This is a genomic window from Candidatus Eisenbacteria bacterium (assembly GCA_020847735.1).
GTDB lineage: Bacteria > Eisenbacteria > RBG-16-71-46 > RBG-16-71-46 > RBG-16-71-46 > CAIXRL01.
The window spans coordinates 1-57671 of the sequence record JADLBL010000008.1; the positions used below are offsets into that span (position 1 = coordinate 1).

The 57671-nt window shown below is 70.8% G+C and carries 43 protein-coding genes (1 of these 43 running past the window's edge); 17 read left to right on the plus strand and 26 right to left on the minus strand.

The annotated features are described in order from the left end of the window. Both IT347_03690 and IT347_03695 read right to left on the minus strand, forming a co-directional pair. The coding region (locus IT347_03690; protein ID MCC6348679.1) for a putative Ig domain-containing protein at positions 1–1652 on the minus strand (1652 nt) is incomplete at its 3' end. Between the two features lie 181 nt (positions 1653–1833). Then, positions 1834–2553, minus strand: a complete 720-nt coding sequence (locus IT347_03695; GenBank protein ID MCC6348680.1) for a hypothetical protein — start codon at positions 2551–2553, stop codon at positions 1834–1836. 829 nt (positions 2554–3382) lie between these two features. On the opposite strand from IT347_03695, the gene IT347_03700 reads away from it, so the two are divergent. Continuing rightward, entirely contained in the window at positions 3383–6073 is a 2691-nt protein-coding gene (locus IT347_03700) for a hypothetical protein (GenBank protein MCC6348681.1), read from the plus strand. A 78-nt stretch (positions 6074–6151) separates the two neighbouring features. Here IT347_03700 and speA read toward each other — a convergent pair whose 3' ends face one another. Then, entirely contained in the window at positions 6152–8173 is a 2022-nt protein-coding gene (speA, locus tag IT347_03705) for a biosynthetic arginine decarboxylase (protein MCC6348682.1), read from the minus strand. A 247-nt stretch (positions 8174–8420) separates the two neighbouring features. On the opposite strand from speA, the gene IT347_03710 reads away from it, so the two are divergent. The 4 genes from IT347_03710 (at position 8421) to IT347_03725 (ending at position 15274) form a co-directional block, all read left to right on the plus strand. Continuing rightward, positions 8421–9923, plus strand: a complete 1503-nt coding sequence (locus IT347_03710; protein MCC6348683.1) for a peptidase S10 — start codon at positions 8421–8423, stop codon at positions 9921–9923. Between the two features lie 70 nt (positions 9924–9993). Then, positions 9994–11796 (plus strand): OPT/YSL family transporter, encoded by a 1803-nt coding sequence (locus tag IT347_03715; GenBank protein MCC6348684.1) that lies wholly within the window; start codon positions 9994–9996, stop codon positions 11794–11796. A 49-nt stretch (positions 11797–11845) separates the two neighbouring features. Then, positions 11846–12229: a hypothetical protein gene (locus tag IT347_03720; GenBank protein ID MCC6348685.1), complete on the plus strand. Its 384-nt coding sequence runs from the start codon at positions 11846–11848 to the stop codon at positions 12227–12229. Between the two features lie 195 nt (positions 12230–12424). Continuing rightward, on the plus strand, positions 12425–15274 hold the full coding sequence (locus tag IT347_03725) for a TonB-dependent receptor (protein ID MCC6348686.1): 2850 nt from the start codon (positions 12425–12427) through the stop codon (positions 15272–15274). A 16-nt stretch (positions 15275–15290) separates the two neighbouring features. On the opposite strand, the gene IT347_03730 is transcribed toward IT347_03725, so the two are convergent. The 4 genes from IT347_03730 to IT347_03745 all read right to left on the minus strand — a co-directional run bounded on the left by IT347_03730 (position 15291) and on the right by IT347_03745 (position 19010). Continuing rightward, positions 15291–15890 carry a hypothetical protein gene (locus IT347_03730; GenBank protein MCC6348687.1) on the minus strand — a complete coding sequence of 200 codons (600 nt, stop codon included), beginning with the start codon at positions 15888–15890 and terminating at the stop codon, positions 15291–15293. Positions 15891–16060: 170 nt separating this feature from the next. After that, on the minus strand, positions 16061–16846 hold the full coding sequence (locus IT347_03735; protein MCC6348688.1) for a class I SAM-dependent methyltransferase: 786 nt from the start codon (positions 16844–16846) through the stop codon (positions 16061–16063). 52 nt (positions 16847–16898) lie between these two features. Then, complete coding sequence (locus tag IT347_03740; GenBank protein ID MCC6348689.1) at positions 16899–18530, minus strand: DUF2723 domain-containing protein; 1632 nt, start codon at positions 18528–18530, stop codon at positions 16899–16901. 75 nt (positions 18531–18605) lie between these two features. Further along, the gene (locus IT347_03745; protein ID MCC6348690.1) at positions 18606–19010 is read right to left on the minus strand and encodes a SemiSWEET family sugar transporter; all 405 of its coding nucleotides are present in this window, start codon (positions 19008–19010) and stop codon (positions 18606–18608) included. On the opposite strand from IT347_03745, the gene IT347_03750 reads away from it, so the two are divergent. Together IT347_03750 and IT347_03755 are read left to right on the plus strand one after the other, a co-directional pair. After that, a complete protein-coding gene (locus IT347_03750; protein MCC6348691.1) occupies positions 19009–20373 on the plus strand; it encodes an aspartate aminotransferase family protein in 1365 nt (454 codons plus the stop codon). The genes IT347_03745 and IT347_03750 overlap by 2 nt on opposite strands. 67 nt (positions 20374–20440) lie before the next feature. After that, positions 20441–20698, plus strand: coding sequence for a GlsB/YeaQ/YmgE family stress response membrane protein (locus IT347_03755; GenBank protein MCC6348692.1), 258 nt, complete (start codon positions 20441–20443; stop codon positions 20696–20698). On the opposite strand, the gene IT347_03760 is transcribed toward IT347_03755, so the two are convergent. Beyond that, complete coding sequence (locus IT347_03760) at positions 20695–21147, minus strand: signal peptide prediction (protein MCC6348693.1); 453 nt, start codon at positions 21145–21147, stop codon at positions 20695–20697. The two genes, IT347_03755 and IT347_03760, sit on opposite strands and share 4 nt — an antisense overlap. A gap of 118 nt (positions 21148–21265) precedes the next feature. On the opposite strand from IT347_03760, the gene IT347_03765 reads away from it, so the two are divergent. Both IT347_03765 and IT347_03770 read left to right on the plus strand, forming a co-directional pair. After that, positions 21266–21862 (plus strand): DUF937 domain-containing protein, encoded by a 597-nt coding sequence (locus tag IT347_03765; protein ID MCC6348694.1) that lies wholly within the window; start codon positions 21266–21268, stop codon positions 21860–21862. Positions 21863–21934: 72 nt separating this feature from the next. Continuing rightward, positions 21935–22198 carry a GlsB/YeaQ/YmgE family stress response membrane protein gene (locus IT347_03770; protein MCC6348695.1) on the plus strand — a complete coding sequence of 88 codons (264 nt, stop codon included), beginning with the start codon at positions 21935–21937 and terminating at the stop codon, positions 22196–22198. A 115-nt stretch (positions 22199–22313) separates the two neighbouring features. Here the strand turns inward: IT347_03770 and IT347_03775 are convergent, their stop codons facing one another. Continuing rightward, the gene (locus IT347_03775; protein MCC6348696.1) at positions 22314–23984 is read right to left on the minus strand and encodes an aminoacyl-histidine dipeptidase; all 1671 of its coding nucleotides are present in this window, start codon (positions 23982–23984) and stop codon (positions 22314–22316) included. A 23-nt stretch (positions 23985–24007) separates the two neighbouring features. Between IT347_03775 and IT347_03780 the strand changes: the two genes are divergently transcribed. Continuing rightward, positions 24008–26230: a hypothetical protein gene (locus IT347_03780; GenBank protein ID MCC6348697.1), complete on the plus strand. Its 2223-nt coding sequence runs from the start codon at positions 24008–24010 to the stop codon at positions 26228–26230. Between the two features lie 75 nt (positions 26231–26305). On the opposite strand, the gene IT347_03785 is transcribed toward IT347_03780, so the two are convergent. Then, positions 26306–26461: a hypothetical protein gene (locus tag IT347_03785; GenBank protein ID MCC6348698.1), complete on the minus strand. Its 156-nt coding sequence runs from the start codon at positions 26459–26461 to the stop codon at positions 26306–26308. 337 nt (positions 26462–26798) lie between these two features. On the opposite strand from IT347_03785, the gene IT347_03790 reads away from it, so the two are divergent. Beyond that, complete coding sequence (locus IT347_03790) at positions 26799–27110, plus strand: hypothetical protein (GenBank protein ID MCC6348699.1); 312 nt, start codon at positions 26799–26801, stop codon at positions 27108–27110. Between the two features lie 41 nt (positions 27111–27151). Here IT347_03790 and IT347_03795 read toward each other — a convergent pair whose 3' ends face one another. The 3 genes from IT347_03795 to IT347_03805 all read right to left on the minus strand — a co-directional run bounded on the left by IT347_03795 (position 27152) and on the right by IT347_03805 (position 30054). After that, positions 27152–28900, minus strand: coding sequence for an AAA family ATPase (locus IT347_03795; protein MCC6348700.1), 1749 nt, complete (start codon positions 28898–28900; stop codon positions 27152–27154). A gap of 144 nt (positions 28901–29044) precedes the next feature. After that, a complete protein-coding gene (locus IT347_03800; protein MCC6348701.1) occupies positions 29045–29437 on the minus strand; it encodes a DoxX family protein in 393 nt (130 codons plus the stop codon). A 104-nt stretch (positions 29438–29541) separates the two neighbouring features. Then, entirely contained in the window at positions 29542–30054 is a 513-nt protein-coding gene (locus IT347_03805) for a winged helix-turn-helix transcriptional regulator (GenBank protein ID MCC6348702.1), read from the minus strand. Positions 30055–30114: 60 nt separating this feature from the next. Here IT347_03805 and IT347_03810 point away from each other — a divergent pair, with 60 nt between their 5' ends. Further along, positions 30115–31896, plus strand: a complete 1782-nt coding sequence (locus tag IT347_03810; GenBank protein ID MCC6348703.1) for a chloride channel protein — start codon at positions 30115–30117, stop codon at positions 31894–31896. Positions 31897–31972: 76 nt separating this feature from the next. On the opposite strand, the gene IT347_03815 is transcribed toward IT347_03810, so the two are convergent. Both IT347_03815 and IT347_03820 read right to left on the minus strand, forming a co-directional pair. Further along, on the minus strand, positions 31973–34435 hold the full coding sequence (locus IT347_03815; protein MCC6348704.1) for a T9SS type A sorting domain-containing protein: 2463 nt from the start codon (positions 34433–34435) through the stop codon (positions 31973–31975). Between the two features lie 237 nt (positions 34436–34672). Then, positions 34673–35587, minus strand: a complete 915-nt coding sequence (locus IT347_03820; protein ID MCC6348705.1) for a LysR family transcriptional regulator — start codon at positions 35585–35587, stop codon at positions 34673–34675. Between the two features lie 96 nt (positions 35588–35683). Between IT347_03820 and IT347_03825 the strand changes: the two genes are divergently transcribed. Both IT347_03825 and IT347_03830 read left to right on the plus strand, forming a co-directional pair. After that, complete coding sequence (locus IT347_03825; protein MCC6348706.1) at positions 35684–37186, plus strand: MFS transporter; 1503 nt, start codon at positions 35684–35686, stop codon at positions 37184–37186. 177 nt (positions 37187–37363) lie between these two features. Beyond that, positions 37364–38041: a DUF2306 domain-containing protein gene (locus tag IT347_03830; protein ID MCC6348707.1), complete on the plus strand. Its 678-nt coding sequence runs from the start codon at positions 37364–37366 to the stop codon at positions 38039–38041. A gap of 43 nt (positions 38042–38084) precedes the next feature. On the opposite strand, the gene IT347_03835 is transcribed toward IT347_03830, so the two are convergent. From IT347_03835 to IT347_03845, 3 genes are read right to left on the minus strand one after another with little or no spacing between them, the layout of a single operon-like run. Beyond that, a complete protein-coding gene (locus IT347_03835; GenBank protein ID MCC6348708.1) occupies positions 38085–39830 on the minus strand; it encodes a Mur ligase in 1746 nt (581 codons plus the stop codon). A gap of 27 nt (positions 39831–39857) precedes the next feature. Then, positions 39858–42638: a cyanophycin synthetase gene (cphA, locus tag IT347_03840; protein MCC6348709.1), complete on the minus strand. Its 2781-nt coding sequence runs from the start codon at positions 42636–42638 to the stop codon at positions 39858–39860. An 11-nt stretch (positions 42639–42649) separates the two neighbouring features. After that, positions 42650–43645, minus strand: coding sequence for a cyanophycinase (locus IT347_03845; protein MCC6348710.1), 996 nt, complete (start codon positions 43643–43645; stop codon positions 42650–42652). A 153-nt stretch (positions 43646–43798) separates the two neighbouring features. On the opposite strand from IT347_03845, the gene IT347_03850 reads away from it, so the two are divergent. Further along, the gene (locus IT347_03850; protein MCC6348711.1) at positions 43799–44329 is read left to right on the plus strand and encodes a dihydrofolate reductase family protein; all 531 of its coding nucleotides are present in this window, start codon (positions 43799–43801) and stop codon (positions 44327–44329) included. A gap of 9 nt (positions 44330–44338) precedes the next feature. Here IT347_03850 and IT347_03855 read toward each other — a convergent pair whose 3' ends face one another. Continuing rightward, positions 44339–45070, minus strand: a complete 732-nt coding sequence (locus IT347_03855; protein MCC6348712.1) for an NRDE family protein — start codon at positions 45068–45070, stop codon at positions 44339–44341. 209 nt (positions 45071–45279) lie between these two features. Between IT347_03855 and IT347_03860 the strand changes: the two genes are divergently transcribed. Beyond that, positions 45280–47025: an FG-GAP repeat protein gene (locus IT347_03860; GenBank protein ID MCC6348713.1), complete on the plus strand. Its 1746-nt coding sequence runs from the start codon at positions 45280–45282 to the stop codon at positions 47023–47025. A 210-nt stretch (positions 47026–47235) separates the two neighbouring features. Further along, positions 47236–48819, plus strand: coding sequence for a DHA2 family efflux MFS transporter permease subunit (locus IT347_03865; protein MCC6348714.1), 1584 nt, complete (start codon positions 47236–47238; stop codon positions 48817–48819). A gap of 542 nt (positions 48820–49361) precedes the next feature. On the opposite strand, the gene IT347_03870 is transcribed toward IT347_03865, so the two are convergent. The 7 genes from IT347_03870 to IT347_03900 all read right to left on the minus strand — a co-directional run. Then, complete coding sequence (locus IT347_03870; protein MCC6348715.1) at positions 49362–49898, minus strand: hypothetical protein; 537 nt, start codon at positions 49896–49898, stop codon at positions 49362–49364. Between the two features lie 433 nt (positions 49899–50331). Beyond that, entirely contained in the window at positions 50332–50883 is a 552-nt protein-coding gene (locus tag IT347_03875) for a hypothetical protein (protein ID MCC6348716.1), read from the minus strand. Between the two features lie 140 nt (positions 50884–51023). Next, positions 51024–51509, minus strand: coding sequence for a hypothetical protein (locus IT347_03880; GenBank protein ID MCC6348717.1), 486 nt, complete (start codon positions 51507–51509; stop codon positions 51024–51026). An 88-nt stretch (positions 51510–51597) separates the two neighbouring features. After that, positions 51598–52620: a galactose-1-phosphate uridylyltransferase gene (locus IT347_03885; GenBank protein MCC6348718.1), complete on the minus strand. Its 1023-nt coding sequence runs from the start codon at positions 52618–52620 to the stop codon at positions 51598–51600. Between the two features lie 54 nt (positions 52621–52674). Then, positions 52675–54411 carry a HAMP domain-containing histidine kinase gene (locus IT347_03890; protein MCC6348719.1) on the minus strand — a complete coding sequence of 579 codons (1737 nt, stop codon included), beginning with the start codon at positions 54409–54411 and terminating at the stop codon, positions 52675–52677. A gap of 71 nt (positions 54412–54482) precedes the next feature. Next, positions 54483–54986, minus strand: a complete 504-nt coding sequence (locus tag IT347_03895) for a hypothetical protein (GenBank protein MCC6348720.1) — start codon at positions 54984–54986, stop codon at positions 54483–54485. A 106-nt stretch (positions 54987–55092) separates the two neighbouring features. Further along, positions 55093–57671, minus strand: the 3' portion of a protein-coding gene (locus IT347_03900) for an efflux RND transporter permease subunit (GenBank protein MCC6348721.1). The gene runs 763 nt beyond the window's last position; only the last 2579 of its 3342 coding nucleotides appear in the window; its start codon lies off the right edge, out of view; its stop codon occupies positions 55093–55095.

Here is a 57671-nt window from a genome sequence, read left to right on the forward strand (position 1 = left end):
ACCGTGATCGAGAGCGCCTGCGTCGCCGTGTCGCTGGCCGCGTCCACCACCCGGACCGTGAACGCCTGCGTCTCCGCCGTCGCCGGCGTCCCGCTGATGAGCCCGCTGCCGCTGTCCAGGCTCAGGCCGGCGGGCAGGCTCCCGACCGTCACCGCCCAACTCCCGTAGGGCGCGGTGCCGCCCGTGGCGGCCAGCGTCTGCGAATACGCCGAGCCCACCGTGCCATTGGGAAGCGTCGTCGTCGTGATCGAGAGCGGGGCAAGGACGACGAGTCCGGCACGGCTTCCAGTCTTCGAGTTTCCATCGCTCGCGATGAGCGTGACCGTTTCCGCGGTCAAGTCTCTCGTCGAGATGCTGACCGCGCCGCCGGTCAGTGACTTGGCGTTGTCGCCGAAGGTCCCATTCCCGTCCGCGTCGAACTCGGCGGCGCCACTGCTCGTCATGGTCACCGACGTGGTGTTGTCGTCGGGGACTGTCTCGTTCAGCAGGTCGCGCGCGGTCACGGTGGTCGTGAAGGGGGTGCCCGTCGTCTGCGGGGAAGCGGCGCTCACATCGTAGTGATCGATCGCCTGTTCTCCCGCGGCGAAGTCGCCGAAAGCAGCAAGGCCGGTTGCGCCGGTGCTGGTGCCCGTCCGCACGCCGGTGGTCGTCGCCACCCACGCCGAACCCGAGTAGCGACGCGCCACGAATCGCGACGGGGTCGCGCCCGCATCCAGGTCCGCGGCGTCGAAATTACAGGTAAGCCCGAAGGTGCCGCCCGTGTATCCCGTCGCGGCGAGGGTCCAGGTGCGATTGGCGGAGTGGTCCGCGCGCAGGCCCGAGGTCGAGATCGCGGCGTGATCGCCCTCGGAAGTCGAGGCCACGAGGTCGAACGCCGTGGCGAAACCGCCTCCCTCACCGGCAACGCTCAGCGGCGTGTAGTGCGAGGCGTCACCGATCTCGAAGGTCGCGCTGGACGCGCCGGCCGCGAGCGACTTGCGCAGCTGCCCGACGACATGGCCGCTCGTGCGGCTGACCGAACCCGTCGCGGCCAGCACGAGCGTGTTCGAACCCGTGGCGACGTTTCCGCCCGAGAGGGTCAGCGTGCCGTTCACCGTCGCATCGGCGGTGAGCACGACCTGCCCCGAAGCCTTGGAGATCTCGAGGCCGCCGAAGGCGTCGCCGCCGCTCGCCAGGTCCTGATCGGCGGTGCCGTTCAACCGCACCGTGCGTCCATTGGGCGTGAACGTTCCGCCGGCATCCACGGACCAGTCGCCGCCCACTTCGAGGTCGCCCGTTCCGGACGCGAGTTCGAGCGTCCCCGCGACGGAGAGCGGCCCCGCCAGCGAGAGTGTGACGCCGGAGGAGACGAGCAGCGATCCGCCGGTCTCGATCTGAAGCTGCGCTCCTGCACCCGAGAGCGTCCAGGACGCCGACTGCGTCATCGCGTGCGCGTTCTGCACGACGAATACGTCGCCCGAAGCGAAGTCCGCGGGCTGGGTTCCTCCGCCAGCACGCACGGAGTTCCAGCTCGTGAGCGCCGTGGCATCGAGGCTGCCCTGCGAGTAGAAAGTGCCCGCGTACGCGCTCGCCGCGAGGAGGACCGGCAGCGCGGCGAGTAAGGCGACACGCCCGATCCGCTCGAGGATGCAGCGCGAGGTGCGGGGACTCATGTTCCCTCCGGGCAACGCGAAGTCGCTCGACGAGCCTGGATGCGGCCGGCGCGAGCACGCAGGGTGACGCGAGGCTTCAGGGAAAGTGTAACAGCCCGGTGCCCGGCGCCGATGCAATTTCTAAAGAAGAGCCCCCGCGCGAACGGGTCACGCGGGGGCTCTCGATTCGACCGGGGTGCGGCTAGTAGAGGCTCTTGATCCGGCCCCAGGAGCTCTGCGCCGCGGGCACCGGATTGATGGACTCGACGAACACGATCGCGTCGTTGAAGTCCCAATCCGTGGTGTTGTTCGGCAGGTCCTCGAAGCACTGCCACCAGCTGCCGAAGTTCACGCCAGTGCCGGCGAACGTCAGCACGTGCGCGAAGCCGGAGTTGCGGGCGTCCTGCGAGTAATAGGTGCCCGTGCCGTTCTGGATGTAGAAGCCGAAGTTGTCCTTATCCACGCCGGCATAGGCGGTCTGGCCCTGATAGACCGCGTTCTGGTCGAACAGGCTCACGACCAGACTGCCACCGAGACCGAAGTGCGCCGTCGCGTACCAGCCCTGCGTGGCCGCACCGGGGAACACCTGGTAGAGCGTCGGCGAGCCGACCGCATTGCCGTTGTAAACGCCGATCGAGTTGCTGTTGGCGAGCCCCGCGATCTCGAGCATCAGCGTCAGCGTCGAGTTGCCCGACACCGTCGTGCTCCACGTCTGAGCGTCGAGCTGGTCGGTGGCGACGTTGATGCTCTCGCCGACCCCGTTGAAGTAGCTCTGGATGGCGCCGTCACCCGGATTCACCGTGACCTGCGGCGAACGAAGCGGGAACGCTGCCTGGGCCGGCGACACCGCGAAGGCGGCGGCGGAAGCGAGCAGGCTGAGGGCGACCAGTGAACGAAGAGTGTGGACGCGAACCAACTTCATGGGTGACCTCCGTTTCACGTCGCTGCTGTGAATGCCACCGCTCTCGCGCTGTTCGCGCGAAGGGCCGTGGCCGTGAGCAAGATGGGGCGCCGGGGGGTGGCGCTTTCTGAAGCCCGCCGTGCCTCCGGCGCGCTTCAGACGCGCTCTACGCGTCCATGAACGAGATTGAAGCCTTGACCTTCCGAGGTCAAGCTCGCTTTGTCCTTCGCGCGATGAATCTGGGATCCACCCGATCTTCGCGCGTTTGACACCGCAAAACATGGGCTCGGCGCACTCATCACGCCCGTTCGCGGAGCGCACCGCGACGAGCCCGGCCATCGCCCGCCTGAGGCCCCGACGAGGCGTCCGTCGGGCCGCGATCGGACCACCCGGCGCCGGCCAGTTCCCTCCCCGGGGCGGCGGAAAAGTGGACGCCCCCGACCCGGCTTCCTCTCCGGTCGCACATGGTGCTCTCTCGGGGCCAGGCCCCGAGGCGAATCCCGCATCCCCCGGGCGCGTGCTGTCGTCCGGCTGGCCCGGCGGCCGCGGGCAAGGCGGGTGGCGGCTAACTCCAAGCCCCCGAAGGCAAAGACGGAGGAACTTCACTCTGAACCGCATGTCCGAGCCGCCGGGCGGGCTTCGGCCTCGATTCTCTTGGCCCGACCGCGGGTCCGGTGGGTCCGAGCCAACACCGCCCAGGCGGGAAGGCCTGCGTCTTGCAAGGGCGGCCGGCTGCGCGACCTCAAGTCCGCCGTCCTCCTGCCCGGGAGGCGGCCCTGCACCGACCCTGCGAGCGGCCCGACGGCGATTCCGCCGGCCAACCACTCGCCCACCCTGCAAGGAGCGAACGATGGCCCCGCTGCTCAAGAGCCTGCTCGGAAACGGCTCGAAGGACCGCGAACTCACCGACGAGATGCGAGCCATCCTGCAGGAGATGCAGCAGGAACGCGTGCGCTACGAGGCCCTCCTGACGAGCATTCGCACCTCCTCGGACCATCTTCAGACGCTCGGCGAGCCGGTCGCGAAGGTCGGGGCCGACGTGGAATCCGCGGCCGCCCGGATCGCGGACCTCGAGCAGCGCTTCGGCGCCATGGTGCAGCTGGTTCCCAAGTTCGAATCCATGCACGAGCGCGCCGAGAGCCTCGTCGAGGGCACGCTGCGCGCCGAGACCCAGATCGTGCAGGCGCTCGGGGACGCGCAGAAGATCCGCGAGAGCTTCGACGAGATGAGCGCGAAGATCGAGAAGGCCGACTCGCTCAAGGACCAGCTGGTCGGCTTCCTCGAGATCGAGAAGCCCTTCCAGCAGGTCCGCGACGAAGTGGGCTCGCTGCGCAACCAGGTCGAGGGCACGGGCGACCATCTCTCCAAGCTTCGCGAGCAGCACGACCGGCTGCTCGACGCTCACAAGCTCGCGACGACCAAGATGGAAGCGCTCGACCGCCGTCGCGAGGAGCTGAGCCGCGACATGCAGGACAAGGAGCGACGCGTCGCCAGCGTATCGCAGGCCGTGCGCGGGCTCGACGGCGTTCAGCACACCGTGGACGACCTCAAGCGCCAGATGGGCACGCTCAAGGCGCTGGGCGACTTCGTGGCGCAGAAGGGCGCGGCGCTCGAGACGCAGCGCGAAGCGGTCGAAGCGGCCCTCGCCCGCGCCGAGAACCTCGATCGCGCCATGCGCCAGGTGGACGCGGGCATCCGCCAGCTCCAGTCGAACGAGTCGGCGCTCGCCGGGCTGCAGGACCAGGTGGCTTCGCTGCAGAACCTGCACGAGTCGGTCATCGAGCGCTCGCACGAGATCACGCAGCTGCAGCGGGACACGGACGAGCAGGCGCGCGAGATGCGCATTGACCTGGCGGCCGCGCAGGACGAGCTCAAGAAGGCCGTCGAGCAGTTCGAGTTCGAGAGCCGCGGCCTCGAATCGGTGAGCCAGCGGGTCACGGACGTGCGCGGCTCCCTGACGGACTTCGAGAACCGCTTCAAGGGCCTCACCGAGTCGAGCGAAACCGTCGCGAGCCTGGTCGCGAAGTCCGAGGGCATCGCCGGCCAGCTTCGTTCGCTGTCGGCCGAGGTCGAGGTGGTGAACACCGAGGCCGCGAAGCTGGAGTCCATCCGTCGCGGGATCGAGGAGCTCTCCCGCGTCGCCAGCGACTCCGGCGCCCGCGTGGCGCGCATCGAGGAAGCCCGGCCGGCGGTCGAGGCCGCCCTGCGTGACTTCGAGCAGCTTCGCGGAGCGCACGCGCTGGTCCGGGATTCGCTCGAGCAGACGCAGCTCGCGCACGCCGAACTCACGCGCACGCGTGACGCGCAGCACGAGACGAAGGACTGGCTCGCCACCGTCGAGCGGTCGGTCGCCGCGGTGCGCGCGCAGGTGGACGAGCTGCAGGCGCTGCGGCCGGTCGTGGACCAGGCGCAGACTCAGACGCGCCACATCGCCGATGCGCTCGACATGATCGAGTCGCGCCGCGAGTCCGTCGAGGACGTGCAACGCCGCCTCACCAATCTCGGCACTCAGGCGGGCAACATGGACGAGCGTGGCCGGCAGCTGCTCGAGCGCATGCAGGCGGCGGAGCAGCGATTCGCCGGCCTGTCGGAGAAGGCCGACGAGGCGGCGCGCATCGCGGAGGTGGTCGCGGCGACGTCCGCCAACCTCTCGGCGGCCGAGCGCAACGCCGACGAGGCGCGCAGGCAGGTCGCGGCCGTCGAGGCACGCGTGCAGTCGGTCGAGGCGCTCGCCGAACGCACGCAGACGCTCAAGAAGGAGCTGGAGCAGCGCCACCAGGCGCTCGACGCGGCGAAGAAGGACCTGCAGAAGGCCTCCGGCCTGCGCCAGCAGGCTGCCGAGTCGGCGCAGCACCTCGACGAACTCGCCGGCAGCCTCGGCGCGGCGCTTTCGGCGGCCGAGGAGCGGGCGGCCCGGCTGGCCGAACTGGCGTCCGGGCTCGAGCACCGCGCGAGCGACCTGCAGCCGGTCGAACGCCGGCTCGACCGGTTCGAGGAGCGCATGGCGAAGTGGGACCTCGTCGAGCAGAGCGTCGCGCGCTCGCTGGAGCAGCTGTCGGCCCGGCAGGGCACGGTGGATGCCCTGCAGGCGGACCTGGACCGCATGTTCGCGATGGTCGAGAAAACCGCCTCGGAGGTGCGCGCCATTTCCTCGTCGCAGCGCGAGGCCGAGGACGGCCGCAAGCTGCTCGAGGACGTGATGTCGCGCCTGCGGGACGTGCGCGACATGTCGAGCGCGATCGACGAACGCAAGCGCCAGATGACCAAGGCCGAGGAACGGCTCGCCCGCGCCGAAGCCCTGCTGGTGGACGTGCACTCGAGTCTCGAGGCCCTGCAGGGTCAGAAGGTCATCGTGGATCAGGCCGTCGAGAAGGCGGGCTCGCTCAAGATGCTCGTCAAGCAGGCCGAGAGCATCGTCGAGAACCTGCGCGAGGAGCGCGAGGTGGTCAGCCGGATGCGGGTCGCCGTCGGCACCGCCCGCGAGGAGGACGACGACCTCGACGAGGAGGACGACGAGGAGCCGTACGCGAAGGCCGCCTGACGGAGCGGGCGGGCCGCAAGCACGACGGCGCGGAACCCTTCGGGGTTCCGCGCCGTTCCCGTTTCACCTCCGGCCCGATCAGCGCGAGCGGGCGGTGGACTCCGTGACCTTCGCCGACTGCGACTTCGGCGCCGGCTCCGCGGCCGCGGAAGCCGCCGCGGCCGACCTGCCGTTCGCGCCGTTGGCCGGAGCCGGGACGCTGTCGTCCTCCTCGAGGTAGGTGTATCCCGCGAGGCCCTCGTCGTAGCGCTTCATGAGCAGCGCGGACTCCTCGAACGTCAGCAGGCCCCGGCGCAGCGCCTCTTCGTTGGCCTGCCGCAGGCGCTGGACGAGGCTCTGCTTGGAGTACTGCACGTAGCCGAGCACCTCGGTGACCGAGTCGCCCTCGACCACCTCGACGACGCGGTAGCCGTTTTCGTCGAGCGCGATGTGCACGGCGTTCGTGTCGCCGAACAGGTTGTGCAGATCGCCCAGGATCTCCTGGTAGGCGCCGACGAGGAACACGCCCAGGTAGTACGGCGGGCCCTCGAAGGTGTGCAGCTCGAGCCAGTTCTTCACGTCCCGCAGATCAATGAACTGGTCCATTTTGCCGTCCGAGTCGCAGGTCAGGTCGGCGATCACCCCGCGTCGGGTCGGGCGCTCGTTCAGCCGGTGGATCGGCACGACCGGAAACAGCTGCTTGACCGCCCAGTGGTCGGGGGCCGACTGGAACAGCGAGAAGTTGCCGTAGTAGGTGTCGGCCAGTCCCTTCTCGAGGCCGTCGAGGTCGTCCGGCACGTAGTCGAGCTCGCGGATGATCTTCAGGATCGCCTCGCAGCAGCCCCAGAAGAGCTGCTCCACGCGCGCCCTTCCGCCCAGGTCGAGCAGGCCGAGGTTGAAGAGGTTGGTCGCCTCCTCCTTGGCCTGCAGCGCGTCGTGGTACGCCTCCTGGAAGTTCTTGCGCGAGACGCCGCGCCACGTCTCGATGATCTGGCGGATCACCGGCGGGTCGTCCTTGCTCACGGGCGGCGGCGTCTGTCCGACCACGACCTCGTTGACGTCGAGCACGTTGAACACCAGCACCGAGTGGTGCGCCACCAGCGCGCGGCCCGACTCCGTGACGAGGTCCGGGTGCGGCACGCCGGCGGTCTCGCAGGCATCCTGGATGGCCGCGACGACGTCGTTGGCGTACTCCTGCATCGTGTAGTTCGTGGACGAATGCCAGTTGGTGGAGGAGCCGTCGTAGTCCACGCCCAGGCCGCCGCCGGCGTCGAGGAACTTGAGCCCGGCGCCCGCCTTCGCCAGCTCGACGTACACGCGCGAAGCCTCGGTCATCGCGTCCTTGATGGCGCGGACGCTCGAGATCTGCGAGCCGATGTGGAAGTGCACCAGTTCGAGGCAGTCCAGCATCTGCGCCTCGCGGAGCTTGTCCACCAGCATCATGATCTCGGTCGCGGTCAGCCCGAACTTGGAGCGGTCCCCGGTGGACTCCATCCACTTGCCCGCGCCCTTGGTCGTCAGCTTGGCGCGCACGCCGATGTGCGGGCGGATGCCGAGCCGCCGCGCCACGCCCAGCAGCAGGTCCAGCTCGCGGTAGCGGTCGATCACGACGATCGGGTAGCGCCCGATCTTCTGCGCGAGCAGCGCCGTCTCCATGTACTCGACGTCCTTGTACCCGTTCAGGATCAGCAGGCCGTCGGCGGCGCTGTCGAGCAGCGCGAGGCCGGCCAGCAGTTCGGGCTTGGAGCCCGCCTCGAGCCCCAGGCCGAGCGGGCCGCCGCAGCGGACCAGTTCCTCGACCACCTGGTGCTGCTGGTTGACCTTGATCGGGAACACGCCGCGGTAGCGCCCGCGGTAGCCGTATTCGCGGATGGCGTTGTCGAAACAGCCGAAGAGGTGCTTCACCTGGCTGTGGAGGATGTCGGAGAAGCGCATGAGCAGCGGCATGCCCAGGCCGCGGCGCTGCAGGTCCTCGGCGAGTTCGAACAGGTCCACGCTTCCGCCGTCCGGGCCCGCGGGCGTGACTTCGATGTGGCCCGCGTCGTTGACGCGGAAGTAGCCGCTCGACCAGCCGCTCACGTTGTAGAGCGACGTGGAATCCTTCGTGGTCCAGGCGCGGATTTCCTTCAAGTCCTTCGACCTCCGGTTCGTGTGCGATGGCCGTGCGGCGGGCGGGTCCGACTCCGACCTTTCGTCGCGCAGGTTATCGGACGAACGGCTCGCAATGCGAGCCCGCAGTTGCCCGCGGAGCGGATTCTCCGGCGCCGCCGGCTTCCGCCGGGCCCGGTGACGACCGGAGAGCGGACGTGGCATCATGGCAGCGTTCCTTCGCTCGCGTTCGCCACCGCCGCGCACATCGGAGATTCGCATGACCGAGAAGGCCGAAGCCGCCGCCCCCGATCCCGCCCGGAACACGCCCGAACCCGCGGATCGCCTGGTCGTGACGCAGCACACGGCGCGCGTCGGCGGACGCGAGCTCGCCTACACCGCGACCGCCGGCACGATCGTGCTGCGCGAGGAGAGCGAAAAGAAGGGCGAGCAGGAAGGCGTCTCCGAGGGCGAGAAGGCCCGCGCGAGCGTGTTCTTCGTCGCCTACACGCTGCGCGACGCGCCCGAGCCCGGGAAGCGGCCGGTGACCTTCGCCTTCAACGGCGGGCCCGGCTCCTCCTCGGTCTGGCTGCACCTGGGCGCGCTCGGTCCCCGGCGGGTGGTCATGGAGGACGCCGGACGCTCGACCCGGCCCCCCTACCGGCTCACCGACAACGAGCACTCGCTGCTCGCCGAGTCCGACCTCGTGTTCGTGGACCCGGTCAGCACCGGCTTCAGCCGGCCGGTCGCGGGCGAGAAGGCGAAGGCCTTCCACAACTTCAAGAAGGACATCGAGTCGGTCGGCGATTTCATCCGCCTGTGGTGCACGCGCTATCGCCGCTGGCCGAGCCCCAAGTTCCTGATCGGCGAGAGCTACGGAACGACGCGCGCGGCGGGACTCGCGGGCTACCTGCAGGAGCGCCATGGCATGTTCCTCAACGGCATCATGCTCGTCTCCTCGGTGCTCGACTTCCAGACGCTCGAGTTCCTGCCGACCAACGACCTGCCGAGCATCGTCTACCTGCCGGCCTACGCGGCGACCGCCTGGTACCACCGGCGGCTCGCGCCGGAGCTGCAGAAGGACCTCGCGGCGACGCTGCGACAGGCCGAGGCGTTCGCCACCGGCGAGTACGCGACGGCGCTGCTGCGCGGCTCGGCGCTGCCGGCCGCCGAGCGGGCGGCGGTCGCCGCCCGCGTGGCGAACTTCACGGGCCTGTCGCCGGACTACGTCGAGCGCGCCAACCTGCGCCCCGAGATCCTGCGCTTCTGCAAGGAGCTGCTCCGCGACGAACGCCGCACGGTGGGACGGCTCGACAGCCGCTTCACCGGCGTGGAACGCGACGCGACCGGCGCCGAGATCGCCACCGATCCGAGCTTCGCGCCCATCCTCGGACCCTACACCGCGACGCTCAACGACTACGTTCGCGGCGAGCTGGAGTTCGAGTGCGACCTGCCGTACGAGATCCTCAGCTTCCGCACGAACGAGGCGTGGCGATTCCACGAGCACGAGAACCGGTTCGTCGAGGTGGTCGAGACCCTGCGCGCGGCGATGGTCTCGAATCCGCACCTCAGGATCTACGTCGCCAACGGCTACTTCGACCTCGCCACGCCCTACTTCGCGACCGAGCACACGTTCCACCACCTCGGCCTGCCGGCGGAGCTGGAGGGCAACGTCACGATGGGCTACTACGAAGCCGGGCACATGATGTACGTGCACCCGGCCTCGCTCGAGAAGCTCGGGAAGGAGCTGACGGCGTTCGTCAGGGCCTCGCGGCCGGCCTGACGCCGGTGCGGCGCGCCCGCCGCAGAATCCCGTGGGCCGGTCGCGACGGCGCTGCTATCTTCCCGCGACCATGAGCCCAAAACGAAGCTTCCTCCCGCCCATCGACACGCCGGCCTACTACATCCTGCTCGGCTGCGTCGCGATCTTCATTCTCGGCCCGCTCGGCGGCATCACGGCCGCGTACATGAACTTCTCGCTCGGCTTCTTCGTGGGCGGGCAGGTGCTGGCCGGCATCCTCGGCAGCGTCGTCACCTACGGCTACGGCGCCGAGGGCAAGCACGGCGCGAACTACATGCAGACGATGGCCGCGTCGGTCGCCGGCCTGTCCGGCATGGCGGTGCTGATCCAGGCCATGACGTGGCTCGGGCTTCCCGAGCCGCCCGTCTGGCAGATGGTCGCCTACTTCATGTGCATCGGCATGTTCGGGGTCGGCGTCGGCATGCTGTACACCCCGATTCTCGTGGACCGGATGCGGCTGTCGTTCCCCTCCGGCTTCGCGGTCGCGAACATCCTGCGGGCGCTCACCGACATCCGCCTGCTCAAGGAGTCCATCGCCAAGCTCGGCGGCGGCACGCTCGCCGGGCTCGCCAGCGGCCTTGCGGTCAGCATCCCGTTCAAGGGCGCGCTGGGCGCGGCGATGACCCGCTTCGCCGGCACGGGCTACTCGGCCGCGACCTTCGGCGCCGGCATGATCGTCGGCGCCCGCATCGGCGTGCCGGCGATCGTCGTCGGCGCCATCGGCGTCTGGCTCACGCCGTGGCTGCGCGCCAACGGCTGGATCGGCGAGCACGACCCGTTCCGCAAGATCGCCTTCATCGCCGCCCTCGGCATGATCATGGGCGCCGCGGCGGTGGACATGTCCGTCCTCGCGTTCTCGGCGCTGAAGCAATGGGGCCGGAGCAAGGCGCCGACGGAGCCGACCCCGGACTGGAAGAAGACCGACAGCCGCTTCCTGTGGATGTGGGTCGTGTTCTGGGCACTGGCGATTGTCGCCATGGGCGTCGGCGTGCTGCACCTTCCGCTGCTGTTCGTCGGCGTGGCGATCGCGCTGGCGTTCGTCTTCCTGATGGTCAACGGCATCTCGCTCGGCATCTCGGACAGCAACCCCATCTCGAGCGCGTTCGTGATGACCGTGTTCATCCTCGCGACCGTCGGCCTCAAGGACCCGATCACCGGCCTGATGTGCGCGGCGATCCTGCTCATCTCGACCAGCGTCGGCGGCGACATGCAGCAGGACCGCTCGACCGGCTGGCGCCTGGGCACGAACCGCACGATCCAGTTCCGCTACCAGGTCATCGGCATCGCCATGGGCGCGGTCATGAGCGTCGTGCTGGCGCGGCTGTTCATGAAGGCGTACCCGGTGCTCAACATCAACCAGCTCGTGCACCCGGGCGGCGCCGAGACCGAGAAGTGGCAGTCGGCGATGACCTACAAGTTCGTCGGCGCGCTCGACAGCCTCACGCACCCGAACCCCAAGGTGATGATCGCGCTCGTCTTCGGCATCGGGCTCGGACTGCTCACCGAGGTGCTGCGCAAGGTCATCAAGCACCATCCCGGCTGGAAGGCGTGGGTGGCGAAGGGTGGAGCCGGCTACTACACCGACCTGGCGCTCGACTGCGTCCTGCTGCCCAGTCCCTACGCCTCGTCCTTCGGCGGCTTCGTCGAGTTCGGAACCTCGATGTGGTTCGGAGTCGGCGGCATCTTCAGCTCGCTGATCCAGACCGCCCAGTCGAAGCGGGCGCCCAGACCCGGGCAGGAAGGCCTGCCCGAGGACATGAGCACCATGTCGCTCGTGGGAGGCGGCCTGATCGCCGGCGATTCGCTCGCCGCGCTCGGTGTCGGCATTTACGGACTGATGCGGACGCTGATGTGACGCCCCACACCTCACCCGCCGTCCGGCCCGGCGCCGGAGCGGGCCGGCCATGCTGAGCGTCCAGACGTCGCCCGGCGAGTTCCTCGACAAGCTCACGATCCTCGAGATCAAGGCCGAGCGGATCTCCGACGCGTCCAAGCTCGTGAACGTCCGCCGCGAGCTCGAACTGCTGCGCGCCACCTGGGCCGCCTCGCCGCTCGCCGCGCGCGACGTCACGGCGCTCACCGCCGAGCTCAAGGCGGTCAACGAGCGATTGTGGGAGATCGAGGATGAGATCCGCGCCTGCGAGGCCGCACGGGACTTCGGCGCCGGCTTCGTCGAACTGGCGCGCGCGGTCTACCGCACGAACGACCGGCGGGCGGAGATCAAGCGCGAGCTCAACCTCGCGCTCGGCTCGGAGCTGATCGAGGAGAAGAGCTACCGCCCGTACTGAGTGGACCCGCGCCCGCACGGACGCGCGTGCGCGGCCCGCGCCACGGGCCGCCCCGGCCGACTTCGACACGAGCGCGGCAATTGCGACCGCCGTACGCGCCGGCGGTCGCGGGCGCGCCGGGGAACCAGCGGGTAGTCTCGTGCGTCCATCCCACGAACCGTCGTGAGCCGACGAGCCCCCCGACCGAGGACCCTGATGCGCCGGATCGCCGCTTCGTTCGCCTTCGCATTGCTGCTCGCCCCCGCCCTCGTCCTCGCCCAATCGCCGCCGCAGCAGGTCAGCGTCCACGGCCGCGTGCTGGATTCCACGACCGGCGCCCCGGTGCCCGCCGTGACCGTCCGCCTCATCGCGGCGGCGGACTCCTCCGACGTCCGCCAGTCGGCGGCGAAGGACGACGGAACGTTCACCCTCTCCGGGCTCGGAATCCGCAGCTACCGGCTCGAGGCCACGCGCGTCGGCTACGCGCCGCTCAAGACCGTCGTGCGGATCACGAAGGCCGACCAGGACCTCGGCGCGCTCGCGCTCACGCCCGAGTCCGTCCCGGTCGCCGGCATCACGGTCAGCGAGTCGCCCGCTCCGGCGGTCGTGCGCGCCGACACGACCGAGTTTCGCGCCAGCGCGGTCAAGATCAACCGCGACGCGACCGCCGAGGACCTCGTGCAGAAGCTCCCGGGCGTGACGCTGGAGAACGGCCAGGTCAAGTCCAACGGCGAGCAGGTGCAGAACGTGCTGGTCAACGGCCGTCCGTTCTTCGGCAGCGACCCGGCGGCCGCGATGCGCAACCTGCCCGCCGAAGTCGTGGACCGCATCCAGGTCTACGACAGGATGAGCGACCAGGCCGAGTTCAGCGGCTTCGACGACGGCCAGTCGCAGAAGACCATGAACTTCATCCTGCGCGACCGGAAGGCGGGCTTCGGCAAGGTTTACGCCGGCGGAGGCGATCAGAACCTCTACCAGTCCGGCGGCAACTGGACGCGCATCCGCGGCGCGTCGCGACTGACGCTGATCGGCATGGCGAACAACATCAACCAGCAGAACTTCTCGCACCAGGACCTGTTCGGCGCGATGAGCGACCCGCAGGGCGGCGGCGGACCGCGCATGCGCATGATGATGCACGGCGGCGGCGGACATTCCCCGGGCGGCGGGCAGCGCGTCGTCCGCATGGGCGGCGGCTTCGGCGGCGGCGCGTTCGACCCCGGCAGCTTCCTCGTCGGCCAGAGCCCGGGCATCTCGACCACCAGCGCCGGCGGCACGAACTACGTCGGGCAGTGGGGCCCCCGGCTCCAGGTGAGCGCCAGCCTGTTCGCCAATCGCACCGACACCGACAACCGCCAGTCGCTCGCCCGCCAGTACCTGCCCGCCCAGGACTCGCTGGCGTTCTACGACCAGCGCAACGTCTCGAACGACCGCAACGACAATCAGCGCTTCGACGCCCGCTTCGAATGGACGCCGGATTCGCTCAACTCGGTGATCTTCCAGCCGCGGCTCTACTTTCAGCAGAGCGACGTGGGCAACGCGGCGGACGCCGCCAACATCGGAGTGCTCGGCGCGGCGCTCGGCCGCTCGACCAGCGACTCGCGCCAGAACACCGACGGCGACAACCTGTCGGGCCGCCTGACGCTGCGCCACCGCTTCGCGAAGCGCGGCCGCAACGTGTCGGCCGATCTCAACCTCGGCAGCACGCTGCGGGACGGCGACGACGCCCAGCGTTCGCTCACCGATTACTACGACGGCATGACCACGAGCAGCGACACGCTCGACCAGCGGGGCGACTCGCGCTCCGTGACGCGCTCGTACTCGTCCCGTGTCGCCTTCACCGAGCCGCTCGCGCCGTGGCTGCAGGGCCAGATCATCTGGAACCCCTCGCTCACCTCGAGTTCGGCCGATGCGCGCGCCTGGAGCCTCGATCCCGTGAGCGGCACGTACAGCCTGCCCGAGAGCACGCTGTCCAACTCGTACGAGAGCCGCACCACGGCGCAGAACGGCGGCGTCGCCCTGCTCGCGACCCGCGGCTCCTGGCGGCTGCTCGGCAACGCCTCGTACCAGAGCACCCGGCTTCTCTCGGAGCAGACCTTCCCGGACTCGCGCGTGATCGATCGCACGTTCGGCGACTTCCTGCCCTCGGCGCAGCTCACCGGCAACTTCGCGAACCGCCGCAGCCTGCGCGTCTCGTGGAACACCTCGACCGACGCGCCGTCCATCCGGCAGCTGCAGAACGTGGTGGACAACTCGAATCCGCTGGCGCTCTCGAGCGGAAATCCCGACCTGCGCCCGAGCCACCGCAACTCGGTCTCGGTTCGCTGGTCCGAGGCCGACCCCGCACGTTCGCGCAGCCGCTTCGTGTTCGCGAGCGTGACCCGCACGTCGAGCCCGATCGGCAACTCGATCTTCGTCGCCCCGGCCGACACGGTGGTGGACGGCATCGCGCTGGCGGGCGGCACGCAGCTCACGAGGCCCGTGAATCTCGATCAGCCCTCGTGGAACGCCAGCCTGTTCGGCGTCTACAGCATGCCCGCGCCGTGGCTCAAGAGCGTGTTCAGCGTGAACGGCGGCGGCACGTACACCCGCACGCCCACGCTCGTCGGAAGCGAAACGAACCTCGGCGACACCTACGCCCTGCGCGGGGGCACGGTGCTGGCCAGCAACATCAGCCCGAACCTCGACTTCACGCTCTCCTACCGGGGCACCTACAACTTCTCGCGCAGCAACCTGACGACCACGAGCGGCGGCGACTACTACTCGCACGTCGTCGGCATCCGCTTCAACGCCGTCGCGCCGCGCGGCATCGTCGTGCGCCAGGAGCTCAACCACAACCTGCAGAGCGGCGTGCCGTCGGCGTACGGCCAGGACGTCGTGCTGTGGAACACGACGCTCGGCAAGAAGTTCCTCAAGGACGGCCGCGGCGAGATCCGCGTGACCGCCACCGACGTGCTCGGGCAGAACCGCAGCGTCAGCCGCAGCGTCACCGAGACCTACGTCGAGGACCAGCGCGACGACACGCTAGGACGCTACGTGCAGGCGGTGTTCACCTACAGCTTCCGCTGACGCCGCGGCGCGCGGTCTATCGGTCGGCGCCGGTCCTGCGGATCACGATCGGCGACGGGTAGGTCAGCGGACCGAGGCGGGTCTCGATCGTCGGCACCAGCTCGAGGCGCAGGTCCTTCGTGATCGCGCCCTGTCCCGCGATCGCCACCGCCAGATCGAACAGGTCCCGCGCGCCGCCCGAGCCGAGCTGCGCGAGATCGAAGCGCACGGCCACCGGCACGTCCACCGTCCGCCCGCTCGGAATCTCGACGGGCGTGTCCAGGTTGCCCGCGATCGCCTGCCGGTCCTCGACGAACAGCTTCCAGCCCAGCCCGACGAGCCGCGCGCTCACCTTGTTCTCGGGCGGGTTGGTGGCGCTGACGTGCGCGACCAGTTCGAGCGGCGCCTGCCGGGCGACGAGCGCGGCCGCGAGGCGCGCCACGTCCGCCAGCCCGAGCTTCGAGTAGTCCGCGCCCGGTCCGATCGGAATGCCCACCAACTTCACGTCCGAGACGTTCGACAGTCCGAACGAGACGAGCCGCAGCGCGGCCAGCTCCTGCACGGCGGTGCAGCCGGGGAGCGCGACGAGCGCGGCGAGCGCGAGCGGCGCGGCGAAACGCATCCTGCGAAGGCGCATGGCAACCTCGGGGAAGTGAGCAGCCGGGAAGCGGAACGCGGCGCATCGTACCCGACGGCTCCGGGCGGCGACAGGTGCGCGCTCGCGATCGGGCGGGGCCGCCGGCGGGCGGCCCGTGGTCCGTAAGCGCCCGCCGCGAGGTCGGAACCGCCCGGGCCGGGCCACGGCCCTCACGGCACCCGCGCGCTCACCACCGGCACGTGCCAGACCGCGTAGCCGTCCGGGTCGCGGATGTTCGCGATCATCGCCTCGAAGTAGCCGCGCGCCCGCCCGGTCGGCCAGCCCATGAGCTCGGCGGCCAGCTTCGCGTAACCGTCCCGCCACGCTTCGAGGATCGCGGCGAACGTCTCGCGCGGCACCCGCAGCGTGTCCACCGTCACGTAGTCCACGCGCACGTCGAGCAGCCCGAGGCGCGCGAGCATCGGCGGCGTGTCGCGGCCGATGAAGGCGTTGGTCGCTTCGCTTGCGCTCATGCGCGCCGGCACCTCGTGCCAGAAGTCGCGCGGGTCCGGCTCGCCCCTGCGGAAATGCAGCATGTCGTAGTCCTCGGCGATCAGGTGCAGCCGGCCGCCGGACCGGGTCACGCGCGCGAGCTCGGCGAAGACGCGTTCCGGATGCGGAATGGCCTGCACCACGTGCCGGCAGACGGTCAGGTCGAACGACGCCGCCGGCAGGCCGAGGTCGAAGACGCTGCGGTGCTCGAACGAAAGCCGCGGCGCGTACCGCGCGTAGCGCTCGCGCGCGAGCTCGAGGTGGTGATCGAGAATGTCCACGCCCAGCACGCTCGATCCGGGGAAGAACTCCGCCAGCCGGCGCGAGATCTCGCCCGTGCCGCAGCCCGCGTCGAGGATGCGGATGTCGTCCGCGAGGCCGTAGCGCCGCAGCAGCTCGGATTCCTGCGGCCAGATCGCCAGCGCCTGGGCGGCCAGGTTGCGGACCATGGATTCGTCGGCCATCTGTTCACGCTGAGGATTGAGTTCGCTCACGTCCGCAGGTTCTCCTTTCGGGTCAGTTTTCGCCCGGCCGGGGCTCGGGACGCGGGAGATCGCCCGCCGCGTCGCGCGCGCCCGCCACCGATCCGCCCTCGCGCAACAGCCGCACCGACGGCACCTGCGGCAGGAAGACCAGCACCGGCTCACCCGTCCGCGCGAGACGATCCACGACCGCCTCACGCAGCGGGTCGAGCTCCGGACCTTCGCCCTCGGTGTAGGCGGCCGCCGGCGGCAGGTCTCCGGCGGGGTCGAAGCCGTGCCGGGCCGCGAACGTCCGTCGCGCGAGCGGATTCTTGAACGTCACCGGATTCACGACCACGAGGCCGGGCTTGAGGCCGTCGAGGAGCTGGTAGGCCACCAGCCGGTAGGACATGTCGTCCTCCCAGATCACGAAGCCGCGCTCGCGCGGGATCCCGGTCCACATGGACCGCGTGAGCGCGTCGAACTTCGCGAACACCGACACGCGTTCGGCCGCCACCCGCGGCCACGTCCGGCCCGCGACCGCCACGACCAGCGCGGCCGCGATCGCGAGCGGCGCGCCGAAGCGCCGCGCGCGCGGCAGCGCCGCGAGCGTCGCCGGCACGAGCGAGAGCCCGAGCGCGAGCGGGACGAGAAAATAGCTCGAGGGGTCCGGCACGCCGTAGAAGAACGCGTAGGCCGTCTGCACGAGCACCGCGGCCGCCAGCGCCAGGCGCAGGACCCGCGCGCCGCCGCGCAGGAATGGCCAGACGCACGCCGCGAGCAGCGCGGGCGCGAGCCACGGGAAGACGCCCTCGACCAGCAGCCTGCGCTGGACGTCGGACGGCGCGAAGTGGCCAAGGTAGTGCGCGTAGCCCGCGCCGCTCAGGTGCAGGCCGATCGCGCCCGGAACGAGCGAGGGCCACTGCACCGCCGCCGGGTGCGAGGCCCGCCAGAAGATGTACCCGTACGACAGCAGCGGCGCGAGCGCGCCCGCGCACGCCGCGAGCCACGGCGCGGCGTTGCGCGGGCGGGCATGCGCCAGCAGCGCCAGCGTGAACGGCCCCGAAATCCAGACGCTGGTGCGGTGATGCGCGAGCCCCACGCCGACGAGCAGGCCCCAGAGCGCGGCCCGCCAGAGCAGCGCACGGCCACGAGGCGCTGGCGCCTGGAGCAGCGCCGCCGCGCACAGCGCCGCGCCCGCCGCCCAGGCGAGGTGCCAGCTGTTGACCTCGGCCAGCGTCGCTTCGTAGGTCCAGACGGGATCGACCGCGAACACCGCCACCGCGGGCAGCACGAGGAGCGCCGAGAAGCGCGGGCGAACCCCGGCGCCCGCGAGCAGCCGCGTCGCCAGCGCGTGCAGCAGCCCGACCGCGAGCGCCCCGCCGAGCGCGCTCCAGGCGTTGGCGGCGTACGCCCAGCTCGCGCCCCATGCGTGCAGCACGCTCACGAACAGGTGGCCGAGCAGCGTGTAGAGCGGATAGCCGGTCGGATGGGCGACGCCCAGCGACGCCAGGACGAGCGTGAACTCGGGACTGTCCTTGTCGCCGGTGACACGCGGGCACCATGCGAGGTAGCACGCCAGCGCCGCCGCCCCCACGACCAGCGACGGCCATGCGGCGACGTGAGCGACGGGTGGAACGCGTGCGGCGGGCTCGGACGCGCGAGGGCGCGGTATCGGACGGACCACGCCGCGAAGATGTCACGCGGGCGCGAGCGCCCGCAATCCGACGGTCCAGGGACGCGCGGCGCCCCGCCGTACCGCTCAGGCCTTCGCGCCCCGCTTCATGAACACCAGCTTGCCCGCCAGGACCGAGCCCGCGAACAGGAAGCTGACGCTGTTCGCGAGGATGAGCGGCAGCGAGTGGATCAGCGTTCCGTACACGACCCAGGCGACGACACCGCTCACCAGGATCACGTACATGGACAGCGAGACGTCCCCCACCGAACGCTTTCGCCAGACGTGAACGGCCTGGGGCAGCAGGGCGAAGGTCGTGCACGCGGCCGCGAGGTAGCCGATGGCTTCGGTCAACGGGTTCTCCGGATGGCTGGAACCAGGGTGGTGCGGACGGCGCACTATAGCCGTTCCTTCGGTGCTCGAGCGGCCCCCGTCCCCCCTGACGACGGGCGGGTTGTCGAGCGGCGCCGCACGGCTTAGCCTTCCGGCCATGACCCAACTCGACACGAACACCTCGCCCTATCTGGCCGACGCCTACGCCAACGACCGCGCGCACGTCTTTCACTCCTGGTCCGCCCAGGGTCTGCTCCAGCCCACCGTCATCGCCGGCGCGAAGGGTTCGCGCATGTGGGACGAAAAGGGGCGCACCTGGCTCGACTTCGCGAGCCAGCTCGTCAACGTCAACATCGGACACCAGCACCCCAGGCTCGTCGCCGCCATCCAGGAGCAGGCCGGGCGCCTGTGCACGATCGCTCCCGGCTTCGCGAACGACATGCGCAGCGAGGCCGCGCGGCTGATCGCCGAGCTCGCGCCCGGCGACCTCGACATGGTGTTCTTCACCAACGGCGGCACCGACGCGGTCGAGAACGCCGTCCGCCTCGCCCGCGGTCACACCGGCCGTTACAAGGTGCTCTCGGCCTACCGCAGCTATCACGGCGCCACCGGCACCTCGATCGCGCTGACCGGCGACCCGCGCCGATGGGGCAACGAACCCGGCGTGCCCGGCATGGTGAAGTTCTGGGGCCCGTACCCGTACCGCTCGGCGTTTCACTCGACCAGCGAAGCCGAGGAGTGCGAGCGCGCGCTCCAGCACCTTTCCGACGTGCTCATGGTCGAAGGGCCGCACACGGTCGCGGCCATCCTGCTCGAGACCGTCGTCGGCACCAACGGCATCCTCGTGCCGCCCGACGGCTACCTCGCCGGCGTGCGGGCGCTGTGCGACCGGCACGGCATCATGATGATCAGCGACGAGGTCATGGCCGGTTTCGGCCGCTGCGGCGAATGGTTCGGGGTCAACAAGTGGAATGTGACGCCCGACCTGATCACCTTCGCCAAGGGCTCCAACTCGGGCTACATCCCGGTGGGCGGCGTGATCATCAGCCGCAAGGTCGCCGAGACCTACCGCGAGCGGGTCTTCCCCGGCGGCCTCACCTATTCGGGGCATCCGCTGGCCTGCGCGTCCATCGTCGCCAGCATCGGCATCTTCAAGGACGAGCGCATCGTCGAGCACGCCCGGCACCTGGGCACCGACGTGATCGGCCCCGAACTGCGCAGGATCGCCGCGAAACACCCCAGCGTCGGCGAGGTGCGCGGGCTCGGCGTCTTCTGGTGCATCGAGCTCGTCAGGGACCGCAAGACCCGCGAGCCGCTGGTTCCGTTCAACGCTTCGGGCGCGGACGCGAAGCCGATGGCCGAGCTGATGGCCGCGTGCAAGGCCAACGGCGTGTGGCCCTTCGTGCACTTCAACCGACTGCAGGTCGCGCCCCCGTGCACGATCCCGGACGACGACGCCCGCGAGGGCCTCGCCGCGATCGACAAGGCGCTCGAAGTGGCGGACCGCTTCTGCAAGGGCTGATCGGAAATCCGGGAGGGCCGCCATGAAGGCAACGCTCGCAGTGCTCGCCACCATCGTCGGCGGCTGGATCGTGTTCAACCTGATCGGGGCGTTCCTCGTCGGGCTGATCGCCCGGGCGCTGTTTCCGGGCAGGGACAAGGTCGGCTGGTTCATGACGCTGGCGATCGGCTTCGTGGGCGGGCTGCTCGGCAAGCTGGTCTTCTGGCTGCTGCGCTGGCCGACGAAGTTCCCGATGGGTTTCGTCGCGTCGGTGGCCGGAGCGTTCGTGCTGCTGCTGTTCTGGCACCTGCGCGTGGCCGGCAGGAAGCAGCCGGCGGCGAGCTAGCGAAGGTTCGGGCGCCGGCGGTTCGACATGCGCCGCGGACGCCCCCGGCGCGGGCGCGGCTCCCGATCGCCCCAGGCCTCGCGCTCGAAGCGGTTCCCGCGGTACGGATCGCGGCCGCGCAGCCACGCCCACAGCGACGCCGCGAGGTACGCGAACGGAAACAGCGGGCCCCAGCGCTCCCACTGCCGGACGTGGACGCGCTCGTGCTCGCGGAACTCCTCGAGGCTCGCCTCGTCGCGCGCGAGGATCACGTGCCCGAAGGTCACCGCGCGCAGGCTGCGCCCGGGGCCGCCCGTGCGCGCCATGAACCGCCCGAGCCAGCCGCCACAGGCCTCGAGCGTGCCCGCGTGCCGTCGTGCCGGCCCGCCGCCCGCTCGGGCCATCAGGCACAGCGCCAGCCCGACGAGCGAGCCCGGGCCCGCCCAGGCGAATGCGAGCAGTCGGATCACGCCGCGCAGCCTACACGAACGATGCCGGACGAAGTGGTGACGCGGTTCGAACCGGCGTAGTCTCCCCGCGCGGCCGGCTTCACCACGCGAACCCACGCACGACCTGGAGGAACGGAACATGCCCGGAGTCCTGGATCTTCTCGGCGCCACGCTCGGCGGCGACCTGCAGCGCCAGCTCGGCCAGCAGCTCGGCGCCGGCCCGCAGGCCACGGGCAACGCGATCGAGGCCGCCCTGCCGATGCTGCTCTCGGGCCTGGCGCGCAACGTCGCGCAGCCGGGCGGCGCGGACGCGCTCCATCAGGCGCTGCAGAACGACCATGACGGCAGCCTGCTCGACAACCTCGGCGAACTGCTCGGCGGCACGCTCGGCGGACGGGCCGCGAACGGCGCCGGCATCCTCGGCCACGTGCTGGGCGACCGGCAGGACGCGGCGCAGCGTGCGGTCGCCCAGTCGAGCGGACTCGACGGCGCGCAGGCCGCGCAGCTGCTCGCGACGCTCGCCCCGATCGTCATGGGCGTGCTCGGGCGTACGCAGCACTCCCAGGGCCTGAACTCCGCCGGACTGGCTTCGATGCTGCAGAACGAGCACGCCACCGCCACGCAGTCACGACCCGACCTGATGGGAGTCGCCACGCAGCTGCTCGACCGCAACCACGACGGCTCGATGCTCGACGACCTGATGAACGGCCTTGGCGGGATGCTCGGCCGCCGCTGATCCGATGCCGGACCTCGTAACGCCGGAAGCGAACCCCGGGAACCCCGGGCCACCCGTTCTCAGGAGGGCTTCGTGAGCCTCATCTGGACCGCCATCGTCGGACTCATCGCCGGTGCGCTCGCCAAGTTCGTCATGCCGGGCAAGGACCCCGGCGGCATCTGGATCACGATGGCGCTCGGCGTCGCCGGGGCGTTCGTCGCCAACTTCCTCGGCGGCGCGATGGGCTGGTACGGGCAGGGGCACAACGCCGGCATCATCGGCTCGACGATCGGCGCGATCGTGATCCTGTTCGTCTATCGGCTCGTCAAGGGAAAGCAGGACAAGGGCGCGAGCTAGAAAAGCTCCGGCGAGCCGTCGCCCGGGGCTCGGCGGCGGCGGTCGCACGGCGTTCGGCACGGCCACCCTGTGCCGGCCGCGCCGAGCGCCGCCCCGTGCCGCCGATCCGCCTGGTTCACGCGAAGCGCGCGAGCAGCGCGAGGAGGTACTCCCAGTACTTCGCGACGGCCGCGATCTCGACCCGCTCCTGCGGCGAGTGCGCGCCCTTGATCGTCGGGCCGAGCGAGACCATGTCCATGCCCGGCACCTTCTCGCCGATGATGCCGCACTCGAGCCCCGCGTGGATCGCCTCGACCTTCGGCTCGCGGCCATACAGGTCGCGATAGGTTTCCACGGCGAGCCCGAGGATTCGCGAGTCCATGTCCGGTTTCCAGCCCGGATAGGGATCCGCGCCCGTCACCTCGGCGCCGCCCATCCCGAGGATGGTGCGGACGGTCGTCACCATCTCCGTCATGCACGACGCCGCCAGACTGCGCTGACTCGTCGCCAGGGTCAGGGCGCGCGGGCCCTGCGTGAGCACGGCGACGTTGGTTGAGGTCTCGACCAGGCCGGGAATCGCGTCGCTCATCCGCTGCACGCCGTGCGGCAGCGCGGTCAGCGTGGCGAGAACTTTTCGCTGCAGCGCGCGCTTCCAGACGCGCGCCGGGCGCTTCGCCGCCGGCGAGACGACCACATCGAGCGACGGCTCGATGGCGGCCAGCTCGGCGCGGAACGTCTCGCGCAGGTTCGCGGCGACCGCCCGGGCCTGCGATTCGCCCGCCTTCGGCAGGCAGACGAGCGCCACCGCCCCGGCGGGAATCGCGTTGCGCTTGGAACCGCCCTCGAAGCGCGACACCCGCGCGCCCAGCGCCGTCCACTCGCGCAGCAGCCGCGCCATCAGCTTGAGCGCGTTGCCGCGCTGCGTGTGGATCTCGACGCCCGAGTGTCCGCCGCGCAGTCCGGTCACGCGCACTTCGAGCGCGAGCGCGCCCTTGGGCGCGGGATCGGCGTCGAGCTTCCACGCCCCGAGCGAATCCGCGCCGCCCGCGCAGCCCACCGTCAGCACGCCCTCGTCCTCGGAGTCGAGGTTGATGAGCGTGCGACTGGCGAGCATCGCGCCGTTCAGGTCGCGCGCACCGGTGAGGCCGGTTTCCTCGTCGGTCGTGAACAGCAGCTCGAGCGGGCCGTGTTCGAGCGCGCCGTCGGCCATGATCGCGAGCATCGTCGCCACCGCGATGCCGTTGTCGGCGCCGAGCGTGGTGCCGTCCGCGCCCAGCCACCCGCCATCGCGCACCAGCGTGATCGGGTCCTTGCGGAAGTCGTGCACCTTGCCGGGCGAGGCGACGCAGACCATGTCGAGGTGGCCCTGCAGGCACAGCGAAGGGCGGCCCTCGCGCCCCGGCGACGCGGGCTTTCGGACGCGGAGGTTCCCCGCGCCGTCCTGCTCGAACGCGAGCCCGAGTTGCTTCGCGATCCCCGCCACGTGGCGGCCTGCCGCGGCCTCGTTCTTCGACTCGCGCGGGATGCGGGAAAGCCCGGCGAAATATTTCCACAGGGCGGCGGGTTCGAGGCCTTCGATCGCGCTCACGGTCCGGCTCCAGGCATGGGGGTTGAAGGCCGGCCGCGGCTCTCCGTGCCGGCGCGGGCAGGATAGCCGAAGTCCCGCGCCCGATCCGCGCTCCCGTTCCCGCGCGGCGCAACACGCGACGAGCGCCCGCTCCGCGGGCCGCAGGTACGCGCAACGCGCCCTCCCGGCGCGGCGGCGAGTGATAGCATTCCGCGCCGGGCCCGACCGAAATCCGGCCATCCTCTTTACATGGAGGCGGCTGCATGCTCCGCTCCCCTGCTTCGTTGCCTGCCCTTCCTCCGGCGCACCGGCCGCGCGCCATCGTACTCGGCACGCTGCTCGCGCTGACGCTCGCGGGCGCGGTGGCTTCGCCGGCGCAGGCCCGGGAAGTGACCGAAGGCCCCCTCGCGCAGGAGGCGGCGCTCGAGCGCCTCGCCGGGAGCGGCGTTCTCTACGACCGCGTCCTGCCGCTGGCCCGCCTCGAGGAGTTGAGCGGCGCCGCCGACGCGCCAGCGGTGGACCGCACGCGCTGGCGGCAGGCGTGGGACGAACTGCGGCGCGCGTCGTTCGCCGCGCCGGCCGGGCCTGGCCTGCCGGCGCTCGATGCCGCCGCGCGCGCGGCGCACGAGCGTGGCGTTCTGCCCATCGCGCTCTTCGATCGCACCTACGACCGGCTCGTGCCCGGCTCGCTCGAGCGCGGCGAACCGCGGGCACTGCCCGCGCGCGCCGTCGCCGCCGCCGTGCTCGCGCGGCCCACGCATCGTGGCGGCGACCTGTCGTTCGAGCTCGACCCCGCGCTGCTGCGCGTGGACGGCGGGCCGCCCCGGTCGATCGCCGTGGACTTCGCCGACGGCCTGGGCGAGCGCGCCGTCACCCCCGGCGTCCCCGTGCCCGTTCACTACGCGCGGACCGGCACGCACGTGCTGAGCGCGCGGCTGACCCGCGCCGATGGCTCGGTGGCGCTAGCCCGCTTCACGTTTCCCGTCGCGGCGCTCGCCGCGCCGCTGCCCGACGACACGCTGCAGGTGACCGCGGGCGTTCCCTGGCAGGGCGTCTACGGCACCGGCCGGGCGTACGTCGCGCTCGCGCCCGGTCACGCGGCGATCCTCAACCCGGTCGTCGTGATCGAGGGCTTCGACATCGACAACAGCATGTACTGGGACGAGCTCTACGCCCTGCTCGACCAGCAGGACCTGCTCGAGACGCTGCGCGCCGACGGTTTCGACGCCGTCGTGCTGGACTTCACCGACGCCACCGCGCCCATCCAGCAGAACGCCTTCGTCGTCGAGGCGTTGCTCTCGCAGGTGCAGTCGCTGATCGCCCCGTCCGCCACGATCGCGCTGGTCGGCGCCAGCATGGGCGGTCTGTGCTCGCGTTACGCCCTCGCCGACATGGAGTCGCGCGCGCTGCCGCACCGCGTGCGGACATGGATCTCGTTCGACGCTCCACAGCTCGGCGCGAACATCCCGCTGGGTCTGCAGTACTGGATCCAGTTCTTCGCCGGCCAGTCGGCGAGCGCCGCCGACTTCCTCGCTTCGCTCAACAGTCCCGCCGCGCGGCAGATGCTGCTGTGCCACGTGACGAACCCGCCGACGAACTCCGCCGCCGCGGACCCCTTGCGGAGCGGACTGCTCTCGGACCTCGCGGCGATCGGCGACTGGCCCGCGCTGCCGCGCCGGGTGGCGGTCGCCAACGGCAGCGGCCGGGCGCAGGATCAGGGCTTCGCGCCCGGCGCGCAGCTCGTCGCCTACGACTACAGCTCGCTCCTCACGTCGCTCACCGGCAACGTCTGGGCGCTGCCCGACATGGCGAGCGGCACCATCTTCGACGGCAGGCTTCGCATTCTGTTCTCGACCACCACGCAGACCGTGGTGGTGAGCGGCGCGCTGCCGTGGGACGGCGCACCCGGCGGCTCGCGCGCCTCGATGGCGCAGCTCGATTCGACCGAGGCGCCCTACGGCGACATCGTCGCCCTCCATCCCTCGCACTGCTTCGTTCCGACCGTGTCGTCGCTCGCGCTCTCTCCCGCCGGTCCGTTCTTCGACGTCTCGGCCGCCGGCCCGCTCGCGGGGCTCACACCCTTCGACGCGGTCTTCTGGCCCGACACCAACGAGGCGCACGTCTCGCTCACCGCGGCCAGCGCGGCGTTCGTGCGCGGCGAGATCGAAGCGGGGGTGCTGGCGGTCGGACCCCCGGACGGCCGCGATGCCGGCCGGCTGGCGCTCAGCGTCTGGCCGAGCCCGTTCGCCGCGTCCACCCGCGTTCGATTCACGCTGCCGCGCGCCGCGCGGGCCACGGTGTGCGTCTATGGCGTGGATGGAAGACAGGTGCGGGCGCTCGCGGCGGGCGAGTTCGCCGCGGGCGCGCACGACCTCGTGTGGGACGGAACCACGGACGCGGGCGCGCGGGCGAGCAGCGGCGTCTACTGGATACGGGTGACGGACCCGGCCGGCACGGCCACGCGTCGCGCGGCGCTGCTTCGCTGACTCCCCGCCGGACCGCGGCGCGAGCGGCGCGCAGGGCTCCGCACGCTCACCGCCGGCTCCGCGCTCGCAGGACCCTCAGTGCGGCGTCGAGGCTGCCCGGCGCGCCGGCCGGCGGAACACTTCGAGGGCGACCGCGCCCGCGCACAACAGATGCGTGAGGCCGAAGAACGTGAAGCCGAGCAGCACGCACACCATCCATGAAGTCATGAGCGCGACACTGACGATCCACATGGCGGACCTCCCTGCTCGCCCGGTGCGCGGCGCGCGCTTGCTGCGCGCGCGGGCACGGACCGGGGCGGGGACAAGGCATCAGGCGTGCCGCGGCGGGCCGCGGGCCGGGCAGGTCGGCCCGCCGCAGCCGGATAGAGCGGGTCGTGGAGTCCTGGCTGCGATCCGGCCGGGCCAGCCGGGGCGGCAAGCCGCTGGCCGGCCGTGGCGGATCCCTGACCTCTGCAGCGCTGTCCCGCCCTACGATGCGGTGCCGCCCGATCGGGCCGCCGGACCGCTTCCGGCGTCCCTGTACACGTCACGTCCGCGGGCTGCGCACCCATCCACAAGGAGGACTCACATGATGCTCGTTCGCGAAGTCATGCACTGCAAACCCGGCAAGGTGCGTCCGCTGGTCGAGAAGTTCCTCGCCATGAACAAGCTCGGCGTGAAGATGGGCATGCCGAACATGCGGGTGATGACCGACTTCAGCGCCGAGCGCTACTGGACGGTCGTCGCCGAGATGGAAGTGGCGAGCCTGGAAGCCTTCGAGAAGATGATGCCCGGCGCCGGCGCGAGCGAGCAGGACATGAAGCAGTTTGAAGAGATCATGAAGGGCTACCACGACCTCGTGGACGAGGGCCGCCGCGAGATCTACAAGATCGAGGGCTGATCGGCCGGGCGCGGCGCGTGGAGCGGCGGAGGGCGAAGCGATCAGCGACGGTCGCCGCGCCTGGGCAACGGCACGACGCGCACGGCCGGCAGAGTCTTCGACGTGAGCAACATCCTCGCCGCGGCGTTCGCGCGATCGTACGAACGGAAGATGCCGAGCACGATCCGGTGGGGCGCGCCCGAGCCTTCGGGAGCGGGCACGACCCAGCCCTCGATGCCGGCGAGTTGCTCCGCCCGGTCACGCTCCTCGAAGGCGCGATCCAGACTCTCGTCCGCCGAGACTTCAAGCGTCCAGCGGCCTGTCGGGCTCCTGGGCCGCTCGGGCGCCGCGTCGGTACGGGTCGCCGGCGCGCGGTCGGGCTCGAGGGTCGTGACGCCGGGCGCCGCCGACTTCGTGCGCACCCCGGACCCCGGCGCCTGCACCGCCGGCGTGCTCGCCGCGCGCTCGACCGCCGCGGCCGGCTTCGGGCCGCGGGGCGTGCCCTGCGCGCGAACGATCCAGATCACCAGCGCGACGACCGCGAAACCCGCGAGCGCCGCGTAGCTCGCCAGGCGCAGCGCGCCGCCGCGGCGGCGGCGCGCCCGCGCGGACGACGAGGGCAGCGCAGGCGCCGGAGCGCCGGGGAGTTCGTCCGGAAAATCCGCCGACGTGCGCGAAGCCGCGAAGGAGCCCGCCGCCTGCGATCCGATCCGGATCGGACCTTTGTCGCCGACGAAGCGCGCGACCCACTCGTTCGCGTCCTGGCGCGCGGGCGGCGCCGCGGAAGTCGCGGCGTGCCGGTCGGCGGAAGCCGGCGGGGCGGGCGCGGCCTTGGCGGCCGGCGAAACCGTGCGTGCCGCGGGCGGCGCTGCGGGAGCGGGCACCTCGGGCGCGACCTTCGCTGCCGGCGAAGCCGCGCGTGCCGCGGGCGGCGCCGCGGGAGCGGGCACCTCGGGCGTCACCATCGCGGGCGACGGGCCGGCGGGCCGGCTCTCCGCGGGCGCCTCGCCATCGCTCTTCAGCGGCCCCCACAGCGTCCCGGCGGCGGTGCGCACGTGCGCCGCCTGCACCGAGGCCGCGCCGGCCGAACGCGCGAGGCGCATCGCTTCGGAAGCGATCGCGTTCAGCCGCCGCGGCACACCGCCCGCGTGCACGGCGATTTCGTTGCAGGTCGCGCGCGGGAAGAGCGCGGGGCCGTCCCCGCCGGCGACCGCGACGCGATGCCGCAGGTAGCGGCGAATCTCGCCATCCGCCATCGGCGCGAGCCGCGCGCGCACGGAGAAGCGCTGGTGCAGCGGCGCGAGAGTCGCCGCTTCGAGTGTCGATTCGATCGAAGGCAGTCCGACCAGCAGCACCTCGAACGGCCAGCCGCCCTGCTGCGCGGCGTTGACCAGCAGCCGCAGCTCTTCCAGCAGCTCGGCCGGCAGACGGTGCGCGTCGTCCACGATCAGCATCGCGACCCTGCCCTGCGAGGCGCTCCCGGCGAGCGCGCGCTCGCAGCATGCGACCAGTGCGGACCGGCTCGCACCCGCGGGCGGATCGCCCCCCAGTCGCCGTGCCGCCTCCTCGAGCAGCTCGGCGCCGGACAGCGCCGTGTACGCGAGGCAGGCCGGGGCGACGCGGGCGCCCCAGCGGGCGATGGCTTCCCGCACGAGCGTCGTCTTGCCCATGCCGGCTTCGCCGGTCAGGAGCAGAAATGGCTCGCGCACGCCGAGCCCGTCGTCGAGGCGGCCCAGCGCGGCGGAGCCGGCAGCGGTCTCGACGAAGGACTCGCGCGGGCCGGCCGGGGCAAATGCGTTTTCGGGGATCACGGCAGGATCACGTCTCGGGCCGATCGGAGTCCTCGGGTCCGCCCGCGTGGCGGGCCCGGGGAGTTTTCGGCACGAGGACGGCCCGACCTGAGGGCCGGGATCCGCGCCCCGGAGCGGTGGCCGGGAGGCGCCGGCCGCGGGGCGTCAGGCCTTCGGCGTGCGCCTGCCGCGGATCAGGTCGTCCACGCTGAACCCGCCGGCGCCGTTGGCGGCGAGGAACAGGAAGACGAAAGCGTAGAGCGCGGTCGGCTCGCCGTGGTTGGCCAGCGGGAGCAGGCCGTTCGGGAAGTGGGCCATGAAGTAGGCGACCGCCATCTCGCCCGAGAGCAGGAATGCGACGGGCCGGGTGAAGAGCCCGAACAGGATCAGCAGCCCGCCGATCAGCTCCAGTCCGCCCGCCACGTGCATGAGCGGAGGGATGGGCTGCGCTCCCATTCCGCCGTACCAGCCCAGCCACTTCTGCCCGCCGTGCTGCATGAACAGGAATCCCGCCACGATTCGCAACAGGACGTGCGTGACCTGCGCTGCCTTCTGCATCGCCACTCCCTCCGGTCCGGTGACCTGCGCGCCAGCGACCTGCGCGAGGCGCTCATCTTCGCCCGCGCCGTTCGCGTCCGCAAGAGTCCGCCGCGGCGGGTCGCTCAGCCGGTGCGCGCGACGCGCCGGCCGTTCCGGGCCCGCGCTCGATCGCGCGCGCGCGCGCCCCGCTCCCGAGACGCCTCCTGCGAAGGCGACAGCCCCAGCAGCGCGGGGTCGAGTGCCCTGCGAAGGCCGAGCAGCTCGCGCCGGTTGCGCTGCGTCAGCCGCTCCAGGCTCCGCGCACCCTTCGCCGTCAGCAGGACGCGTACGCGCCGCCGGTCCACCGGCGACGCCGAGCGGCGCACGAGCCCGAGCGCGGCGCAGCGGTCCACCAGCCCGACCGCCGTGTGATGGCGCACCTGGAGCGCGGCTGCCAGCTCGCCGATGCCCGCCCACTCGCGGCCCGGGCGGCCGCGAATCGCGAGCAGCAGCTGATGCTGCTGCGGCGTCAGTCCGGCGGCTCGGGCGCCGGCGTCGGCCGAGCGCAGGAACGCGCGCAGCACGGCGCGGAAGCGCGCGAGCGCGACGTAGTCCCGCGGAGCGAGCACGGGCGGACGGCGGGTGGAAACGGGCATTGGCGCGATTGTATCGGAATACGATACTTTCGGCCGCTGATCCCCCCTGGAGGAGCGCCTGTGTCCCAACCTGCCGATTTCACCGCCGACCGAAGACTGATCACCCTCAGCGCCCTGGCGGTGCCGATCGGCGCGCTCTGCGCGTTCGTGGCGGTGGGCCTGCTCGACCTGATCGCCCTGTTCACGAACCTCTTTTACTTCCACCGTTTCTCGCTGCACGGCGTGGGCCCGGCCGCGAACACGCTCGGCGGCTGGGCGGTCGCGGCTCCGGTCGCCGGCGGGCTGATCGTCGGCCTGATGGCGCGCTTCGGCTCGGACCGCATCCGCGGCCACGGCATCCCCGAGGCGCTCGAGTCCATCCTGATCGGCCGCGCGCGCATGGAGCCCAAGATCGCGGTCCTCAAGCCGCTGTCCTCGGCGGTCGCCATCGGCTCGGGCGGGCCGTTCGGCGCCGAAGGTCCGATCATCATGACGGGCGGCGCCTGCGGCTCGATCATCGGGCAGTTCTTCCACCTGACGACCGCCGAACGCAAGACGCTGCTCGTCGCCGGCGCGGCCGGCGGCATGTCGGCCACGTTCGGAACGCCGGTCGCCGCCGTGTTGCTCGCCGTCGAGCTGCTGCTCTTCGAGTGGAAGCCGCGCAGCTTCATCCCCGTCGCGCGCGCGAGCGCGACCGCGGCCGCGCTGCGGCCGATGCTGCTCGGGGGCGGCGCGCTGTTTCCCGTCTCGGGCATCGTCCACTTCGGCCCGCTGGCGCTCGCGGGCTGCCTCGTGGTCGGGCTTGCCGCGGGCCTGATGTCCAGCTTCCTGACGTGGGCCGTGTACGGGGCCGAAGACCTGTTCCACCGCCTGCCGTTTCACTGGATGTGGTGGCCGGCGCTCGGCGGGCTCGCGGTCGGCATCGGCGGGCTGATCGAGCCGCGCGCGCTCGGCGTCGGCTACGACGTGATCGCCGACGTGCTCCGCGGCGGACCGGCCACGGGACCGCTCGTGAGGCTGCTGCTGGTGAAGGGCCTCATCTGGAGTCTCGCGCTCGGCTCCGGCACCTCGGGCGGCGTGCTCGCGCCGCTGCTCATGATGGGCGCCTCGGTGGGCCTGATCCTCTCGCCGATCCTGCCGGCCGGCGGACACGCGCTGTGGCCGCTCATCGGCCTTTCGGCGATCCTCGCCGGCACCATGCGCTCGCCGCTCACCGGCATCATCTTCGCGCTCGAGCTCACCCGCCGCGTGGACGCGCTCCTGCCGCTGCTCATCGCCTGCTCGGCCGCCTTCGCGCTGACGGTGCTGATCCTGCCCCGCTCGATCCTGACCGAGAAGGTCGCGCGGCGCGGACACCACCTGTCGCGCGAGTACACGGTGGATCCGCTCGAGACGCTCATGGTCGGGCAGGTGGCGACCAAGCCCGCGGTCACGGTGCCCGCGACGCTCCCGATCCGCGAGCTGGAGTCGCTGTTCTTCGACATGCGCACGGGCAACGCCCACCAGGGCTATCCCGTGGTGGACGAGAAGGGCCGGCTGGTCGGCGTCGTCACGCGCTCGGACCTGCTCGGGCTGCCGAGCGCCGAGGATCTCGGCAACATTCCCGTCGCCTCGGCCATCGGCCGCATGGCGGTGATCGCGCATCCGGACGAAACCTGCCGCGCCGCCGCCGACCGCATGGCGGCCGAGGGTGTCGGCCGGCTGCCGGTCGTGCGGCGCGAGGCGCCGCAGGAAGTCATCGGCATCCTGACCCGCAGCGACATCTTCAAGGCGCGCGAGCGCGACCTCGACGTCGAGCAGCGCCGCGAGAGCATCATCAAGTTGCCGGGCGGCGAGAAGTGGCCGCCCTTCGGCCGCGGCTGACCCCCGCCGCGCGACCGGGACCGGCGCCCTGCCGCGCGCCGTCCCGGTCGCGTTCTCGGCCCGCGACCGCATCAGCTCACGGAATCACCATCACCTTGCGCGTCGCCCGCTCGAGCCCGACGTCGAGCCGCGCCATGTAGACGCCCGGCCGCAGCGCCGCCGTGCCGAACGCCAGCTCGTGCGGACCTTCGGGCAGCGTCCGGCGATCGAGCAGCATCGCCACGCGGCGGCCCGCGACGTCGTAGAGCGCCAGGCTCACGAGCCCGGCGCGCGGCAGGGTGAAGCGAATGGACGTGCGCGCGCGCGCCGGGTTGGGCGCGTTCGACAGCGCGAAGCGCGTCGGCGCGGAGCCCACGGGCACGTCGAGCACGCTGCCGGCGATGGACAGGCCGGCGAAGTAGTAGTTCGGGTTGAGCGCGCCGATCGCCGTGAACGCCCCGCCCGTGTACAGCGTCGTGCCGCCGAGGCCGAGGGCGTACAGGCTGCTGTTGGAGTTCGCGTCCCAGGGCGAGGCCGCGCCGGTCGTGAGGCTGAGCTCGGCGACGCGGTTGCGCGTCTGGCCACCCGCGAACGTGAACACGCCGCCCGCGAACAGCGAGTTGCCCGCCTGCGCCAGCGCGTACACGACGTTGTTGGCGTTGGCGTCCCACGCCAGGCTGGCGCTGCCGTCCACCGGATCCAGCGAAGCGAGGCGGTTGCGCGGCTGCCCGCCGATGATGGTGAAGGCTCCGCCCGCGAAGACGGCCGAGGGCGTCAGGGCGAGCGCGTAGACGATGTTGTTCGCGTCGGGATGGAAGCCGTCGGCGAGCCCCGTGGTCACGTCGAGGGCGGCCATGCCGCTGCGCGTCTGCCCGCCGATGGTGGTGAAGCCGCCGCCCGCGAACAGCCGCGAGCCGTCGAGACCGAGCGCGTAGACCGTGTTGTTGGCGTTCGGGTTCCAGCTCAGGCTCGCGCTGCCGCTGGTCGCGTCGAGCGCGGCGATGCGGTTGCGCGTCTGCCCGCCGATGTTCGTGAACGAGCCGCCGGCATAGACCGTCGAGCCGCTCACGAGCAGCGCCTGCACCGCGCCGTTGGAGTTCGGGTTCCAGGTGAAGTCCGCGTTGCCGGTCGCGGCGTCGAGCGCCGCGATGCGGTTGCGGGTCTGTCCGCCGATGGTGGTGAAGGTGCCGCCCGCGAACACCTTCGAACCGCCCACCGCCAGCGCGTTGACCACGTTGTTCGAGTTCGGGTTCCAGTCCGTCGGGGCGCCGGTCGCGGCGTCGAGCGCGGCGATGCGGTTGCGTGTCGTCGTGCCGATGGTGACGAACCCGCCGCCCGCATAGACGGCGTCTCCTTCGCGCGCGATCGCGTACACGAAGTCGCTCGCGTTCGGATTCCAGCCGGTCGCCGTCGCCAGCGCCGTCGTCGTGTCGAGCTCGGCGATGCGGTTGCGGGGCTGCGTGCCGATGTTGGTGAACTCCCCTCCCGCGTACAGCGTCGCGCCGTTCGTGCGGAGCACGTAGACGACGTTGTTCGCGTTCGGGTTCCAGGCGGTCGCCGCGCCGGTGTCCAGGTCGAGCGCCGCGATGCGCGCGCGGGACTGCCCGCCGATCAGCGCGAAGGTTCCGCCCGCGTACACGGTGGTCGCCGTGACCGCCAGCGAGTAGACGACGTTGTTCGAGTTCGGATTCCAGGCCGTGGCCGCGCCGGTGGTCGCGTCCACCGCGCCGATGCGGTTGCGCGCCTGTCCGCCGAGCGTGGTGAAGAAGCCGCCCGCGTAAACCAGGTTGCCCGAGACCGCCAGCGCGCGCACGACGTTGTTCGCGCCCGGATTCCAGCCGCTCGGGGTTCCGCTCCCGGCATCGAGCGCCGCGATGCCCACGCGCGCCTGACCGCCGATGGTCGAGAACGCGCCGCCCGCGTAGAGGGTGCCGCCGTCCAGCGCGAGGGCGTAGACGGAGCTGCCCGCGCCGGGATTCCAGCCGAACTCGGCCGCGCCGGTCGAGGCGTCGAGCGCCGCGATGTAGTTGCGGGTCTGTCCGCCGGCGAACGTGAACGCCCCGCCCGCGTAGACCGTCGAGCCGCTCACGACCAGCGTGTAGACCTCGTTGTTCGCGCCGGGATTCCAGTCCGAGATCGTTCCGTCGGCCAGGATGTGCGCCAGGCGCGCGCGAGGCAGCGAGCCGACGGCCGAGAACGTGCCACCGATGAACCAGCCTCCCGCGCCGTCCGGCGCGGCCGCATAGACGATTCCCGTCACCCGCGGAAACGGCCGCGTCGGCATCCCGGTGGGCGCATCCAGGATCGCGCCGCCGCCGGTCACCCGCTGCACGGCCGTGAACGAGCCGCCGAGGTAGATCGTATTGCCCGAGCGCACGATCGCGCTGACCGCCCCGTTGGCGGACCAGAGCGTCGTGTCGGCGTCCTGCGCCTCCGCGTGCGATGGCCAGAGCAGCGCCGCCGTACCACACAACACGAGCGCGAGCAGCGGCACCAGTGCGAGCCGCGCGGTGGAGCCGGGACGGAGCGGCGAAGGAGTCGTGGATGGGGTTCGTTGCATGGTGACCTCCTGCAAGACGTGGGGCGTGCGGCGCCGAGGTAGCCTGGCGCCGGAGACCCGGGATGGCCCGGGGCGGTCACTCGGCAATGCGCGGAACCGGGCGCGAAACCGTCATGCGAAATCAGGCCGGGGAGGCGGGTGCGCGACGATCGGCGCGCTCTTCGGGCACCGCGCGCGGTGCGCTCGGGCGCGCAGGGGCGCGCGGCGAGCGCCGGGATCGCCGCGGCGTGCCGGTGGCTAGCCGCGGCCCCGCACGGCCGCGGCGCTCGCGCACACCTCGCGCAGGCAATCCCGCAGCCAGCGGTGCGCGGGGTCGGCCTCGTTCCTCGGGTGCCAGAGCAGCGAGACGGTGACCTCCGGTGTGGCGAACGGCAGCCCGAAGCCGTGCATGCCGCCTCGCAGGTTCTCGGTGTGCCGCCGCGGAACGCTCGCGACCAGGTCGGTCGCGCGAGCCAGCGCGATGGCCGAGGCGAAACCGCCGACGAATGTCGTGATCTCACGCCGCGCCCCGACGGCTTCAAGGGCCTCGTCGATCGGCCCCTGCGTGACGCCCCGCCGAGCGACCGCGACGTGCCGGGCCGCGGCGTAGCGGGCGAGCGTCATCCTGCCGCGCGCGAGCGGGTGGCCGCTCCGCACCACGCCGACGAAGTCGTCGCGGAACAGCGCCTGTGCGCGGACCTCGGGGCCGGTGGCGGGTCCGATGACGCCCGTCTCCAGGTCCACGCTGCCGTCGCGAAGCGGCCCGCTGTCCTTGTCGAGTTTCTGCAGGAAGCGCAGGCGCACGCCGGGCGCCTGCGAGCCGAGGCGCGCGACCAGGGCGGGACCGAAGTTCTCGACGAAGCCGTCGCTCGTGCGCAGCGTGAACGTGCGGACGAGGCTTCCCGGATCGAGCGCCACCGACGGGCGAAGCACCGAATAGGTGTCCTGCAGCAGCGGGCCGATGCGCTCGCGCAACTCGAGCGCTCGCGGGGTCGGCACGAGTCCCCGGCCCGCCCGCACGAGCAGCGGATCGCCGGTCGCCTCGCGCAGGCGCGCGAGCGCCCGGCTCATCGCCGAGGGGCTCAGGTGCAGCCGGCGCGCGGCTCTGGCCACGCTGCCCTCATCCAGCAGCGCATCGAGCGTGACGAGCAGGTTGAGATCGGGCGTGGACACGCGCGGACCCTAGCACAGACACATGGCGTTTCGTGCATGTATTCAGTGCAAACCGTGCGTCTTCCGCCATGCCTGCCGAGCCCCTAGCTTGAAGGCATGACGACCGATTCGAATCGCCCATCCGCTTCCGCCGCGCTCGCCGCCCTCGCGCTTCCCACGTTCATGGCGTCGCTCGACACCGGGATCGCGAACGCCGCGTTGCCGACCCTCGCCCGCGCGTTCTCGGCCTCCTTCCCCGCCGTCCAGTGGATCGTCCTCGCCTACCTGCTCGCGATCACGACCACGGTCGCCGGCGCCGGACGCCTGGGCGACCGGCTCGGCCGGCGGCGGATGCTGATCGTCGGCGTCGCGCTCTTCACGCTCGCCTCGCTCGCCTGCGGCCTTGCGCCCGATCTCGGCTGGCTGCTCGTCGCGCGCGCCGGACAGGGAGTCGCCGCCGCGGTCATGATGGCGCTGAGCCTGGCGTTCGTGGGGGAGATCGTTCCGCCGGAACGGACCGGCCGCGCCATGGGCGTGCTCGGGACCCTGTCCGCGATCGGCACCGCGACCGGCCCATCGCTGGGCGGGCTGCTCATCGCCGGCTTCGGATGGCGGCCGATCTTCCTCGTCAACATCCCCATGGGGTTGCTGACGCTCGGCCTCGTCCTGCGCCAACTGCCCGCCGATCGCACGCGGCCCGCGCGCGGCGGACTCGACCCGCTGGGCACGCTGCTGCTGGCCGCATCGCTCGGCGCCTACGCGCTCGCGATGACGCGGGAACGCGGAGCGATTGGCGTGCTGGCGCTGCTTCTCGTCGCGCTCGTCGGCGCCGCCGCGTTCGCGCTCGTGGAGAAGAAGGCCGCTTCGCCGCTCGTTCCACTCGAGCTGGCCCGTGACCGGGATCGCGTGACCGGACTGGCCACGAGCGCGGTCGTCTCGGCCGTACTTATGTCCACGCTCGTCGTGGGGCCTTTCTACCTCGCGCGAGCCCTCGGACTGCCGCCCGCGCTGGTCGGAGTCGTGCTCTCGGTCGGACCGCTGGTGGCGGCCGCGAGCGGGCTTCCCGCGGGCCGGCTCGCCGACCTTCTCGGGGCCGCGCGCACGACCCGCATCGGGCTCGCGGGCATCGCGCTCGGCGCGGCCGCGCTGGCCGTGCTGCCCGCGCGGCTCGGCGTTCCCGGCTATCTCGCGCCGATCGCGCTCCTCACGGCCAGCTATGCGCTCTTTCAGACGTCGAACAACTCGCTCGTGCTCTCGGGCGTCGAGAAGGACCGGCGGGGCGTCGTCGCGGGGCTGCTGAGCCTCGCCCGAAATCTCGGACTCATCACCGGAGCTTCCGTGATGGGCTCGGTGTTCGCCCTGGGCGTCGGTCACGAAGGCGTCGCCACGGCGCCCCCCGAGGCCATCGCCGCCGGGATGCGGCTGACGTTCGCGACGTCGGCGGCACTCGTCATCGCGGCTCTCGTGGCGGCGACCTCGTTCGGGCCGCGGCTGCGCTCACGCCACGGCCGCCCGGCACCCGCCCTCGCCCCCCGGCCTCAGGCCTGGGGCGAGGGGCTCGCGGCCCGGGAGGTCCGTCCAGCACGGCAAATCGCCCGCTCCAACCGGGAGGAAGGCTAGAATGCTCCGCATGTTCGACGCACCGACCGCCGCTTCGTCCACTCCGTTCGTCCCCGTTTCGCGGGCGCTCGCGTTCGCGTTCGCCTGCTCACGGCGCTCCCTCGTCGCTGCGTCCCGCTCCGCGCGGGCCGACGCGCCAGCCGGGTTGCGACGGGTGTCGCGGTGAGTGTGCGAGCCCTGGGCGTCGCCCGCCGCCCCGAGTGGACCATTCCCGCGGCGCTGATCCTGCTGAGCCTGGTGCCCGCGGTCGCCGGAACCAGCCGGCTCGTCGAGCTGGCGGGCGGCGCGCGGATCACCGAGGCCAACGCGCGATTCTTCGCGGCTCCGCTGCCGGTCGTGCTGCACGTGCTCTCGGTGATTCCGTACAGCCTCCTGGGCGCGTTCCAGTTCGCGCCCGGGCTGAGGCGGCGCCATCGAGCCTGGCATCGCCGGGCCGGTGCGGTGCTCTTCGCTCTGGGCCTGACCGCCGCGCTTTCGGGGTTGTGGATGGCGCACTTCTACCCGTGGCCCGCTGGCGATGGCGTGGCCGTGTACGTCGAGCGGCTCGTGTTCGGCGTCGCGATGCTCGCGTCGCTGGTCCTTGCCGGGATCGCGATCGTGCGCCGCGATTTCGAGGCGCACGGCGCGTGGATGACGCGGGCGTACGCCATCGGCCTTGGCGCCGGCACGCAGGTTCTGACGCACCTGCCGTGGCTCCTGCTGGCGGGAAAGCCCGGCGAGGACGCGCGCGGCGTCCTGATGGGTGCCGGCTGGGTGATCAACGTGATCGTCGCCGAGTGGATCATTCACCGGCGTAGTCGCCGCTCAGGGCGGGCCGGCGGGCTCGCCGGAGGCAGGGTGGAACGATCGGGCTGACGGCGCGTCGCGCGGCGCGGCCTTCGCCGCCGCGCCGCGGCGATCAGGCGACCACGGGCCCGGGAATCTCGCGCCCGGGCGCCCAGCCGGCGGCGGCGAGCCGGTCCATCAGCGCGATCACCTCGCCGCGCTGCGCGTGGGTCGTCAGCACGAGCAGATCGCCCGCGCGCGCCCAGGCGAGCGCCGCGCGCACCGCCTCGATCTCGCCGGGCCAGTGCGAGAGGGCGGCCGCGGGCGCGCCGCAGCGCCGCAGTTCGGCCTCCAGCACGCTCGTGACCGCGCCGGGCTCGCGGCCGCGCAGGAAGCTCTCCATCTCCTTGAGGAAGACGTGCTGCGGTCCCATCGCCCACGCCGCGCGCGCGAGTTCGCGGATCGCCTCGTCGTCCCGGTCGCCCGCCTGCCCGATCACCAGTCCGCGCCGGGTGGCCGGCAGCGCGGCCGCGGTCTGCGCCAGCGCGGTCAGGCCGTGCGGGTTGTGCGCGAAGTCCACGATCACCGTGACGCCCGAAAGCCTCCAGACGTTCGCGCGCCCGGGATTGGAGCCCGCATCGCCGCCGAAGCCCTCGAGCCCCGCCCGGATCGCGGCCTCGGGCAGTCCGAGCGCCGCGGCCACGCCGATCACGCCGAGCGCGTTGGCCACGTTGTAGCGCGCCGCGCCGCCGAGCGCGATGGGCAGCGCGGCGACGGTGGTGATCGTGCGCCGCTCCCCGCCTGCCGCGTACACCAGCCGCTCGCCCGCGAGCAGGCACGCCCGGCCCCGGTTCGCGAGGTGTTCGCGCAGCAGCGGGTGGTCGTCGTTCAGGCTGAACCAGATCACGGGCGTGGCGAGGCGCCGGCCCCGCTCGGCCAGGCGCGGATCGTCGGCGTTGAGCACCACGGCGCCGCCGCGGGCGACCGCCTTCGCGACCACCAGTTTCACGTCCGCGAGCGCATCGAGGTCGAAGATCCCGTACTCGCCCAGGTGGTCGTTCGCCACGTTGGTGACCAGCGCCGCCCGCGCGTGCGGCAGCGCCAGGCCGCGCCGCAGGATGCCGCCGCGGGCGACCTCGAGCAGCGCGAGCTGCACGCGGCGGTCGCGCAGCACGGTGCGCGCGCCGTTGGGCCCAGAATAATCGCCGGTCGCGACCACCTCGTCGCCCACCGTCACCCGGTCGGTGCTCGTCACTCCGGCCACGAGGCCCGCGGCGCCCGCGATCGCGCCCAGCAGCCGCACGCTCGTCGTCTTGCCGTTGGTGCCGGTCACGAGCGCGGCCGGCACGTCCGAGACCTCCGCCCACGGGATGCGGTCGAGCAGTCCCTCCGACTCCTCGAGCGGCCAGGCGCGCGAGCCGCGGCCCAGCCCGACCGAGACGCGCTTGTCGTCCGAGAGCAGCGTGATCCCGCGCCGGGCGGCCTCGCGCCCGAGCGCCAGCAGCCAGGGTTTCCGTTCGGTCTCGACCGCCGCGCGCAGCCGCGTGAGCACCTCCTCCGGCGACTCGTCTCCTTCCTCCGGCGCCGGTCCTCCGAGCGCGCGCGAAGCCGCGTGCCACGCGGCTTCGTTCACCTCGGTCGCGGCGTAGAGCGTGTCGGCCGGGGCGGAGAACGCGAGGCTGAGTCCGCCCGCGTGCGCGCGAGCGGCGACCGCGGCGTCCGCCCATCCCAGCGCCCCGAGCAGCGCCGCGAGCCGGGAGCGCCATTCCCGGATCGCCCGTTCGGGGTCGGCGCCGTCGAGCGCGATCTCGAGGATCGCGCCGGGCGCGTCGAGGAGCAGGCTGGGACCGGTCAGGCGCCGGGAGTCGAGGATGCGCATGGAGTGCGGGCGGGCGCGACCGAAGCGTCAGTCCGTCGTCTCGGTCTCGCGCGCCAGGCGGACGCCGCGCTCGTCGCGGATCACCATGCCCTCGTCGAGATCGAGGTTGACCGCCGCCGGCGTCGCCGCCGCCGCAGGCGGGCCGTGGCCGTCGCTCCCGTCCGCGACGTGGAAGTGGACGACCTGTCCCCATGTCCGGGCGAGCTCGTCGGCGAAGATCAGCAGCAGGTCGCCCGGCCGCGCCATGCGCAGGCCCACGAGCACCGCCTGCTGCTCGTCGGGGATCGTCTCGATCTTCTGCGCCGGCACGCCCTCCTCGAGCAGCGCGGCGCGCAGCAGGCGCGGCACCTCGTCGGGCTTGCGGCCGCGCAGCCCGTCGTCGCGGCGGCAGATGTAGTGATCGAAGTGGCCCGCGGCCATGCGGCCGATCTCGGCGATGTCCTCGTCGCGCCGGTCGCCCGGGGCCGCGAGCACGCACAGGCGGCGTCCCCGCACCTCCATGCGATCCGTGAGATCGCACATGGCCCGGATCGCGGCGGCGTTGTGGCCGTAGTCCATGATGACCCGGAACGGATGCCGGTCGTAGACGTTCGTGCGGCCGGGCGCCAGCTCGAAGGTGGTGTCGAAGGTGCGCAGGCCCTGGCGGATGTCCTCGACCTTGACCCCCATCGCGTAGGCGATCGCCGCCGCGAACATCGCGTTCTGCACGTTGTGGCGCGCGCGCCCGTCGAGCGTCGAGGGGATCTCGTGCGTCCACAGCACCGGCAGATGCAGGCCGCGATCGAACAGCGTGATCATGTGGCCGTTGATGCCCTCCGCCAGCGCGCACGCGCGGCCGCCCGCCCGGATGTGCTCCTTCACGAGCGGGTAGTGGATCTGCTGGGTCACGTAGCACAGGTGCTTCGCCTGCGTGTGGTCCGCCATGCGCAGGCAGCGCTCATCGTCGGCGTTCAGCACCGCGGTCTCCTGCGCGACCTCGACGACGACCCGCTTGACCTCGGCGAGCTGGTCGAGCGTGTCCACGCCCTTGAGCCCCAGGTGGTCGCTCTGGATGTTGAGCACCGCGCCGACCGTGCACTTCCGGTAGCCCAGGCCGCGCCGCAGGATGCCCCCGCGCGCGCTCTCGAGCACCGCGACGTCCACGCTCGGATCGCGCAGCACCATTCGCGCCGACAGCGGCCCGGTCATGTCGCCCTTCACGGTGAGCTGGCCGTTGATGTAAACGCCGTCCGTGGTCGTCAGGCCGACCGTGCGCCCGGCGAGCTTGAGGACGTGCGCGACCATGCGCGCGGTCGTGGTCTTGCCGTTCGTCCCGGTGATGGTGGCGATCGGAATGCGCGCCGGCGTGCCGGGCGGAAAGAGCATGTCCATCACCGGCCCCGCGACGTCCCGCGGCGTGCCCTCGCTGGGGGCGACGTGCATGCGGAAGCCCGGCGCCGCGTTCACCTCGCAGATCGCGCCGCCCACGTCCTTGTAGGACTGGCTGATGTCGGGCGAGATGAAATCCACTCCGCCGACGTCGAGCCCGATCGCCCGGATCGTGCGCACGGCCATCTCGACGTTGTCGGGGTGCACGATGTCGGTCACGTCCGTCGCGGTGCCGCCCGTGGACAGGTTGCCCGTGAGCCGCAGCGGGACCGCCTCGTCGCGCGGCGGAACGGTGTCGCGCGTGTAGCCGCGATCGGCGAGGCAGCGCTCGGCCTGCGCGTCGAGTTCGAGCCGGGTCAGCACCTTTTCGTGGCCGATGCCGCGGCGCGGGTCCTGGTTCGTGATCTCGACCAGCTGCGCGACCGTGTGAACGCCGTCGCCCACCACGCGTCCCGGGACGCGCTCGGCGACGGCGATGAGCTGGCCGTTCACGACCAGCATGCGGTAGTCGCGGCCGGCGACGAACGACTCGACGATCACCGCGCGGCTGATCTCGCGCGCCTGATGGAACGCCGCCCGCACGTGCGCGCCGTCGCGCAGGTCGAGCGCCACGCCGCGGCCGTGGTTGCCGTTGTAGGGCTTCACGACCACCGGGAAGCCCAGCTTCTGCGCCGCCGTCGCCGCCTCCTCCTCGCTGTAGACGAGGCGCTGCTGCGGCACCGGCAGACCGAGCGTGGTGAGGATGCGGTTCGTCTCCTCCTTGTCGGAGGCGATCTCCACGGCGATGTGGCGCGTCTCGCTGGTGATGGTGGCCTGGATGCGGCGCTGGTAGCGCGCGTGGCCGAACTGGACCAGGCTCTGATTGTTGAGCCGGATGACCGGAATGTCGCGCTCCTCGGCGGCGCGCACGAGCGCCGCCGTGCTCGGCCCGAGCGCGCGACGCTGCGTGAAGCGGATGAACTCGTCGCGGGCGGCCGGGAACGCGAAGCCTTCCGGCAGCGCGCCTTCGGGCCGCAGCCCGGCCGGCACCAGCGAGTGGAGCAGCCGCATCGCGAGCTGGCCGGCCTCGAGCCCGACCTCGGCCTGCTCGTACTGATAGACCACGTCGTAGGTGCCCGGGGCGCCGGCGTCGCGCGTCTTGCCGAAGGTGACCTTCGCGCCGGCCTCGTTCTGCAGCTCGATGGCGACGTGCTCGAGCACGTGCCCGAGCCACGTGCCCTCGTCCTCGGTCAGCCGCCGCACGAACCCGCCCGGCTCGCCGTACGAGCAGCCGTGCTCGCGCAGCCCCGGCAGGGCCGCGAGCAGCGCGTCAATGAAAGCCGGTCCGAGTCGCCGGGTGGGCCACTGCTCGAGCGCCCCCAGGTCGAGCGTCAGGCGGATGACCGGGAAGTGGGCGTAGATGCTCGGCCCGAGGTAGACGGACGAATCGAGGAGCTTCATGGCCGCGAAGCTTACTCCTCCTCGACCTCGGAACGAATGGCCGTCGCCTTGCGCAGGTGAAGGTCGTACCGGGCACCGCTCAGCAGCACGTGGAGCTTGATCCCGACCATGCTGACCGGATCGCCCTGCTTGGCCTGGTCCATGGAGGAGTACTCCATGTCGGCCGGGTCCACGATCGTGACCGCGCCGCTGCCCACGACCTCGAGCGTGTCGTCCGGGCCGATGAACGCCGCCGTGTCCTCGTCGAGGCCCAGACCGTGAGCGAACGGGTTGTACGCCAGCGCCGTGAGCAGCCGCCCCAGCCGATCGCGCTGGCGGAAGTGCTGGTCCACCACCACCCGGTTCGTGAGCCCGAGCCCTGGCGCGAGCGACACCATGCCGGCGCGCGGCGTCGCGCCTTCCTCGCCGAAGGCGATCATGTGCTCGGAGAGGAACGCGGCGCCGGCGGATGTCCCCGCGACGTGCACGCCGCGCGCGTTCATCAGGCGCAGCGACTTCGCCACCGGCGTGCCCCCGAGCGTGGTGCCGAGCCGGAGCTGGCTGCCGCCGGTGAGGAAGACGCCGTTGGCCTTCTCGAGCACGGCCAGCTCCTCGGGATCCTCGCACTGTTTGCGGCTCTCGAACGGCAGCACCCAGACCTTCGCGGCCCTGAGCTCGCGGAAGAGCTCCTCGTAGCGGCGGCCGGTCGAGCGCAGCTCCGAGGCGGTCGGCAGGACGGCGATGTGCGCGTCGCGGCGGCCGCAGAGGCGGACGAAGCGCTTGAGGATCGCCTCGTCTCCGAGCTTGTCCTCGGCGCCGCCGATCGGAATGATGAAGCCACGCTGCTGGCCTTCGGGCACGCGGGAAGGGCTCACGTCGCGTCCTCCTTGACGCGGTTGTCGGTCGGGAAACGGGGGAAGTCGGGCACGGTGCTCCGCCGGTGCGAGGGATCGCCCCGCACGTCCTGGCGGGTCTGGCTGCGCGGGTGGTCCGCCTGCGGCGCGCCCGCGCGGCAGGAAGCCTAGCATGGCCCGACGGCGCGTTCGAACGCGACCGAGGTGCCTGGATGGCCGCGCGTGAGGCGGTCCGGAACGCAGCCCACACCGGGTCCGGAAGGCCCGCCCGATGCGCGCACCGCCTCGCCCACCGCGAGTGCGGTCCATCGGATAGGATGAAGCGATATGGCCCGAATCGTGTTCGGAATGAACCAGTCCCTCGACGGCTATGTGGACCACACGGCGTTCGCGCCGGGCCCCGTGCTTTTCCGCCATTTCATCGGTGAGGCTCAGGCGCAGTCGGGATCCCTCTACGGCCGCCGGATGTACGAGATCATGCGCTACTGGGACGAGGATCACCCGGAGTGGAATGCCGACGAGCGCGCCTTCGCGGCCGCCTGGCGGAAACAGCCGAAGTGGGTCGTCTCGCGCACGCTCCAGTCGGTCGGTCCCAACGCCAGGCTCGTCGCCGACCCGCTCGAGCGGGCGGTCCGGGAGCTGAAGACCGGGCTCGAGGGCGAGATCGAAGTCGCCGGTCCATCCCTGGCGAACAGCCTCACCGATCTGGGCCTGATCGACGAGTACCGAATCTACCTGCATCCCGTCGTGCTCGGTCACGGAAAGCCCTACTTCGCCGGACCACGCCCGCCGCTTCGCCTCGAGGCGCACGAACGCATGGACGAGTCGGTGATCCGCCTGACCTACGTTCCTGCCTGAGCGGGGCCCTCAGCCGACGAGCGCCGTGAAGTCCTCGAACGGCGTGACGCACGGCCGGCCCTGCGCGTGCCGGTAGGAGATCTCTCCGGCCGCGAGCCACAGCGTCGCGGCCGAGACCGTCGGCGCGCGGCCTTCGTGCAGGCAGAAAGCCGGTGCGGATCCGCCGCCGTGGGACGAAAGGATCGCCGCGAGGCGCTTCTCGGCCTCGGCGCGTGACGGCGAGCGCAGGTCCGCCAGCCGCTTCAGCGCCCAGGTCGCGCGCGGATCGGCGGCGTCGTCCAGCTCGAAGTGCGTGATCGCGTGCCAGCCCGCCGGGATGGACGCGAGCGCCGGCTTCTGTCCCGCGCGGATCGACAGGTGCCAGGACTCCGAGGGCGAGAGCCAGACCAGCGAACACGGCGCGTAGTGCCCGATCGCCGCCTCGGCGAGCGCCCGCTCGCGGGGATCCGGCGCGCTCGCCACGTCCAGCGTCAGCAACCCGCGCGAGCGCCGGCCCGGCTTGCCAGGCGTCGGGTCGCGGCGATTGAGCAGCATCGCGACGCCCGGCTCGCCGTGACCCGTGCGCGCGCGAACGGCCAGCCAGGTGCCGCCCGCTATGGCGTCGCGACCACCCGCCACGAGCGGTTCGCGCGCGAGCACCCGCGGGGGTTCGCTCGGGCGAGCGGGATCCTCGTCCCGGTTGGTCGCGAGGACGACAGTCCCTGGCCCGCAGACGTGGAGCCCGAAGACGAGCGTGCACATGGCGCGTGACGGTAGCGCGCGGCGGGCGCGGGCGCGAACCGATGGCGGCGCGGCGAGAGCCGCGGGGGGGCGTGGCGGGCCGCGGGAACCGCGGTGCGGGGGCGCTCCCGGCGAAGTTGGGGCTTTCGCTCCGTCCACGGCGCCGCGTACGCTCTCCGGGCGCGGCACTCCGCCCGCGATCGAGCCCCTGCATCCTCCGGAGCCGACCCATGCGCCGCACGGCCGCACTCGCCGCTCTCCTGACCGCGCTCGCGGGCCCCGCCAGCGAGCCGGCGCACGCCGCCCGCGACGAAGCGCCAGTCGCGCGGCCGGCGCGGCCGGCCAGCCCGGACTCGCTCGGGCAGGTCCCCGTGATCCTCCACGGCGAGACGCTCGGCGACCGCTTCGGGGACCCGGTCGTGCGCGCGGGCGACGTGAACGGCGACGGCTTCGACGACCTGCTCATCGGCGCGTGGAACTACAGCGTGGTCGGCGCCGAGGCCGGGCGTGTGTATGTCTACCTGGGCGGGCCGGCCGGCGTGGACTCGACGCCGGACTGGGTGAAGACCTACCCGACCCCGGGCGCCAAGTTCGGAATGTCGCTCGCGTGCGTCGGCGATCTCGACGCCGACGGCTTCGACGATATTCTGGTCGGTGCGGGCCGGGACATGGCGTCGCAGCAGGGGAGCGCGCACCTGTTCCGCGGCGGGCCCTCGGGACCCGACACCACGGCCGCGTGGAGCGCGATCGGCGCGAGCACCTACTCCTGGTTCGGCACCGCGGTCGCCGGCGCGGGCGATTTGAACGACGACGGACACCCCGACATCGCGATCGGCGCGCCGAACGCGCCGGGCGTGCTCCCCCACCCCGGTGCGGTGTTCGTCTACTACGGCACGGGCACGGGGCTCGCGCCGACGCCCACCGTGCTCCAGGGCGACCTGGACGCCGGCTGGTTCGGCTACAGCGTCGCGGGCGCCGGCGACGTGAACGGCGACGGTGTGGACGACCTGATCGTGGGCGCGCCCTACACGACGGACCCGCTTCACTGGGAGGGCCGGGCTCAGCTCTTCCTGGGCTCGCCTTCAGGGGTCTCGACGACGCCGGCGTGGAGCGTCAACTCGGGCAACCTGGGCGCCGGGTTCGGTTATTCGGTCGGCGGCGCGGGCGACGTGAACGCGGACGGGTTCGGCGACGTGCTCGTCGGCGCCCATCACTTCGATACGACCGGCGTGGCGCCACAGGAAGGGCAGGGCCGGGCGTTCCTCTTCTTCGGCTCGCCCACCGGGCTCTCGCCGACGGCGCCGTGGTGGATCACCGGACACAGCGTGCAGGCGCACCTGGGTCGCACCGTCGGCTTCGCGGGCGACGTGAACCACGACGGAATAGACGACCTTTACCTTTCCTCCCTTCGCGAAGCGATCACGCAGTTCAGCGAGGGGCGGCTGGAGATCTTCTACGGCCGCGCCGGCGTCGGGCCCTCGACCATCGAGAGCTGGGGCTACTCGCCTGGCGAGCGGACCATGGCACTCGGGCAGTCCATGGCGGCCAACATGGACTTGAATGGTGACGGCGCCGTGGACGTGGCCGGCGGCAGCTCCGGGCCCTCCGAGGGCCCTACGGCGACCTACGGCTACGTTTACCTGCTCTACGGCATCCCCGGCGCGCTCGACGCGCCGCCGCCGGCTCCGGCGGACGGGCTCGCGCTGTCGCCGCCCTCGCCGAACCCGCTGGTCTCCGGCGGCAGCGCGACCGCGCGCTTCACGCTGCCCCGGGCCGCGCGCGTACGACTGGCGATGTTCGACGCGCACGGCCGCGAGGTGGCCGCCGTGCTCGATCGCGCCCTCGAGGCGGGCACGCACCGCGTGACCTTCCGCGGACTCGATCGCGCGGGCGCGCCGCTGGCGCCGGGGCTCTACTTCCTGGGCCTCGACGTCGAGGGCAGCCGGCGGGCGAGCAGGCTGGCGATCGTGCGCTGAAGCCCGGCCGCGTTCAGCGCGGCTGGGCTTCAGCGCTTCGGCGCCCCCGCCGCGGCCGCGGCCGCACCGCGAACCAGCCGGCCGGGGCCGGAGAAGCGAATTCGGCGATCGTCGGCCCTCGGCGGAGCCGGCGATCGTCACGGCGAGCCGCTTCGCCGGCGAGCCTCCGTGGGAATGCACGGTGTACACTGCGCGGTGCGCAATCCCGTCATGCTCCACGACAACCCCGAGGATCTCCCGAGCCCGCGCCGGTTCCCGCGCAAGTGGCTGGTCAGCGTGTCGGTCCTCACCGGCACGATCATGGCGGTGCTCGATTCGAGCATCGTGAACGTCGCGCTGCCCGACATGTCCGGCACGCTCGGCGCGACGCTCGAAGAAATCACCTGGGCGGTGACCGCCTACATCCTCGCCCAGGTGATCATCATGCCGATCACCGGACTGCTCTCGTCGCGCTTCGGGCGCAAGCGTTTCTACATGGCGAGCGTGCTGACCTTCACGCTCGCGTCCATGGCGTGCGGGCTCGCTCGGGACATGGGCTTCATGGTCGCGTTCCGGATCGCGCAGGGCTTCGGCGGCGGCGTCCTGCTGACCGTCTCGCAGGCGATCCTGCGCGAGACCTTTCCGCCCGAGGAGCAGGGCCTCGCCATGGGCCTCTACGGCTTCGGCGTCGTGCTCGCGCCCGCATTCGGCCCGACGCTCGGCGGCTGGATCACCGACCAGTACTCGTGGCCGTGGATCTTCTACATCAACGTCCCGATCGGGGCGCTCAACCTTCTGCTCGTTTCACGCTTCATCGAGGATCCTCCGTACCTGAAGCGCGACCGCGGCGCGATCGACTGGGCGGGGCTCACGCTGCTGGTGGTGGGACTCGGCGCGTTCCAGCTGATGATCGCCGAAGGCGAACGCGAGGACTGGTTCCAGTCCGCGTTCATCGTCCGGCTCGCCGTGATCGCCGCGGTCGGGCTCGTGCTGTTCGTCTGGCGCGAGCTGACCGCCGAGCGGCCGGCCGTGAACCTGCGCATCCTGGCCAACGTTTCGTTCAGCTCGGCGACCGCGATCGGCGGAGTGCTCGGCTTCGCCCTGTTCGGCAGCCTGTTCCTGCTGCCGATCATGCTGCAGCGCCTGCTCGGCTTCGACGCGATGCAGTCCGGGCTCATCATGATGCCGCGCAGCCTGGCCATGGCGGTGGTGATGCCCCTCTCCGGCCGCTTCTACAACCGTCTCGGGCCGCGGGTGCTGGTCGGGCTGGGGTTGCTGACGGCGTGTTACGGATTCTTCGACATGTCGCGGCTCTCGGTGGACATCGGCTACTGGGATCTGTTCTGGCCGCAGGTCTGGCAGGGCGTCGGCTTCAGCCTGATCTTCGTGGCGCTCAGCACCGCCGCGCTCTCGACGATCTCGCGACCGCGCATGACGGAGGCCACCGGGCTCTACAACGTCGTGCGCCAGGTCACGGGCAGCATCGGAGTCGCCGTAGCCGCGACGATGCTCAGCGCGAGCACGGTGCGTTACCACGCCATGCTGACCGAAAAGGTCGGGCCCGGCAGCGTCGGCGCGCAATGGCTGCGGCAAATGATCGCGCACTTCGTCGGCCAGGGCCGCGATCCCGTTTTGGCGCGTTCTCTCGCCGCGCGCCTGCTCGACGGCGAGATCCTCCGCCAGGCCGCGATGCTGGCCTACAACCACGTGTTCGCCTTGATCTCGCTCCTGTTCCTTCTGAGCGTGCCGCTCGTGCTGCTGCTCCGTCACGGCAAGCAGGAGGGCGACGGGGAAGTTCTCATCGAAGGCGGATAGCCGGCCCGGCGGGTCCGCGCGGGTTCGCGCGCCCCGCTCCGAACCGCACGCGAAGCCCCGGGGGCTCCTCTTGCCGCGCGGATCGAGCGCTGACGAGATTCGGCGGATCCTCCCAGGAGCTCCGCAATCGGGCCGTGCGAATCATCCGCTGACGCGAGCCACCACCGCTCCTATCAACCCTGTCGCGCCACACGCCTCAGCGCGATCCACCCTCGCCGCACCTTCCCGCCGCCCGCCCGGCCACGGTCCCGCTCGACCACGCCCACTGGAAGTTGAATGCCAAGACGCCCAAAGCGCCACACGTCGACCGATCCAGCAAGTTGTTGTCCATCGGGACTATATGCGTCAATCATGCTACCGGACGGAACCTGTACCGACCCGTGGCCGCCGACAGAACTAGCACAAAAGTGACACAGCACTGCGGCACCCGGAGACAGCTACCAACCCCCGCGCCTGCGCATGTGAGCGACGCTCCTCGGTGTCACGACGTGGCGCGACGAACCGTTGCTCAGGCTCGCGGTGTCACTCGCGGTGGGTTCTCCTCACCACGGGACTTCAGCGTCGGACCGGAACGCCCATGTTGCGACCCATTCGAGCGAAGCGTACTTCAGGTGCAGCCTGAGCCAGCGGGTCGACCGTGTGATCGTGGCGTCCATGGAGCGGACGTCCCTCTTTGCAAAGCGAGCCCGATGCTCGGCGATGGTGATCGGGCGGCCACCGTACGGCTCGTAGCGAGAGGGATGACGAAACCGAGCGTCGCGTACCCAGGGTGGGGCGTAGTAGTCGTTCACACGCCTCAACCGCTCGCCGCGAACCACGTCCACGACCGGGCCACGCAGCATTTCGATCGGGTACCACACGCGCCCACGATCGTCCTCAAGCCAGACGGATGCGCTCGGACCAAGCCGCGTGAGGTCAGATACCCCTGGGAAGTCGATCACGCGAAGGTCGATCCGGAAGAGCAGGGACGTATCCTGGCCGGCACGGATCGCCGCCATGCGGTGCTCGCACTCCTCCGAACTCAGGTGCCGGGCGAGGCGGTCGCGCTCGAGGTCGGCACTCTCACACTCCAGCACCATGAGGGTCGCACTCGAGGCCGGAGCAAGCGCATGAGTGCTCCCCAACACTTGGACCCAGGGGACGGACCACTGGTCGTATGACCACTGCATCAGCCCGGCACCGCTGGTGTCCGAGGACGCTGAAGCATTGACCGAGGTGCTACGCATCTGCCCCTCAGCAGCTGCGCAGGGAGCCACTACGGCGACCGCGGCGACAACCGTCCACAACCTGAACTGCGTTCCCATGGATTCCGCCCACTCGAAGTCCTTTGGGCAGTTGTTCGCCCGCAGGGCTGCACGGACTACCCAGCAGGGCCAGGACGACGAGGCCATCGCTCGGGGGAAGGCTGACGTCCGCCGTCGCCTGTCCCTGCTGGTAACGGGAGCGCCTCGGGGGCAGGCGCCCCACCTAGCGTGTGATGAGCATCTACCTCATCCCCCGACGCGGGTTGCGCTAGTGATGCCCGGAGTGGCCGTCATCAGTGACAGTCTGGAAGTGAGCGACCATGTCCCCAGACGCGGTCATCGTCCCTCCGGACATCATCCCGCCCATGCTGCTCATCATCTCGAGCATCGAGCGGTCCATTTGCATCATGTAGCGGGTCTGGACCCGCATGAGGGTGTCAGGCATGAAGGTGCAGAGCGTGCCCGCTTCGTTCCATGAAAACGTCCCCGCCGTCGCATGGTAGGTATCCATGTGCCCGAGCATGGTCGGATCGTTCATGACGGCGTCCATCGACCCGTGGGCCGGCATGGAAGCATCTGGGCATGCACCGCTCATGTCGGCCTCACTCACGAGGTGGAAGCCGCTCTCAACCGCACTCCGGTCCACGGCGACCCCAAAGTCGAGCGACACGCCGGCATCGAGCCGCACGGCCGTCGCGCCATCCGCTGGGATCACCTTCAGTACGGCTGCGGGCGCTGGCTGCATCATGCTGGTGCTGGGCTTCGAACATCCCGTGAGCGCACCAAGGAGCAGTGTGAAGACAACGAGTCGAGTGAGCATTGATCCTCCTGAAATCCGGCCGTGGCACGGCGTGTTGGGCGTTGGGCTGAGTCCTTGAAGGGCCGGCGGAGAACCCGGAGCGACGAACCACCCGGTGCACCAGGCAAGTGTTCGTTCCACGGTCCCCCGATGGCCTCGCATCACTTTGCTACCGAGTACTTCCCGTCGTCCCACCGAACGACCTCCCGAATCCCTCCAAAGGTGTTGAAGTAGACGAGGCGCAGCCCGGATTCCCCGGGGCAGATCTCCTGGGCGGAAGCTGCGCGGATCTTCAGGAGTGGAAACAGCCTCGTCCGGAAATACTCCAGGGCGGCCTCCGCCCTTTCGAGCGGTCGAAGCGCCCCGAAATACCTGGTGCTCTGATCGCCGTAGATGGAGACCACGACCTTCCCGGCCAAGCGGTCATACGAACACGTGATCACAGCGTCGATGCCCTGGGCCTCGACTCTGGCGGCAGGCAGATTCGACATCATCACGATCGCGGCCATCTCCCCGGCAACGATCGGGTACTCGCTCGAGAGCCGTACCGGCTGCCGGCCGACTGAGTCGGGGGGTGATTGGGCGCCGCTGCTTGTCGCGATGCACACCAACGCGACGACTGCGATCCAAGTGCTCGGGCGTTTCATGACCAACTCCTTCGGAAACTCGCAAGAGGAGGCCGGGGATGGCCCACGCCACTCGAGGTGGCGTCGGTCGCCCATGGCACTCGTGCGCTCATGATCCGGCGCCTCCTTCGACCATCGCTTCCAGGCTGGTTCTCAGTTCGGCCGTGGCCGCTTCGGGAGACACAGGGTTCGAGTAGAACCCGGTGCCCACCTCGAAGCCGGCCACCTGTGCCGGGCGTGGCAGGACGGCGATGTGCCAGTGGAAGTCCTGGTCGAGCGTGGTCCAGTAGCCCGGCCGACTGTCTCGATTGGGACCGCTGTAGAGGAAGAGGTTGAATGCAGGTTCGGGCAGCGTCGCCTCCAACGATCGCAGGAGCATCTTGAGCAGGCCCGCCAGATCCAGCAGGACGTTGGAATCCGCGGTTTCAAAATCCGGCGAATGCTCTCTCGGCAGGATCCAGCACTCGAACGGATGGCGGGAGGCAAACGGCGCGATCGCGACGAAGTACTCGGATGTCGCAATGACGCGCCGCCCGTCTTCGAGCTCCTCCCGCAGGATGTCGCAGAACACGCAGCGCTCCTTGAGACGGAAGTGCGACCGCGCGCCGTCGAGGATTTCCTTTAAAGCCTTGGGGGTAACCGGGAGCCCGATGATCTGGGAGTGGGAGTGGCTCGGAAGGGTCGCCCCAGCCATGACGCCCTGGTTCTTGAAGACGAACACCGCGCGGATGCGGAGATCCCGCTTCAGGTCCGCGATGCGCGCCGCCCACGCGGCAAGAACGAGCGCGATGCGGCCCCGAGACAACTCGGAGAGCCGGTCTTCGTGCTCGGGAGTCTCGATCACGATTTCGTGGGCGCCCGTACCGGAGGCGGCGTCGTACATGCGCTCCGCCCTGCGCGTGAGCGGTTCCTCGATACGAAGCGCGGGACGCAAGTTGGCGACTACCCGGACCTCCCAGCCGGGCAGGTTTGGACTTCGTCCCGACGGGCCCCACACGGCAATCTCGGGCGGGGTCAGCGACTCATTCCCAGCGCAGAACGGACACGCCCCCGTTTCCACGGGACGCACCTGCCAGGGGTCCTCGAGCACGACCCACCGGCCTGTACACGGATCCTTGCGAAGAGCACTCATCCCGCCCCTCCTTCCGCCCCCACACGCTTCAACTCACGCCTCCGAGCGCTTTGCCTATTTCCGGACTGCCAAGCCGACGCCGGCCCTTTCCATCGAGGCCACGAGCTGCTTCACCATCGGGTCGATCTGTCTCTCCGGCGTATCGGACTTGGGGAAACTCGAGCGCGTTAGACCGGACCAGAGCAGCTTGCCGTCCGAGACGCGGTAGAGACGGGTCTCCATGTCGATGACGCGGGTTTCGATCAACTGGGTCTGATTGCGCGAATAGCGGGACCAGCTCTGGCCGCGGGAGGAGGCAAACTGTCCAGCCGGCCGGTAGTAGCTCCGCACGGTCTCGTCATCCATCACCTTGGTGACGAGGATTCCGTCGCAGTGCCCCTTGTGGACCTCCATGTCTACCCTCGCGCTATCGAGCAGGTTGTCGCCAACCATGGCGTAGCTGGCCTCTCCCTCGACCCCGCGGTCTCTAAGGGCGTCGGCGAAACGATCCTCAAAGACACGCCTCGGGTCGCCCGTACGCGTCGCGTGAATGACCATCACGTGGCGGATGGGCTCCGTCCCGGCCCCGGGCTCGTGCCACGTTCCGCGGAGCTTGGTCCCCGCGGCACAGCCGGTGACCGCCATCAGCCCGACGACAAGAAGACTCCCGACCACCAATGCCGGACCCTTCACGTGCCTCTCCTTCTGGCTTCCACCGGGGTTGGCGCCGTTTTCGACGGGCAGCCTCGCCGGCGCTGCGCTGAATCCGATCATGATCCGGCTGTGACAGGGTGAAACGCGCTGAAAACGAACGGATGCACCGAGCAAGGCAAGTAATCGGATGCAGAGCACCTGACGGAACCGGTACTCGCCCGTGCCGGCACCAAACACGCGCGTGAGGCTCTCCTCGAGATCGGGCAACGCCTCTCCCAGCGAGAAGACCCCAAGTTCGACAGTCGGCGCGGTACCGGCCGCCGCAGCGATTCTCACCTCCAGCCAGCCCGGTGGTGGCACGCTGTCGAGCAATCCAAAGATCAGCGCGCGCACGCTGAACGCGACCGCGCGCCGGTCCGCTTCGACGGCGCAGGATTTCGGGTGATCGATCAGGATGGCCCTTTGCCCGTCCTGCCGGGCGCCGGCGACATCCCGGATGATTCGCTCCAGCAGCGGAGTCAGATCGACGCGCTCATGCCGCGGCTCCGAAATGCGCGCGATCTCGGCGAGATCGTTGAGCAGATGCCGGGCCCGGGCGGCCTCCTCCCGGATCACCTGACCAGCGAACACGACGCCGCTCCTGCCACCGGTCCCGAACGCTGCAATCAGGGACTCCGCCTGCCCCTCGATCGCAGCCAGCGGCCCCTCCGTCTGCGCCATCAGCGCAAGGCCGGTCTCGCCCAGGGCGGCGAGCCTGCCCTGCTCCGCCGCCTGCGCCCGCGCCCGTCGGCTCGCGTCGGCATAGCCGCCGACGAGCCCGCCGATCAGGAGCAGAAGGACGAGTTCGACGGCGGAATCCATCACCCGCGAATCCGCTCGCGCGAGCTGCCGAAGGTGCGGGAGGTAGCCGATCACGGCGAATGCCGCGATCCCGATCCCTCCCCTGCTACCCGCCGCCATCGCGGCCAGGATGACGGGCAGATAGAAGAGCCGCCGCAGCGCGTCATGCACGCCGAGCTGGTGCAGCGCAGCCGTGTAGTGCATCACCAGGATCAACGCGACTGCGGCTGCACAGAGCGCCACGATCTCGACTTTGCGATGTTCGAGTGGAGCGGAAGGAGAGACCCGCTCCGCCAGATTCGCCATGTCGTGCTTCATTGGGTAGCCCTCCTCCTGACGGACTCGAACCGAAGAATCGCCAAGGACTAGATGGCTCGACGCTGCCGGCCTCAGTCGCGCCGGGCGTCCCTTCGCACGAGGGCCATGCCGCATTTGGGACAGTCTCCGGGCGTGGAAGCCGTGACGTCGGCGTGCATCGGACAGACGTAGGTGGCCAATGGGGCACTGGGAACAGCGGGCGAACCGTTCCCACCCGTCACGGCGGGAGCCGGAGCCGCGAGCTGCCCCGACGCCATCGCACGCCATTCCGGAATCGCCGCCATCCGCTTGATCAGGCTCTCCATGAAGGCCTGGTCTTCGAGCAGCGCGTCGGCGAGAAGCGCTCGACCGGTCTCGTCGGCGAGCACTTGATCGATGCTCTTGCGCAGCTTCTTCTCGGAGGCTGTCGGCTTCGGGGCACGGGACGTCTGCATCGCGCCGTGATTGTGACCCCCGCCGCCCCCACCTCCCATCATTCCGCACTGCGCGCGAGCCGGAGACGGCCCCACCACCACGACCACCAGCCAGGCACCCAGGATCCCTGCCGCCACTGAACGAAGATTCGGTACTCGCATCGGTACTCTCCCTCCTTCGCGTGGGCGCGCCCTCCGGCGGCCCGCGACACATGAGAACCATGTTGAGTCAGCTACCCGATTCGAACCCTTCAACTCTTCAGACTGCTCAGACCGTCGTCGCGGGCGCCGCAGGGCCCGTCACCGCGGCCGTGCCCTTCGCGTGCGCGTCCAGCAGCGCCCACCCCGGCGATGCGGGACCGTCGCTCACTTCCTTTCGCCGCCACAGGTAGTAGATCGCCGGATAGACGAGCAGTTCGAGCAGGAACGAGGTAACGAGGCCCCCGACCATCGGCGCGGCGATACGCTTCATGAGGTCCGAGCCGGTCTCCGTGGACCACATGATCGGCAGCAGGCCCATGAACGCAGCCGCCACGGTCATGGCCTTCGGGCGGACGCGCTTCACGGCACCGTGGATGATCGCCTCGACGAGATCGCCTGCGGTGTGCAGGTGACCGCGCGCCTTGGCTTCGTCGTGAGACAGGTCGAGGAACAACAGCATGAACACGCCCGTCTCCGCATCGAGACCCGCCAGCGCGATCATGCCGACCCAGACCGCGATGGAGATGTTGTAGTGCAGCAGGTACAACAGCCAGATAGCGCCAATCAGAGAGAACGGCACGGCGAGCATGACGATGCTCGACTTGAACGTCGATTTGGTGTTCATGTAGAGCAGACCGAAGATCAGCAGGAGCGTGAGGGGAATGACGAGCTTCATGCGTTCCTTCACGCGCAGCATGTTCTCGTACTGCCCGCTCCACGAGACCGCATAGCCGGTCGGCAGCTTCACGTTCGCCGCAACGGCCTGCTTGGCGCGCTCGACGTAGCGTCCGACGTCGGTCTTGGACACGTCGAAGTCGACATAGACGTAGCCTGTGAGCAGCCCGTTCTCGTCGCGGATCATCGACGGGCCTTCGACCAGGCGCACGTCCGCGATTTCGGACATGGGAATCTGCCCGCGTCCGCTTGGGAGCGGCAGGAGCACCCGCTTCAGGGCTTCCTGATCCTCGCGATAGTCTCTCGCGTAACGAACGTTCACGCCGTAGCGCTCACGCCCTTCGACGGTGGTCGTCTGATTGTCCCCGCCCACCGCGGTCATGACCATCATGTTCGCGTCGTCCACGGAGAGGCCGTATCGCGAGAGATGATCGCGATCGAGCACGAAGTCGACGAAGTAGCCGCCTGCGACGCGCTCGGCGTAGACGCTGCGGGTTCCCGGAACCTTTTGCAGGGCGGACTCGATCTCGATTGCAGTCTTCTGGATGACCTGCAGATCCGCCCCACTCACTTTGATCCCGACCGGCGTGCGAATGCCGGTCGACAACATGTCGAGCCGCGCCTTGATGGGCATCGTCCACGCGTTGCTGATGCCGGGGAGCTGGAGTGCCGAGTTCATCTCGTCGACCAGTTGCTCCTCGGTGATGCGGTCCCGCCAGAAGGGCCGAAGGCCCTTCTTGAGCCATTCCGGCGCCCAGCTCGAATACCAGCGGGGCTGTTCGCGCCATTCGGATTCCGGCTTGAGCAGGATCGTCGTCTCCATCATCGAGAAGGGGGCCGGATCCGTGGGCGTATCCGCGCGACCCGCCTTGCCGAAGATGGTCGCGACCTCCGGGAACGTGAGCAGGAGCTTGTCCTGAACCTGCAGCGCCTTCTGCGCCTCGGCGACCGACATGCCCGGCTGGACAGCCGAGGGCATGTAGAGCAGCGAGCCCTCGCGCAACGGCGGCATGAACTCGGAGCCGAGCGATAGGTAGATGGGTACGGTCGAGACGACGAGCAACAGGCTGGCGATCACCGTCGCCTTCGCATGGCGGACGACGAACCGGCACGGTCGCTCGTAGATCCGGTGCAGGAGCCGGCTGATGGGATGCCGCTCCTCCGAGTAGTAGCGGCCAACCAGGAGCTGCGTGGCGAGCCACGACAGCCACCGCGGCCGGAACGTGTACGGCTCGATGCGCGCGAAGAGCATCCGTGTGGCGGGATTGAAGGTGATCGCCAACACCGCCGCGATCGCCATCGCGAGGTTCTTCGAGTATGCCAGCGGCTTGAACAGGCGGCCTTCCTGGTCCACCAGCGTGAAGACCGGCATGAACGCAACCGCGATGACGAGCAGCGAGAAGAAGACCGACGGACCCACCTCGAGTAACGCCGAGAGCCGGACTTCGTGGAAGTCGCCCTTCATCCCGTCGGCTTGCCAGTGATGGATCTTGTTGTAGGCGTTCTCAACCTCGATGATCGCGCCGTCCACCAGCACGCCGATCGAGATGGCGATGCCCGCCATGGACAACAGGTTCGCGTTGAGTCCCATCATGTACATGGGGATGAACGCCAGGGCGACGCTGATGGGAATGGTGAGGATGGGGACCGTGGCCGAAGGGATGTGCCAGAGGAAGAGCAGGATGACCAGGGAGACGATGACCACTTCCTCGATGATCTTGTTCTTCACCGTGTGGATCGCACGCCCGATGAGCTCGGAGCGGTCGTAGGTGGTCACAACCTCCACGCCGGGTGGAAGCGATGGCTTGAGCTCCTGGAGCTTCGCCTTGACGCGTTTGATGACGTTCAGGGCGTTCTCGCCCTGCCGCATCACAACGATGCCGCCGACCACGTCGCCTTCGCCGTTGTAGTCGGCGATGCCGCGCCGCATCTCGGGCCCGAGCGCCACCGTGGCGACGTCCTTCACCTGGA

Excerpts from the sequence above, each read along its gene's own strand:
- IT347_03695 (MCC6348680.1), bottom strand. The coding sequence starts at position 2,553 with ATGAAGTTGGTTCGCGTCCACACTCTTCGTTCACTGGTCGCCCTCAGC.
- IT347_03700 (MCC6348681.1), top strand. The coding sequence starts at position 3,383 with ATGGCCCCGCTGCTCAAGAGCCTGCTCGGAAACGGCTCGAAGGACCGC.
- IT347_03710 (MCC6348683.1), top strand. The coding sequence starts at position 8,421 with ATGACCGAGAAGGCCGAAGCCGCCGCCCCCGATCCCGCCCGGAACACG.
- IT347_03715 (MCC6348684.1), top strand. The coding sequence starts at position 9,994 with ATGAGCCCAAAACGAAGCTTCCTCCCGCCCATCGACACGCCGGCCTAC.
- IT347_03720 (MCC6348685.1), top strand. The coding sequence starts at position 11,846 with ATGCTGAGCGTCCAGACGTCGCCCGGCGAGTTCCTCGACAAGCTCACG.
- IT347_03725 (MCC6348686.1), top strand. The coding sequence starts at position 12,425 with ATGCGCCGGATCGCCGCTTCGTTCGCCTTCGCATTGCTGCTCGCCCCC.
- IT347_03730 (MCC6348687.1), bottom strand. The coding sequence starts at position 15,890 with ATGCGCCTTCGCAGGATGCGTTTCGCCGCGCCGCTCGCGCTCGCCGCG.
- IT347_03735 (MCC6348688.1), bottom strand. The coding sequence starts at position 16,846 with ATGGCCGACGAATCCATGGTCCGCAACCTGGCCGCCCAGGCGCTGGCG.
- IT347_03750 (MCC6348691.1), top strand. The coding sequence starts at position 19,009 with ATGACCCAACTCGACACGAACACCTCGCCCTATCTGGCCGACGCCTAC.
- IT347_03745 (MCC6348690.1), bottom strand. The coding sequence starts at position 19,010 with ATGGCCGGAAGGCTAAGCCGTGCGGCGCCGCTCGACAACCCGCCCGTC.
- IT347_03765 (MCC6348694.1), top strand. The coding sequence starts at position 21,266 with ATGCCCGGAGTCCTGGATCTTCTCGGCGCCACGCTCGGCGGCGACCTG.
- IT347_03775 (MCC6348696.1), bottom strand. The coding sequence starts at position 23,984 with ATGGCCGGATTTCGGTCGGGCCCGGCGCGGAATGCTATCACTCGCCGC.
- IT347_03780 (MCC6348697.1), top strand. The coding sequence starts at position 24,008 with ATGCTCCGCTCCCCTGCTTCGTTGCCTGCCCTTCCTCCGGCGCACCGG.
- IT347_03785 (MCC6348698.1), bottom strand. The coding sequence starts at position 26,461 with ATGTGGATCGTCAGTGTCGCGCTCATGACTTCATGGATGGTGTGCGTG.
- IT347_03790 (MCC6348699.1), top strand. The coding sequence starts at position 26,799 with ATGATGCTCGTTCGCGAAGTCATGCACTGCAAACCCGGCAAGGTGCGT.
- IT347_03800 (MCC6348701.1), bottom strand. The coding sequence starts at position 29,437 with ATGCAGAAGGCAGCGCAGGTCACGCACGTCCTGTTGCGAATCGTGGCG.
- IT347_03805 (MCC6348702.1), bottom strand. The coding sequence starts at position 30,054 with ATGCCCGTTTCCACCCGCCGTCCGCCCGTGCTCGCTCCGCGGGACTAC.
- IT347_03815 (MCC6348704.1), bottom strand. The coding sequence starts at position 34,435 with ATGCAACGAACCCCATCCACGACTCCTTCGCCGCTCCGTCCCGGCTCC.
- IT347_03825 (MCC6348706.1), top strand. The coding sequence starts at position 35,684 with ATGACGACCGATTCGAATCGCCCATCCGCTTCCGCCGCGCTCGCCGCC.
- IT347_03835 (MCC6348708.1), bottom strand. The coding sequence starts at position 39,830 with ATGCGCATCCTCGACTCCCGGCGCCTGACCGGTCCCAGCCTGCTCCTC.
- cphA (MCC6348709.1), bottom strand. The coding sequence starts at position 42,638 with ATGAAGCTCCTCGATTCGTCCGTCTACCTCGGGCCGAGCATCTACGCC.
- IT347_03845 (MCC6348710.1), bottom strand. The coding sequence starts at position 43,645 with ATGCTAGGCTTCCTGCCGCGCGGGCGCGCCGCAGGCGGACCACCCGCG.
- IT347_03850 (MCC6348711.1), top strand. The coding sequence starts at position 43,799 with ATGGCCCGAATCGTGTTCGGAATGAACCAGTCCCTCGACGGCTATGTG.
- IT347_03855 (MCC6348712.1), bottom strand. The coding sequence starts at position 45,070 with ATGTGCACGCTCGTCTTCGGGCTCCACGTCTGCGGGCCAGGGACTGTC.
- IT347_03860 (MCC6348713.1), top strand. The coding sequence starts at position 45,280 with ATGCGCCGCACGGCCGCACTCGCCGCTCTCCTGACCGCGCTCGCGGGC.
- IT347_03865 (MCC6348714.1), top strand. The coding sequence starts at position 47,236 with ATGCTCCACGACAACCCCGAGGATCTCCCGAGCCCGCGCCGGTTCCCG.
- IT347_03870 (MCC6348715.1), bottom strand. The coding sequence starts at position 49,898 with ATGGTGCTGGAGTGTGAGAGTGCCGACCTCGAGCGCGACCGCCTCGCC.
- IT347_03875 (MCC6348716.1), bottom strand. The coding sequence starts at position 50,883 with ATGCTCACTCGACTCGTTGTCTTCACACTGCTCCTTGGTGCGCTCACG.
- IT347_03880 (MCC6348717.1), bottom strand. The coding sequence starts at position 51,509 with ATGAAACGCCCGAGCACTTGGATCGCAGTCGTCGCGTTGGTGTGCATC.
- IT347_03885 (MCC6348718.1), bottom strand. The coding sequence starts at position 52,620 with ATGAGTGCTCTTCGCAAGGATCCGTGTACAGGCCGGTGGGTCGTGCTC.
- IT347_03890 (MCC6348719.1), bottom strand. The coding sequence starts at position 54,411 with ATGAAGCACGACATGGCGAATCTGGCGGAGCGGGTCTCTCCTTCCGCT.
- IT347_03895 (MCC6348720.1), bottom strand. The coding sequence starts at position 54,986 with ATGCGAGTACCGAATCTTCGTTCAGTGGCGGCAGGGATCCTGGGTGCC.